The sequence below is a fragment of the Paenibacillus sp. FSL K6-2859 genome (genome assembly GCF_038008265.1).
GTDB lineage: Bacteria > Bacillota > Bacilli > Paenibacillales > Paenibacillaceae > Paenibacillus_AQ > Paenibacillus_AQ nitricinens.
Window position 1 is genome coordinate 230,686 of record NZ_JBBOYU010000002.1, and the last position, 57,671, is coordinate 288,356.

Sequence of the window (57,671 nt, forward strand, 5' to 3'; positions counted from 1 at the left end):
ATCTTTTGGTCATACCATTCGATTTGTATACCCCTTAATACCGAACAGTCCACCTACCATTTCGTTAAATACACCTAATAATCAAGTCCTGCAGAACGAGCCTGGACGCAATACACTTAACATCGAGGGATATGTCCACGATCCAGATAATGATGATCTTATCGTAAGTGCGGAGATACCCAATGTATTTTATAGGAAGACGGTAGTATCTCAAACGAAAGGATATCAGTATTTCTCTATTCCTGTAGATGCTATAGGTGACTCTATTCCTCCAGGGGATTATACGATGACTGTAAAAGTAGCTGATCCTGCGAATTTGTCGGAATCTGTGAATATGACTTTTAAAGTTACCAATAGACTTAAGCGAAACGCTTTTGTCCTCGTGAATAGTCCTATCGAGAATAGCGGTACCACCTATGAAGACTATGAGGGAGATGCTAAATACGCTGATCGAGTGAGATATGATCATGATCCGAATTACTTTGATAACTCAATGGGTATTTTAGGGGATTCTGGATTATGGAGGACAAGTCTTTACACTTCATTTCCATATACCGGACAATATGTAGTGAGTTATCAAGCTAAGGACATACCGAAACAGGATGCTCGATTTGCTGAGTATCAGATGTGGAGTAGAGATGCTGCATCTACGATGAGTTTTAAAGTTCACCGAAAGCCAATAGCGCTTTTTTCTGCAAAGCTTATCAATGGAAATGTACAGTTAATAGACTCATCTTACGATTTAGATCACATTACCAGTAGCGATAAAGGAATTATGCAATGGCAGTGGCAATATAAAAAGAGTTTTGATGAAATGTGGATTGACGGGCAGCCGCCTGGGGGAGTTTATGAAAAGGACAGTTACGACATACGTTTAAGAGTCCGTGATGTGGATGGAGATAACGGAATCGGTGCATGGAGTGATTGGTGTCAACGTATTGTGGGAAATGCGTCTGTTAATCTACCACCCGTTGCATTATTTACCGTTGATCCGAATATCGTTTCCTATCGTAAATCTACGACCATTATAGACAAGTCTTTTGATCCAGATAATGATCCATTAGATGTATATTACTGGACTGTAATCAAAGACGGATGGAATAAAGTATGGGAACATTGGGGTGGAGCAACAACACCGCCGAATATCGCATCATTCGGTGAAGGGAATTATCAACTCAATCTACAAGTACATGATAATCGTGGTTTGTGGTCAGATTGGTACACTCAAAATGTACAAGTAGTCAATCATCCACCGGCTGCAGCATTTACAATGCCTAACGAAATATACCGCGATACGATTATCACAATGGATAACTTAACACCAGATCCGGATAAAGATGGTGATGTTTTATCTTATGCCTGGAATGCAAAATTTAATGATTCTCCTTACTATTGGGCAGGAAACAACCGTTATATTCATTCGTGAAATGGCGAGCAGCAAGTATGATCAGGTGATCGTCTCTTCGTTGATTCACTTAGCGCACAGCCTGGGATTGAAGGTCGTAGCTGAAGGAGTGGAGCATATGACGGAGCTTGACATCCTGTCGGACTATCAATGCGATGAGGTCCAGGGCTACCTGTTCAGCAGACCCTTAACGGTGAAAGACTTTGAAGATCTACTGGCGTCTGAAGGGGATTTTGACTGTAATTTTGAGGATCATAGGACAGCTCCTGACATGCTTGATTGGAGCGGGAAGGAACTTCATGCGCTATTGTAAGATTGAAGTTTTCTGATAGAATACTTCTAGAAGCAAAAAATGCATAATGCTTTCACTGGACATCATTCAAATGAGTTCAGAAAAAGCTAAAAAAATCGTGAGCCTTCGCTGATCGCTGGACCTAACGAAAAGGAACACGCTACAGATTGGTATGACGAAGTTTGAGAAAGCTGTAAAAAGAACCTACGATTATCATCGACTCGAAACCAGACCAGCTTATAGCGCAGCTTGTCCAATTACCAGTGCTCTAACTAGGGAGATTGCCGGTTCGAAAGTCCGGGTCATCCGAATCCGGCTTCACGGATGACCTCAAAGGTTAACTCAATGATTAATGTCGAGAAGAGCCGGAAATGATGAACTTTCACGTTGTGCGGCCAGTGACTACTAACAGAATACTCAAGCAAGAGCCGAACACTCAGTAAGATTTATGATTCCTAAAGATTGATTTTTAATTGTCTGTAAAGGTAGCCAGTCATTATGACCGGCTGCCTTTTGTCATTTATGAGAGGGCTTATTTCGTTTCAGTGATTTCGATTTCAGCTCCGATCGGGCGTTATGCACTTTAAACAGAGACGTTAACTTTTGCTTGAGTGACCAATGAGTTCCACTTATTGACCACCTTCTGATATTCATGATTGTGGTGCTGACACCAAAAATATCGACACCATAACTGTGCTGAACATGACCTATTACTTTTTTAACTGGTCAGTGAAATACCTGGAAGTCTGTTGCTCCATCTTCTCATATCCTATTACCTGATCTATAGGAATACTTCTGTCTAAGCGGCTAATTTATTTGTAAGAGATAACCGTTTCTACCCGTTCATTATTACACTCATTTGAGTTCCATAGTGTTAACAACGGATAGAAGCATATTCATCCATCAAGCGGAACGGAAAGTGTGTTGTTTTATTAAGACAGTATCTCAGTAGATTAACAATGCATATGTCATAGACGGGAGAAACCCAACCTGCTTATTTCCGCGAAGGACGGCAGATCCGGAGATTTGCATAATGGACTCTGGAATTACAGATTTTAGAATATCCATCCATTTCGTTGCTTTCAACTGCCTTCCCCTGGATAGAAAAGGCAGTTGGTAAATGCTGCTTGCGTAATATCGAATAGGTGATTTTTAAGAACACCGCCCCAGGTGGACAAGAAATTTTCGACATGAGGGCTGATTTTGAGACTTCCTTACACACTTCCGGTATTTAAGATTTAAAGTACCTGCGAAGCTGGTACGTCTTGTGTAATAAGAACAAGAACATCCTCACGAACATACAGTTCTGTGTATTTTTACTATTATATCGGTTTTGTATGAACAGTGAGGATATCTTTACATTTTTAGTGTGTCTTATTTGGAGCAGTATAAACTGAGGCGCCACTAATCACAAAACTTAAAGCTAAAAGAGGAACCGCAAACAACTTAAATATCTTACCGACGTTATTTTCAAACTTTACTACCCGCTGAGGAAATTATCATTATTTATATAGTATAACATTGATGAAATAAATTGCAGTAAACACTTGGAATGTTATGAAATTATCTGTATTATTAGTATAAAGTTTTTTCTTGAAATGTATAAAGTTATCCTTTTAAAGGAAGGCTTTCATAATATATATGTATACAAATGAATAGAATGTTTTTCACAAGGAGTTTTGGTATACAATGGCAGATTCTACAGTTAGAGTTGCGGAAGAACAAAAGGATGAAATAAATGAGATAGCTAAAAAATTAGGGGACGGTGCAAGCCAAAAGGAAGCAATATCCTATCTACTTCAGTTAGAAAAAGTAAAAAGGGAACAGGATAATGGTCGTTCAATTCCGAGGTTAAATGATATAAACCAATTCGCCTCACGCATCATTAATATCTATACTGAAATGTATTTGACAATGAGGGATCAGGAAGAAGTCTCTCAAGAGGCAATTACTAATAGAAGGTTAGAAGTGGAGGAGCTCAAAGCTCGAATATACGAAATAAAAGAAGAGCTAGAGAAAGTACAGGATGAAGCAAATCGAAAGATCGATGAGATCATCCTGTCTGCAGATAAAAAGATCGCCGATGCAGAGGATGAATTCCGAAGAGTTAACGAGCAAAAGGATTTAGAAATCAGCCGTATTAAGGGTGAAGCGGCTCTGGTCAGAGAGACTGCCGAGAAAGAACTTCAACAGATGAGGTTGCTAGTTAAGGAGTCTCAAGAATCTAAAGAACAATCGGCTAAGTTGGTAGTTCTTGCTCAGGAAATGGCAGAAAATGCGAACATCAAGTCAGTTGCTAACGAAGAACTTGCTTTGAAAGCAGTGCAATTTCAAGAGGAAATGCAAGATATGAAGAGAGGGTTGCAACAGATTAAGGATGAGGCGAAAAAAAAGGAACAGAACTTTATACATGAGATTGAAAAGCTGCAGTTAAATGCTGAGATCAATAAAGAGCGTGCTGTATTGGAAACGCAGCGTAAAATGATGGATAAAGAGACTGAATTGCGTGATAAGGTATCTGATCTGCGAGAGCAAATCTCAAAGCTACAAAGCGGGAAATAGATTGAAGTATAGAGGGCATCCGGTTTGTTTGTGGGTTTCTTGATTTAATAGAGTCAGGAATTAATGGAAAGGATTTAATACAGCCTAATTATAGACAGTAGGAGTTGGACTTGGAAATATTGTCCTCAACTTCTGCTGTTTATTTGTATGACGAGGAACGCTTCGAGCCGATATTTCGCTTGCTTTAGGAGAACCATCAAATGGGATTCCAACTCAGATTAGACAAGATGAAGCCATTCACTTCAATATATAATTGGCTTGAAGAATCTAGTATGATTAGAACGACGGTAGCTTAGTCACGGATGACGTGTTGTGGGATTGGCACAGAGAATGCTTATTTAGGCCTGATGAGCCAACAGCGATTATGAGATTGATATCAGATTATACTAATTGCAATGCTGTGAAAACGGATTGAAATATGGTACTAGAAGATACTAAGTAAAACACTTAGATTCGCCGCTATATAAGTATTGACATCTTCGAAGTTAACCGTGTCGTGAACTCATCCACCTAGGGGAGTAGTGAATCCTACTATGGCCTGCTGCTTCATAATTGCCACTCATACAGATCTGCTTAGTACATCCCATGACAAAACAAATGACTCTCATTTGTTCAGGTGACAATGAGCGTTTTGTATTTTCAAACTGTGAGATCATAACTGATGACATAGAAATACTCGTTTATAAGTTGGGAAAATAGAATGTTTGATAGAAAACCTTGAGTTTTCTTAAAGTATTTTGAATAATCGGTTGAACGCAAAAAAACCGTCCCCTAATAAGCTGGCGGCCGGGAATGGTTTTTGCACTATGCTTTAAATTGCTGATGAAATGGAGAAGTTTGTGAATTTTGGAATTTCAGTACGCATAACCTTAGTTGCATATAAATTCAGAGACGGATTGTTCGCAAGAAAGATTTCAATTAGCTCTTGAGCACAAAGCAGTGCTTCTTCTTCCGTGTCTCCTACAGCGCTGAGACGAAGTTCTGGAACATAAATTGAAAAGTTATTTTCGGCATAATCTTCCTCAATTAACAACGTTAAACCTTCTGACATGATGTATCCTCCCTAGGCATATGAAACTGTACTAATTATAGTACGATTATACCCTAAATATTGTTACTGTGAGAGAAATCACCTAATTGGTTTTAATTTAGCCATAGACGGTAAATTTAATGTCGAAATATCACGATATATGAAAGAAAAAGAAAGGTGTTTGCGAAATGAATATGCAATTAACGGCAATTGTCGCAGAAAATAAGCTGTTGGACCGAGAAAAGTTAGCGCATTATGCTCATGATTTAGGGATTAAGGTAGTGAGTAAGGTAGCATCTGGGGAGTGGCTTATTGATGAATGTGAGAAATATGAACCGGATATTTTGTTCTTAAATCTTAGTTTAAGTGGGATGGATGGCCTATCAGCATATCAGATTTTATTGGGTAGAGGAATTAAGACCTACTTAATATTAGTTACTAGTAATATGGATTCAGAGCTGTTATTGACCGGATTTAAATTGAACTGTTTGGATATTTTAAACAAACCTATAAGATATGAACAATTAATTGAAGCAGTTAATAAAGCAAAGGAACTAGTGAAAAGAGACTTGTTGATCTCGAAATCAAATCCAGGCAGAATTATTAAAATTATATCCCTATACAAAACGATATACATAAATGAGAGTAATCTTATTTATGCACATAAGTTAAAGGGGGAACACAAGTCTCTAGTATTTATAGAGGGGGAATTTAAATCGGGGATCGAAACAACCACTACGTTGACAGATATTTTAAAACAGTGTTCAAAATATATATTCTTATCAAACCCGTCTAATCTTATTAATCTTAATTATATTAAATCTATATATGTCAGTGAAAAGTCTATGGGTACTTATATTATTAGGCTTGTAAATAATGATGTTGAAATTGAGTTGTCACGTAGGAAAAAGAAACAGTTTGATCAATTGTTTTCTACTATATACTAGACTATTCACTATTTCTTCTTATGTATCCTTTGAGCTGGGACACATTGTATTTTTTAATTCAGACACTACAGACTAAGACTCTACTTCAAATTATTTATTTGCAACGCAGAATGGCGATTATTTCATAATAAGACAACTCTTCCCATTATACTGAGCGACTTAGGCTATTCCTCTATTGAAGCGGAACGATATGGGTATGGCAGCGCTAGAGGATACTTTAGCCCGATGTCTAAAATATTAGCTTTGGTGATTACTCAGTCTCTCCCGCTACGAGTACCGATTCAATCTTCCTATGGGTAGAAGATATTGCTGGTGAATAGCCCGCTTAAAGATCGAAATAAAGTGAAATTCTTTAATCAAGGTGTCGCTAAGTGTGTGTTTTTAGAGGCATTTGACCCCACTGAGGAGGTTTCAAATCAAGCTTGGGGTGAACGTATCGTCAGGAGAATAGAAGCACCGTTGGGTCCAGCACTAATCCAAAGCCCATTAATCGATGTTATCAAGGTCAAAATTCATTGGAACTGGACGGACCTCTTTGGTCGCAGAAAGATAGAAGTGGTTATAGCGATTTTGAAAAATATAGTACTGTTGCCTTAGTGTAAAACGAAAAGGTTAAGACTCAAATGCTTTATGGTTTGATCTACAAAGAATTATTAACACGGGACCTCCTTACAGCTTAACTGCCATACGGAAGGTGTCTTAGGCAAATCCTGCGACGAAGGTTACGTCGCAAATGAATTTGCAGCAACCTGGGATAATTCTCGGAAGTTGAATACTATAGATACGAAGTACCCGAGATGCAGGCGGCGTGTGCAAACCCGGAATGAGGTGGAGCAACGTCCTCTTTATCAGCGACTGCGGTACGGTACCGTTAAGTCTCCACCTAACAGATCGAGTGAGCAACTTCCGTGTTGCCTACCCTGTTGTATGCTAATAGCTACTAGAGACGACCAGCACGCAGTAGACTTGAAATTAAAGATTAATGGGGACCGATTAAAGGATCAAATGGGCTATGTGTCATGAAAAAATGCACAAAGTTACCTACATGTGTCGGGGGTGAAATGAAGCAGATTGTAAAGTAACTTTTTGTGAAGATTTAGACCAGAGTGACACGAGAAAGAGGAACAAAAAGTTCATCATCCTGTTGTAAGGATTCAGTAAATACTACAAGTTGTTGCTCCACAGATAAATAGTTAGAAAGTAGTTACCTCTTTTTGGGGTAGAAATTTTCTTTGGCTGAAGGGAAAACAAGTATGTTCTCAACGGATTTGGGAGACCCTACTCTTATAAAAATTATGGAGGTTACGGGTGTTGAAAACGATTGTAAAGATTGGCTTGGTATCCCTGCTTGTAGCTTCTGTATTGATGGGGTGTAATAATACCAAACCAAATGATACCCAAACGACGCCACCTAAACAGGAGGACGCAACAATACGCAGCGACCGAAAAATGAGCGACCGTGGATTGCTTCCAAAAACACGACACGGATCAACACCGATGACCCGATTGAAGCAGCAACTCTCGTTTCTCGAACCATCTGTGTGGCAACTAATGATAAGAATCGACCTAGGAGCATCATTCTAACAGACCCATCAACTTGGCAAAAATGCTTTAGTGAGCGCAAACCTTATTCATCACCCAAGTAATGGGCGTGTTATTCGTCAATAAGGAGGGCATCCCAGAGGTGACCGCCCAAGAAATCAAACGATTAAAGCCGATGGGGGCAAAGCTCAATGGGGATATCCAAGTCCTACTCATTGGAGACCTATCGGAGAACGTGGAGAGCCTAGCCAAGGAGCTTCGTTTAAAGACTGATAAAATTACAGGAGCGAATCCTGCGGCACTAGCCAAAGCGACAGACGCTTACTATGCCACACAGGGGGAGTACCCGAAGGCATACATTATTGGCTCTATGGAACATATGGAGTTCTCTATGCCTGCTGTAAACTAGATCGGCCACATGCCTGAGACCTTGCTCTATGTCAGCAATAACTAGTGCCCCAAGAGACCAAAGATGCCTTACATAAGCGAGACGGCAAAGCGATTATGTATATACTTGGTCCAGAAGAAACTGTTTCTTCGAAGGTGAAAATGAACTAAAGATATACGATAAAACCGTAAGAATATCGGGTAAAGATCATATCTCTAATCCATAGCATTTGCAAAGTACAAGGATAAAGACACAGGCTTTGGTTGGGGAATCACAGATCCAGGGCATAACTTTTCCTTCATCAATCTGAAAACGGCTGAGCTTGCTGTAGCGGCTGCTCCGTTTTCTCATTTAGGTAAACATGCGCCACTCCTTTGGATTGATACGGATAAGGTGCCCGATGACACCATGTACTATCTGATGTCGGTACAACCTAAGTTTGTGACCACCCCAACGGAAGGACTGTATAATCACTCCATCGTAACAGGATCTGAAAAGGCCATTACAGAAAGTGTGCGGGGTGAAATCGATAACATGTTAGAGATCGAATCGGCTTCGGGTAAGGGGCATGAAGAAATGGGCAGTATGCCAGGAATGAATTACTGATCAATGGATATACACAAGGTGTGCTTTATAAGGGTACACCTTTTTTCGGTTTTAAGCGTTCCTGTTTTGACCAAACTATTGACAGAATGGTGTAAAGGAGATTGTTTTATGTATGGAAACCATCGGAGAGAACTGTTGATACCTTTTTCGACTGCGTTTGCTTTTATTGTTTATGAAGTCTTTCTATCCCGATTCTATTCAGTGATCTTGGATACTCATTTCGTTTTCATGACAGTAGCGTTAGCTACGTTAGGAATCGGCTTAGGTGGCTGGCTAGCCTATCGTTCATCAGGAGTCTTCTTTCGTTATCGCTATGAAGGGTTGGGGGTCTTTGGTTTATTAATCATACTCTCCGTCTTTGTCATGTATATCTTGCCTTATCAAAGCCTATGGCTCTATGCCATCATCCCTCTGCTTCCATTCTTGATGGGAGGCGCCTTACTTGCTGCAATTATGCAGAGGAAGCAACAATATGTTAATTCCCTTTATTTCTCTGATTTGGCAGGGGCGGGAATCGGAGCGATAGGCTCTATTGTGTTGATGAATGGGCTTGGTGTAATGGAGACAATCGATCTTCTTGTAGTTGTTCTTGTAGGGATGAGCTTCGCTTACCGTTTTAGGACAATTTCAACTGCATACAAAATCATGAATTCAGTCATTCTGCTAATCCTCGTGGTTAATGTATTTACTCCCTTTTCATCGTATCTCCCCTTTCGTGCTTACCATACAAGTCCGACGAATCTATTTCTGGGGCAGACAGAACACAAAATCATATATACGGAGTGGAACTCATTTGCACGTACCGATGTTTTCGACGTAGGGGATGGGCAGCTCTTGTATCTAACCATAGATGGAGGAGCAGTATCGCCTATTTCGAGGTTTACAGGTGATTTTAAGCAGGTGGATTACTTGCTGCAGACCACAAGCGCTCTTGCCTTTCAAGATGTGACAAAGGAACGTGCACTCATCATTGGGGCCGGCGGGGGTCAAGAGGTGTTAACGGCAAAAATGGCTGGGTTTAAGCAGATTGAGGCCGTGGATATTAATGAAGGGAGTTTCCGAGCCGTTGAAGCATTATCCGATTTTGCAGGGGATGTTTTTCAACGGCCTGGTGTAAAGAAAATCGTAGCTGATGGTCGGAACTATATTCGTCAGACGAAGAATCTGTATGATGTCATCTATTTATCCTTGGTCAAGAAGAATTCTGATAATACGCTAGGGATGAACTTAACAGAGAATTATATATTTACCGAAGAAGCTTTAGGGGAGTACCTGAAGAAGTTGAAGCCTAACGGAAGACTTGCTTTTTTGCTTCATCAAGAAACAGAACTCGCAAAACTATTGGCTGCGGCTGAATTAGCTCTTTATCGTGCGGGGGAAGAGAAAGATAAAATCAGTAATCACTTTGCGGTAATTGGGACATACCAGCATCTTGGACATCAGGTGTGGGGGATGGGTGGGAGTCAAATTACACGTCCCTTACTAATTATCCAAAAACAGCCCTTCTCCGCGATGGAGGCTAACCAGTTAAAAGGAGCAGCAACTTCCAATCAGCAGATCCCGATACATATTCCTAATGTACATGATCAATGGGTTTCTATGAAAACCTTTTTAGCCCAACAAAACGTGAATTTGGCTGGAAACCGTGATGATCGCCCCTTTTTCTATCATGCAGGGAAGATTTCATCCTTATGGATAGGGATTATGGTATTTGTGGTACTACTGCTTTTACTTTTGGTGACAATGACAAATCATGGGTTTGGAAGAGCATTTTACTTTTCAGGAATTGCGATGGGGTTCATGATGATTGAAACCACGTTGATTGAGCGACTCATCTTACCGCTTGGGCATCCGACTTGGTCATTTGTACTGGTATTAGGTGTAGTGCTGTTGTCAGGTGGAATTGGCAGTTTGGTATCCAACAAAGGGCGACTGAGGCGGAACTCACGATATATTCCGTTACTACTGATTCCTCTGTTTACAACGGTGGTCCATATCGGGATCACATGGTACCAAGTCCAAATGCTGGATTGGTCATTACCTCTTCGTATTGGAGTTGCTGTACTCTTGTTGTTTCCGCTGGGCTTTTGGATGGGGATGCCGTTTCCGTATGGGATCTCTGTCGCAATGAAGCAGTATACAGCTTTGAGCTGGGCCATCAACGGACTAATGACCGTCGTAGGATCGATCCTCTCGGTTGTTTTGTCCTTGATCTTTGGATTTTCCTTTACCATGATGATCGGAGCTCTGATTTACTTGTTACTTTACTTGATTCAACCAAAACTTCAGTTATGAATGTGAACGGTTCTTAGCCTTTGTATTTAACAAAATGAAAATAAGAAGATGCCGCTTCCTAACCCAAAGTGCGGTATTTTTTGTGGCAAATCTGTAACAAAAAAATCCATACTCTCCTTGATTGTTTAAAATTTTAAACTACTCCATAAATTCTACACACATTTTAGATATATTGGAGGAGAGAAAATCAATAGGAGGTTCGCTATGAAGGGCAAACTAAAAATAATACTCGCCATTGGTTCGATTAGTGCGATTGTGGCTGGTTGTACAAATGCTGGAGGTCAAGATGAGATGGAAGGAATGGATTATTCTAAGATGAATATGAGTGATTCTCAAAAAGATACGAATCAAAATATAGGGAAAACAGGCGAGATCAAATTGACGAAAGCCACGTCTGTTGCGAATGGGAAAGAATTTACGATCACCGCGCAAGCAAGCAACTTGATGGTATCGGATGATCTGACGCTGCCTGTGTGGTCGTTTAATAATTCGGTTCCCGGTCCTGAGATTCGAGTAAAAGTCGGAGACATGGTTAAAATCAAGTTGCAGAATGAGTTAGAAGAGCCTGTATCTATTCACTGGCATGGGTATCCTGTTCCTAATGATATGGACGGCATCCCAGGGGTAACCCAAGATGCTGTGGTTGCAGGCAAAGAATTCACGTATGAATTTAAAGCTACTGTCCCAGGCACCTACTGGTATCACTCTCATCAAGATAGCGTTAATCAGCTCGATAAGGGTTTGTATGGTACATTAATCGTGGAAGACCCGAATGAGAGCTACGACCGCGACTACACGCTTGTATTGGATGAGTGGATGAGTTCAGGCGAGATGGATATGAGCAATATGAATGGCATGGAGGGTATGGACCACAGCCAAATGGACATGAGTGACATGCCTGAGATGAAAGACCATGACATGAGTATGTATGATGTGTACACGATGAACGGTAAAACAGGGGATGCCATTGATAAGCTCATCGTGAAGGAAGGGGATAAGGTTCGCATTCGACTGGTTAATGCTGGCTATATCACTCACCCCATGCACTTACACGGTCACGGGTTTAAAGTTATCGCTTCCGATGGGCAGCCTGTAAATAGCCCGGCCGTAATCACCGATCAAGGAATTGCCATAGCACCTGGTGAACGATATGACCTAGAGTTTACGGCCAATAACCCAGGTTCATGGAACTTAGAAGAGCATGGACATGATGATCGTGCGAAGAGCATGCGTACCATAATTGAATATGAAGGAGCAATAGGAAAAACGGATGCTTCAAATGCAAACGAAGAGTTGCCTACATTCGATCTTACCAAATATGGTCAACAAGCAAAAACGAATTTCTCTTTGGATGAGAAGTATGACCAAGACGTGAAGTTAAATCTGAACACCGAAATGAAGGATGGAGAAATGGTTTATACCATCAATGGTAAAGTGTTCCCTGAAACTGATTCCATCAAAGTGGATAAAGGGGAAAAAGTGAAAGTCACCTTTGTGAACCAGTCCAAGACTGATGATCACCCGATGCACTTACACGGTCATTTCTTCCAAGTTTTAAGCAAAAACGGAAAGCCAATTGAAGGGTCACCTGTGATTAAAGATACGCTGAATGTGAAGCCAGGTGAGGAATACGTGGTTGCTTTTGAAGCGGATAATCCAGGGAATTGGATGTTCCACTGTCATGATCTGCATCATGCTTCTGCTGGTATGGTCACTAACGTGATGTACAACGGCTACCAAAGCAATTACACACCTGATCCAACTGTCGGCAACAAACCTGAATAATGAAAAAACTCCTGCAGCGATCATGTGATCAAGACCCCATTTATTAGACATTCAAAAAAGACTTAGGGTTGTTTAATTTTCGTTGTGCTCTTGTCTTCGTTATAAAAATGTATATATTCCTTAATTCTTCTTTATGCCTCATCGATACTTCGTATATCATAAGGATAGAGTGCTTCGACTTTCAGATGAGAGAAGAAGCTCTCGATTGAGGCGTTGTCATAACAATTGCCTCGCGTGACTTGCTGATTTGGGCCAACCTGTGGCAGCATGTCATGGTATGCATGGGACGTGACTGGACTGATCGCTGAGAACGATCAGTCCAGTCACGTCTTTATGCTTTTCAAAAGCCTTCTTAGATGTTTCTAATACAAGTTGATTGTTAATACATCTGCTGATATAGAACCCAACAAACGTATTTACGGCGTTACTCGCTTTAATACCGAGGTCCTGCATAAGTCGCAACGTAACAGGAACGTAGGATACCGCCGTAACAGGATGAGTTGTACCATCAATATACAGAGCTCCCTTATGGTTTGCATATGCTTAAGCTCTTTGATGACGATATATCTCTCTTTCAACCCTCCCGATTCAAGATTTGTAACCACTTTTTTAGGACATCACGCAGTTCTCGTTCTTGCGCAGTCTCAACCCTTTGAGGATATCCGTGTCTATCCTCATGTGGCTTGTCCTTTGACCCGATACTTCCTCACCCAGACTCTAACCCTATTCTTATCATGATCTCTAAGTGTGCTGAAATCTTGCGGTAGCACCATCCATCTTCGATGTAGAGCCGAACAGCCTCCGCCTTTAGTGACAGGATAATGTTTGAACTTCTGACCTTTCATTGCTGGCTTAAAAATGCACCCCCTAGAATTACATCAGAATTTACCCAGAGGTTTTTCCAATGTCTATTCTAAGGGGTGCACTTCATCAACCGTTGCAGGAGTTTATTTTGTAATTAGAGTTTTAACAGTTTGGCGTTGAACGCAACGATCACCGTACTTAAGGACATGAGAATCGCACCAACGGCAGGATTTAAGACTATACCGATGGGGAATAATACGCCTGCTGCTAATGGGATCGCTACGATGTTATAGCCTGTAGCCCACCAAAGATTCTGCGTCATCTTACGATAGGTTGCCTTCGAGAGTTTGATAATGTTGAGCACATCTTTCGGGTTGCTCTTGATCAGTACGACATCGGCGGTCTCGATAGCCACATCGGTTCCCGTACCAATCGCAATGCCTAGATCCGCTTTGGCAAGGGCGGGAGCATCATTAACTCCATCGCCAGTCATGGCAGTTTTCAAACCCTCTTTTGTTTGAATTTGCACGATCTTGTCAGACTTCTGATGAGGAAGAACCTCTGCAAAGATTTCATCCATCCCGAGCTGCTTACCCACGTATTGCGCGACTTTCTGATTGTCGCCTGTAAGCATGATCGACTTGATATTCATCTCTTTGAGATCTTTAAGCGCTTCTTTTGCGGTATCGCGAATCATATCCGCAAGAGCAATCATCCCCGCCACTTGACCATCCACAAGGGTAAACACAACCGTTTTACCTTCTTCAGACCATTGATTAAAGAGGTTTTCATTGAAGCTGAGCTTCTTTTCCTTTACAAAAACAGGGCTAACCCCCATGATTTCTTTTCCATTCACTTCGCCACGAAGCCCCTTGCCTGGTAAGGCTTCAAAGTTAGAGGCTTCTTTGAGTGCGATGCCTTTTTCCTTCGCCGCCTTTGTGATGCCTCTTGCAATCGGATGTTCGGAGTGGCTTTCTACACTAGCGGCATAAGTCAAAAGTTCTTCCTCTGAAGAAACGTTGACTAAATCAATATTGGTAATTCCGAATTCGCCCTTGGTCAAGGTCCCTGTTTTATCAAATACGACCGCTTGGATATTGCGAGCCCCTTCAAAGGCGGCACGATTACGGATCAACAGCCCATTCTTTGCCGCAAGTGAGGTCGAAGTGGAGACCACAAGCGGAGCTGCCAACCCAAGCGCGTGTGGGCAGGCAATGATCAGTACCGTCACCATGCGTTCCATCGCAAAGGAGATAGGATAGTCGAGAAGCAGCCATGCCGTGAAAGTGATGAGCCCTACGACTAATGCGCCGTAGAAGAGCCACTTCGCCGCACGATTGGCGAGGTCTTGTGCTTTGGATTTAGAAGCCTGTGCTTCTTGAACGAGATGGATGACCTGTGAAAGGTAAGTTTCTTGCCCTACGCTTTTTACGGCAATCTTGATAGAGCCATCACCGTTTATAGACCCGCCTATGGCATCGTCCCCAACAGTTTTGGTTACAGGAACGGATTCCCCTGTCAGCATGGATTCATCGATCAAGGTTTTCCCGTCTAAGATTTGACCATCAATAGGGACTTTCTCGCCTGGCTTAACGAGAACAACATCGCCTTTCTTTAGTTCGGTTACATCAATCTCGGTAATTTCTCCGTTTGCCCCCACTAAATGAGCATCGGATGGCATGAGTTTTGCAAGCTCTTCTAACGCTTTAGAAGCCCCCATGACTGATTTCATTTCGATCCAGTGACCGAGGAGCATAATGTCAATTAACGTGGCTAGTTCCCAGAAGAAGTCTCTTTCCGAAAAGCCAAAGGTGGAGCTTGTACTATACACATAGGCAACCACAATTGCGAGGGAGATGAGTGTCATCATACCAGGATTTTTGTTCTTTAACTCATCCTTCGCTCCTGCGAGGAATGGCCAACCTCCATAAAAAAAGATGGACGTTGAAAGAAGGAATAACAGATAGGTATCTCCTGTGAAACGCAGATCAATTCCCATAAACATTTGAATCATAGGAGACATGATAAGAACAGGAATTGTCACGATTAGTGATATATAGAATCTTTTTTTAAACTCCTGCACATGATGCTGGTGATTCCCATGATGATGGCCACTCTTGCCTTGATCGTGCCCTTGGTGAGCGTGATCCTGTTTCTGATGTTGAGCATGTTCCTGATGATGGTTATGAGGTTCTGGATGAGAGTCATGGTGTGAATGGTTCTTATTCATGACGGATCTTCTCCTTTACTTCGATTAATCTAGTGTTGGGTATTGGACTTAGCTGTAGATTGCCCATAAAGCAAAAGAAATACTCTTTGTTGAGGTATGTGGAAGGTTGAAGGGAACAGATTTGTTAACACTATTATAGAGGATAGTTGTGTGGATTTGTTGAAGAAAGTTGGTATTTTTTCAGAATTGATTTATAGGGGCGGGGGGTATATCATTTAACTCAGATAGCAATCGCTTTTCATCATGAAGAAGAGCGCTAATCATAATAAGGAGATGATTTTGAATGAAAATGAAGACCTTAGTTGTGCGTTTCGATTTTTAAACGGTGAGCATTGTGGAAATTTTAGAGACACTTCGAGGTATGGGGTATTCCGTAAGTTTGTTTAGTCATGATTAAAATCTGAAATGGATTGGAGTGGATCTTTCTGTGGGAGATAAATTAAGTGGATTAGGACAGAACCAAGTTTCGTTTCAAATTAAAGGAATGACCTGTGCAGCCTGTGCGAATCGCATTGAAAAAGGGCTGACCAAAGTTCAAGGTGTAGAGGCTGCCAATGTCAATTTTGCATTTGAGAAGGCTACAGTTTCCTATCATCCCGATCAAACGCATGTGGAGGATTTAGAAAAGGTCATTGCTAAACTTGGGTACAGTACTGTGAAAGAGTCATCCGATCTGCAAATTATGGGGATGACCTGTGCGGCATGTGCCAATCGCATTGAAAAGGGGCTATCCAAGTTACCTGGTGTTTTGAATGCTAACGTCAACTTTGCCCTTGAAACGGCACATGTGGAATATAACAGTGCAGAAGTAGATATTGCGCAGTTGAAAAAAGAGGTAGGTCGACTCGGCTACAAAGCGGCGCTCAAAGAGCAAGAATCCGTAGATGCTCAGGAAGATTATCGGAAGAAGGAAATTAAGAAACAGATCAGGATGTTTGTGATTTCAGCGGTTCTGTCCTTACCGCTCCTTTGGGCGATGGTAAAGCATACGACATTTACGTCCTTTATCTGGGTACCTGAATGGTTTTTGAATCCTTGGGTTCAGCTCGCTTTGGCCACACCTGTGCAGTTTATTATTGGTAAACAATTTTATGTGGGAGCTTATAAGGCATTACGGAATAAGAGTGCGAACATGGACGTGCTTGTCGCACTCGGAACGTCAGCCGCTTATTTTTACAGCTTATATCTCACGATTTTATGGTCTACCTCTAGCGGTGGAGCCCAGTCCTCTGAGATGTACTATGAAACCAGTTCGATCTTAATCACCCTGATCATTTTAGGGAAGGTCTTTGAATCTTTAGCAAAAGGGCGTACTTCACAAGCGATCAAAACGCTTATGGGTCTTCAAGCCAAGGAAGCAACGGTTATCCGTGATGGGCAAGAACTAAAGATTCCTATTGATGAAGTACTCCAAGGGGACATCGTAGTGGTGAAGCCAGGCGAGAAGATTCCTGTAGATGGTGAGGTCATTAAGGGTGTGTCTTCCGTTGATGAGTCTATGTTGACAGGGGAAAGTATACCGATAGAGAAGAGTACTGGCGATACTGTCGTGGGTGCAACCATTAATAAAAACGGTGTGCTACAGGTGAAAGCCACTAAGGTAGGGAAAGAAACGGCGCTTGCACAAATTATCAAGGTCGTAGAAGAAGCGCAAGGTTCAAAAGCACCCATCCAACGGGTTGCGGATCTGATTTCAGGGATCTTTGTTCCAATTGTGGTCGGGATTTCGATACTCGCCTTCTTGGTTTGGTTCTTCTGGATTGCTCCAGGTGACTTTGCCCATGCCCTAGAAATCGCTATTGCCATTCTCGTCATTGCTTGTCCTTGTGCCCTTGGCTTAGCCACCCCAACCTCCATTATGGCCGGCTCAGGTCGAGCAGCAGAGATGGGGATCTTATTTAAGGGTGGCGAACATCTGGAGTCTACGCATCGGATTGAAGCGATTGTGCTAGACAAAACAGGTACCATCACGAAGGGGAAACCCGAGCTTACAGATGTCATATCGCTTGGAATGAACGATCATGCGTTCTTACGGCTTATAGCAGCAGCAGAAAGCAACTCTGAGCATCCACTTGCCGAAGCAATCGTGCAAGCAAGTGTGGAACAAGGCATAGAGCTTCCTCACACCGATGAATTTATGGCGATCCCTGGGTTTGGTGTACGTGCCATCGTGGAAGAGAAAGAGATTCTCGCGGGCACTCGCAAGCTCATGGCGAGATATGAGGTAGATGCACAACAAGCGCATGAAACTATGTTACAGCTCGAATATGAAGGCAAGACCGCCATGATCATTGCCATTGATCGTCAATACGCTGGCGTGGTTGCTGTTGCAGATACGATTAAAGATACGTCTAAAGAAGCTGTGACACGCTTAAAAGAACTTGGAATTCAAGTCATCATGATTACGGGTGACAATGAACGGACTGCAAAAGCGATCGCTGAGCAAGTCGGTATTGATCAGGTCCTTGCGGAAGTTTTACCTGAGGGTAAAGCGGACGAAGTGAAGAAGTTGCAAGATAAAGGCTTAAAAGTCGCAATGGTTGGCGATGGCATCAATGATGCACCTGCCCTTGCAACGGCTAATATTGGGATGGCAATTGGCACAGGAACCGATGTGGCCATGGAAGCTGCCGATGTGACCCTCATGCGCGGGGATCTCAACAGTATTCCAGATGCGATCTATATGAGTCGAAAAACGATGAGAAATATCAAGCAAAATCTCTTCTGGGCGCTTGCCTATAACTCTTTAGGCATACCGATTGCAGCTATGGGACTGTTAGCACCATGGTTAGCAGGAGCTGCAATGGCTCTGAGCTCGGTATCGGTTGTGCTCAATGCATTACGATTACAGCGTGTAAAAATCAAAAGTAGTTAGAGGACTTCTGTTCTCACAAGATCATCAGAGGAACCTATTTGAAAAAGCAATGGATAGCGACCCTGATCATGATGGCTTTCGTCTTGGTATTGATTCCACCAACAACGGGATCTGCCATGAGTGTGAACAAAATTGATCAGGAGTTGTTGAAAGTAACAGCAGCGAGAAGCTGAAATCAAAGCAACAGGAAGCCGTTAGGCAAAAACAAATTGCCTTATCCGAAAAGAAGTAAACGCAAGAAGAGTTAGAGAATCACTTCCCAGATTGAAAATCAGAAGTTAGAAGTCATCAATCAGGAATCGCAGACATATCTGATATGGTCGATAAACGGGTTCAGTTGATGTATATCAATGGAAGAGTATCCTTCTTGGATGTGTTGTTTCGAGCAACCAGCTTCGGACTTCTTAAGTCGGCTGGATGCGATTTTACTTATCGCGTACAGGATCAATCGATCCTAGCCGAACTTCAGAAGACCAAGAACGAGTGATCCAGCAGAAAGAGGAGATTCAGCGGGAGTTCAAGAAGGTCGTTCGCTCTATATCACACTGGATCAGAAAAAGCAGGATTTAATGCGTCAAGAGAAGGAAAAAGAAGTGGTGCTTGCAGGTTGGATCAGCAGGACGAAGAGCAGGATGAACTGAGCGAGGAGTAAGATCAATTGCTCGTTTCCTTTGCAACACATCGTACAGCGTTATTAAAGAAAAAACTGGATAATACGGAGATAGAGGTCTTAAACTCACGGTCTTCCAGTAGTGGTAAGATCCTTACGAAACCCCTTTTGAAAAGTCGCGTTTTGGCTCTCGCACAGACTCGTTTACAGGGCAAAAGGAAGTTGTCCACAACGGATTAGATATGGCAGCTCCTGGCGGCATGCCGATTTATGCGGCTAGTGCAAGACCGTCATTGTCGATCATGGGAATGGACTTGGAGACATTAAACGGTCATATTCGAAATGGAGGAACGACCGTCTCCAAGGGGGATCCCCTCAAGGTTGACGATAAGATTACCGAGGTAGGCACGACAGGGAATTCAACAGGAAACGATCTAACTTTGAAGTGAGGGTCGATGAAAAGAAGAAATATATCTAACGGATCAACTGTGAATATGATGTTATTATTTTCACATTTGAAAGGAGGTGAACCCACATGGCAGAGGAGAAAAAATGTTGCGATTCCCAAACTCAAGAAGGTAACGAGCAAGAAAAAGCGACTGAAAAAAAGTCCTGTTGTAGCACAACAACTGAACAAACAGAGAGCTGCTGCAAAGAGGATCAGAAATAAGAAGTTGGGATTGTTCCAAGAGGAGATGTCGGTGTCTTGGTGCAATCCCTTTTTCTTTACATCATGAAAAACATCGATCCTCCATGGTTTCAACACGATTTCTACACCTTTTTATTCTACAATAAAAGTATACAAAATATTGATATGGAGGTGTTCGAGATGGATTGGATTTGGTTGTTGTTTTTAGCCTGCCCTCTTATGATGATCTTTATGATGTTTGGGATGCGTGGGGGTCATGGACATGGTGGGCATGGTTCAGGGACAAGTGAGGATACCAAAAAAATGCTGCGAGAGCTGGATGAACTAAAAGCGCAAAACGAAAGAATGCGCGCAGATATTCAGAATTTAACTCGTTAAGAAATTCAAGGAGGGATGAACATTGAGTTGCTGCGGAGGTCATCAAGGAAACGATCAACAGAATCATGCTTCACATCAGGGTTCAAAATCACACAATTGGATGATGGCAGTATGCTGTGTGCTTCCGATTGCATTAGTTGTCCTGATGGTATCGATTAATGCTTATCGAGGAGAACCGAACAACTACTTACTAATGGGTATCCTGTTAATTTGCCCATTGTCGCATATGGTTTTGATGCCACTCATGAACAAGATGAATAATCGTAAACAATCCAATTAGGGAGCACTTTGCCGTTTGCTAAAGAATGTGGCTGACGGCATTTTCTTTGTAGAACAGGAGAAGGAGATCCTGACATGAAGAAGGGGCTCTCTTTTTTTTTTTTTCATTCCTGTACTTGTGGTAGAGGCAGGAATCCTAATGACGTTTGAATTGAACAATGCCGCAGATTGAATCTTTATATGTGAGTGAAGTAAAGAAAGAAACAGACAACACTTTCGTTGTTTATAGCGGGTCGACATTTGTAGACAGCTATACTACGCTAGGAGAAGCTATTGCTTATGCCGAATCCACCCGCTTAGCCTCTATCCAGGAAAACGGATCAGATGCATTGCTATGGTACAATTACCGTCCGTATTTGTGTACCAGAGTGAAATACTCGTGGCATATTTTTACGGATACGTAGAGGTAGTACAGTTCGCCAAAGTTAATCTGGGGACCCGTGTTCACCATGACAGCAGTGAAAAAACAATATGGACCATGCAACCATTGCCGGCTCAGGTCCACCCCCTCGATGCAATGCTGATTAACCAAGTGCCGGAGATGCTGGGGGGAGGTGAGAAGTCTTGCGATGCTGCTAAACATGCTGGAATCGAGGAGGATAAAAATGACACCTGCAAAACAAATTTGCAGGGACCCGACGCCGTACTCCAAGATTAATGGTTCAGTTACATTCGGCAATCTTCACTGGTTTTGTAGGCGATATGGACACCTATGATAATCCGGGATACGGCTTCTACCACGGGCCAATTAAAGATCTGGTTGAGATGTACCTACCAGGGAAGATCATTGATATGACCGACAGCAATTTTGACGATATGCTGGTTGCACTCGCTCAGGGGAAGCCTGTGTGGGTTATATACTTATTTCACTTCTTTGACCGGATGAGACGTTTGAAGAGTGGGATACCATTAGTGGCCCGATCAAGATTACTTGCAAGGAGCATTCCGTGCTCCTAACAGGCTATGATGAACTATACATTTACTTTAATGAACCTTTGGCCGAAGTGATTAACAGGAAAGTGAAGATTTACTCGTTTTGTGAAGCCTGGGAGAAAATGGGCAGGCAAGCCGTTACTTATTCGAATTGAGGCCTGAAGGAGTGTACATCAAGTGTTAACCCAAAACATCAAAACATGTGTGATCAAAGTTTTAGTGTTTGTCAGCTTATGGGTGGTCTTCTACATGGGATCGGGCGGCGCTGTTTCAGCTAATACCCATACACCCTCTGCACCTCCCCGAAGTCTATCGCTGCAGGCTAAATCGGCTATCCTTCTTGAAGTGGAGACAGGACAGATCTTATACCAGTCGGACGCAGATATCGCCTATCCGCCAGCCAGCATGTCTAAGATGATGACGGAGTACATCGTGCTTTCCGAAATCAAGAGCGAACGGTTAAACTGGGAGGATAAGGTGACAGTTTCAAAAAGAGCCCATGATACCGTGGGGTCCAAGGTGTTTCTTGCAGAAGGCGATACGCACACCGTTAAAGAATTATTTACCGCAATGGCGGTGGGGTCAGCTAATGATGCTTCTATCGCGCTGGCCGAACATATTGCCGGCAGTGAAGAAGCCTTCGCCATGAGAATGAACGTTACTGCAAAAGAACTTCAGTTAACCAATGCCCACTTTATAAATGCCACCGGTTTAGGCCGGGTGGATATGAGCGAAGAATACCGTCCCACAGAAATTGAAGGTGAGACCGTGATGTCCGCTCGTGATGCTGCCTTTCTGGCACTGGCCATACAGCGCGAGCATCCCGATTTTTTTAAAATCTCCAGCCTCCCTTCATACCAGTTCAGGGCAAGGGATGCCCAGCCGATCATTAACTATAACTGGATGCTGGAGGGGAATTCGTCCGTAACCTCACTTAAAAACTATGCTTACGAGGGTCTGGACGGTATGAAGACAGGTTACACCGATCAAGCCGGATATTGTTTTACGGGCACCGCCGAGCGCAACGGCATGCGGCTGATCAGCGTTGTCATGGGAACCGCTTCTAAGTCCATGCGTTTTGATCAGACACGGAAACTGCTCGATTATGGATTTGACCAGTTCGAACGAAAGACGATTCTTGCAAAGAGAACGGTTCTGGAAGGGTTTGAAACCGTAAAGGTATTAAAAGCCAAGGAAAAAGAAGTAGGTCTGGAGACAGCGGAAGACCTGACTCTGATGACCATTAAAGGAACAAACCCTGAACTAACAGTGACTGTCGAGTTCGTAGATGAAGTTGTAAGAACAGCTCCTATTCCAGATGGAACGGTTCTTGGGACAGCCACAATTACGTATACAGACGAAACAGGTCAAGAGATTAAGTCAGAGATGAATCTGTTGTCTACGAACCAAGTGGAAAAAGCAAGCTGGTTCACTTTAATGCTTCGTGCTATCGGCAGTTTCTTCAATGACCTTAAGGATTCTTTGCTAAATTTATTCTAAACCAATGTTATCTTCATAAAGTGGATTTCAGCTCTCATTACGTGGCTGGAGATCCTCTTTTTTTATGTCCTGTTCGTGAAGAAATTGTGGAGAATCGTAAGTAGAATTGTAATCTAACCATCACGGTTTGCTCAAATGCGCTCCCTAGAATAAAGAAGAGACAACAAGTTAAGGAGCGCTAAATTATGTGTGGAATTACCGCTGTATATAATCGAAATCAAGTGCTTGTACAAGCCCAGATGCTCAAGCAGATGACAGAAATCATCACTCACCGCGGGCCTAACGACTCGGGTATTTATATAAATGGACATGTGGGCCTTGGCTTTCGAAGACTAAGCATCCTTGATCTGATGCACGGTGCACAGCCGATGCACAATGAGTCAGGCGAAATATCACTTATTTTTAATGGGGAAATTTACAACTACCGTGAGTTGCGTGAATCGCTGCAGAAGGAGGGATATCACTTTCATACGGAGAGTGATACCGAGGTCATTCTCCGGTTGTATGAAGCGGAGGGAGAATACTTTGTGAAGCGACTGCGCGGAATGTTTGGATTAGTCATCTGGGATCAGAGACAGCAATTGTTGCTGGCAGCCCGTGATCCGTTTGGAATCAAACCTGTTTATTATTGTGAAACGCCCGGTGGGTTCATGATTTCCTCAGAAATTAAATCCCTCCTTGCATCAGGTAAGCTTGACAGGGAGGTGGACGGACAAGCCTACTCCCATTATCTGACCTTTCAATACGTACCGGAACCGGCCACGATGTTTAAAGGCATTAATAAATTGATGGCCGGACATATGCTTGTTATTAAGCAAGATCAGATATCCATTAAACCTTATTTCAAACCATCTTTTAACGCAGAGGACATTGTTTCTTTTCCGGAGTTAGTCGAGGAAACACGTGCTGTACTGATGGATTCTGTTCAGATTCACCGTAACAGCGATGTGCCCAGAGGCGCCTTTCTATCCGGAGGCATTGACTCCAGCAGTCTCGTGGGGATGCTCCAGCGTCTGGAGCCTACCCGCACCTTCTCCGTAGGTTTTGACGTTCCCGGATACAATGAACTGGAGCTTGCCCATAAGACCGCTACGTACCTGGGTACAGAACATTATGAAGTGTCGGTAAGCGCTCAAAGCTATCTTGAAGCGCTTCCGCGTATGCTTTGGCATATGGATGAGCCGGTTGCCGATCCTTCCGCAGCGGGCATTTACTTTGTTTCTGAGCTGGCCAGCCAATATGTCAAAGTGGTTTTTTCCGGCGAAGGAGCCGATGAATTTTTCGGCGGTTACAATATCTACCGGGAGCCGTTATCACTTAGAATGTTTGATTATATGCCAGCAGCAATGCGGAAGTTTGCCGGTGCAATTTCGAAGGGAATGCCGGCAGGAATGAAAGGAAAGAGCTTTTTAGAGAGAGGAAGCTTGGAGCTACAGGAACGTTTCTTTGGAAATGCTAAAATATTTCTCGAAGCTGAAAAGGGAGCAATTATGCCTGATGATCTGGCTAGAACCTTCCAGCCTGCACAAGAAGTAACCTTGCCGCTATACGAAGCAGCTGCACAATACGACGATATCACCAAAATGCAGCATATTGATATTCATACCTGGCTCCGGGGGAATATCTTAATGAAAGCAGACAAGATGTCGATGGCACATTCAATTGAGCTCCGGGTACCATTTGTAGATCATCGGGTCTTTGATCTCGCATCCCGTATCCCAAGTAAATACAAAGTGAATAAATCAACTACCAAGTTGCTTCTACGGGAAGCAATGAAGGATTTCGTACCGCCGGATGTGCAGAGCCGCAAGAAACTAGGCTTTCCGGTTCCCATACGCATTTGGCTCAAAAATGAATGGTACCCTTGGGCTAAAGAGGTTATCGGCTCTGCTGATGATATTCTCTGGATAAATACAAAACAAGCGTTGGGTATGCTGGAAGATCATCGGGTAGGCAAAGTGGATGCTAGCCGCAAGCTATGGACAATACTGGTGTTCATCTTATGGCATCAGATGTATATTGCTGCTCCGACGCCTGTACATGCTCTTCACTAATGAATTCCTTTTCACGAAATAAGCGGAATGAGTACCTTGAAGGTGGTCCCAAATCCTTCTATGCTTTCCACTGTAATTTGCCCCTGATGAAGCGTCACAATTTCCCGTGAAATAGCCAGGCCTAGTCCTGTGCCGCCGGTCGTTCGTGATCTTGATTTCTCAACACGGTAGAGACGTTCCCAAATATGTGGCAGTTCATCCGCAGGAATCCCGATGCCTGTATCCTTGATCATAATAACAGCCTGACCATTACTGCTGCATGTAAAAACCGTGATTTGTCCTCCAGAAGGGGTATACTTTCGCGCGTTTTCAAGCAAATTAATCACGACTTGCTGCAGGCGCCGTTCATCTCCCTTTACATAGACAGGTGAAAAGGAGGGCTGATAGTCAAGTTGGATTCCATGCTGTTCAATGGAATCTGACATAAGCTCTAAAGCATTTTGCATGACTTTGTCAACTGACATCCGATCAATAACCAATTTAAATGATCCTATTTCCATGTTTGCCAGTTCGAATAAGTCTTGAACAAGTCTCTGTAACTGAATACTCTGGGTGTAGAGAAGCTGTAAATACCGATCCTGATCCTCCCGGTTCTGTACCAAACCATTCTTCAACACCTCCGAGTAACCTTTCATGTACGTTAGCGGTGTACGAAGCTCATGGGAGATATCTGCTAAAAATTGTCTTCGCTGCTGTTCATAGTGTTGAATATTGGAGGACATCCGGTTAATGGCATGGGATAATTGTGCGATTTCATCAGAACCGCGAGGTTCCAGTTTCGAATCATAGATGCCTTCAGAAATCCGTTTTGTTATTTTAATCATCCGCAGCAGCGGCTGCACCAACTTCCGGGATACCAGAAGGATAATCAATGCCGACAGGACAAGCACAACCACTGCGACGCCAATAAATGTATTGTTCAACGTCTTAATCGCTGTTTGAATGGGAACGGTAGGACTAAACATAAAAACTCTGCCTATCGTCTGCCCATTGAAGATAATATCTGCTTCGGTTACAAAGTTGGGCTCGTTCTTCCAATCAGAGTTTAATACTGGGCCATGAAAATCAGCGTTCGTTCCATGTGTAATAATTCCTTGATAGTAATCTGAGCGGAAAGGTGAAATCCCCTCCGATGAGCCCAGTACAGTGTTATTCCCGTCCAGAATAAGCAAGAGATTGTCTGTCTTGCTCTCTGTAAGAAGAACATGGTTAATCGTTGTCATATCAAAATGCTCGCTTAATACAGCAGCGTAACTCTGATTGCGGTGAATTTGTTTATTCAGTACATCATCTGTATAGAAACGGATAAATAACATGTACAAGACACCTTCAATACAAAAGAGCAGCACCATAAACAATACAACTAGTACACAGCCAAGCTTCAGAGGGATGCTATTTAAATTAATTTTTCTCATTACAAATATAACCTGTACCCCAGATGGTTTTGATTACATCATGTCCGTGCAAGCCGGTCTGGGATAGCTTCTCCCTTAAATTTTTGATATGCGTATCGACGGTCCGATCGTCGTTGATGGATCTAGTCTTCCACAGCAGCTCGAGGATATCTTCTCGTTGAAAGATTCGCTCCTTATGGCTCAGAAACAGTTTTAAGATCGAGAATTCCTTTGGCGTTAAAACAATCTCTTTGTCTTGGAAAAACACCTGGTGAGTCTTCAAATTCATCTTCAGATCACGAAAGGTTAACTCTGATTTGGCGGGTAAAGTGAAGACTGACTGTGCAGTCTTGACTACCATGTGATTCTGTTGCTGTACAAATTCCTGTCTGCGGAAAATAGATTCCATACGGGCGATCAGCTCTTGATGCTCAAAGGGCTTGGTTAAATAATCATCGGCACCGAGTTTCAATCCGACGACTTTATCCACCGTCTCTTCGCGGGCGGTTAGCATGATAATAGGAACGGTTGAAATTTGGCGGATTGCCTTGCATACATCAAACCCATCCATAACCGGCATCATGAGGTCCAGGATCACCAGATCGAAATCTGCTGCACTTATTCGTAACAATGCTTCTTTACCGCCGGCTGCTGATTCGGTGGAATAACCTTCAGCATGCAGATAAAGCTGCAGCAGCTCACGCATGGGGGCTTCATCATCGATAATTAGTATTTTTTTATGATTTTTGCGGATAAGGGACACGGCTTGAACCTCCTTTGTTTCTAGTGTAACCTGCACTTTCGAAGAATTTGTGAAGAAATCCCTGTGATCATCATATTTAGTTTTTCTAGAAGCACAAAATAATCTAAATATTGTACCACATCATCTATTGAAAGGAATCCTCTTGACAATCCCCCTGGGGAAGGGATTTTTTGGGAAGTCTTTATTCTAGAGAGCTTAGAAAGGAACGATTGATGTGGCTAAGATAATAGCAATAACAGACACTACACCAAAAGAAAAAATTAAAATCAACAGCGGCGTCATTTATTTTCGTATTGTTGCCATACCTTCCATTTTTTATTTCCTTAATGACTCTGCTCGGCAGTATCTTGCGTCAGCCGGTTACACCAAAACCCCGATGAAGGGTGGGGATCTGGATTAATGTAATTCATATCGTCCTTGATTACATCTTGATCTTCGGACTCACCGGAGCGGCATTAGTTACAGTTCTGGTTCGGATGATTGGTTCCAATGCGCTGTTCCGTTACATCCGGAAGTCACAGCTGTCTTTCTCGCTGTTCAAAAAAGACCATAACGAGTTCACTATACCGCTTCTCAAACTCTCTGGACCAGCCGCTGCAGAACGCCTCATCATGCGTCTGGGATAAGTTTTATACATGGGACTGATCGTCAGAATCAGAACGGAGGTTTACGCTGCACATTGTCATTGATATGGTAACAACCGCACTTCGAATCGATGCCTTCGCGCAGCCGTTTCTGGCTGGGTGCGGGTGACCCAAGATCCCGATGTACAGCACCGCCATCGGTATGTGGCTGATCAGGGTCATAGAAGTATACATCTTAGACATTCAACTGGATTTGGGCATTGCAGGTATCTGTTTGTCAATCGCTATTGATTTGGCGATTCGTGCAGTATTTTTGTTTTTCCGTTTCTGGAAAAAGATTGCTGTCGTTGAAAATGGGGCCGCACATTAAAGCGAGGAGGGGAGTGTGTCGCATATCAATTAATCAGCGCGGGATAAATGGTAGCATCCGACCGATAAGAACGAATAGAAAAGCTTGGTACCGAACATGCTCATTCCATACTACCAACTTGTTTCTGGGACAATTGCGATTTGCTTTGCCTCCCACTGCAAGAATCCATTAGGTAAGGACCACAGCAAGTGTCTGTTGGTTGAACTTCCTTTTCTCCCGTATGTGATAGGCAACCGTCTTGGGCAAAATTCCGACTATGCTCGTTTTCGTTTAGTTTGGCGTTTCTACTGTATCCAGCTCGCAATACTGGTTACCTGTATTACTGATTTATGCTGTTATTTAGGCATTGTGTATCGGATTTATACCCGATTGTTTCCAGATGTCCGAGGCAATCGACTAGCAGAAAATGAGCAATAAGTGATGTGAAGTGTAAATTTATAATACTAAACAGGCCGGTTTGTGAACCAGCCTGTTTAGGTGTGATTTATTCGTGTCTAAATGTTGTAAGGTCTGTTGAAAAATTTGTTCAATATGTGTGTCATGCAAAGAATAAAAAACGTTTTTGCCTTCTTTTCGACGTTTTACGATTCGCATATTTCTTAAAAGCCTTAGCTGATGAGAAACAGCAGATTGTTCCATATCGATTAAAACAATTAGATCATTTACACATAACTCTTCATGAAGTAGGGATCTACAATCTTTATTCGTGTAGGATCACTGAAAGCTTTAAACCAATTAGCCATCTGAGATGCTGAAGTTGTATTCATCAATTTTGATTTTAAAGAATGAAGATCCTCTTCAGAAGTATTAGTTGTAACTTTGTCTTCTTTTTATTGTTCGTCATAACCTGCTCAATCATTTACTTGGATAAATAAGCATATTATATATCAAACACATGAACATTTGCTCATATATCATTTTTTGTGAAATGGGATAATGATATTGGGACAATTAGGTCAAGCCAAAGAAACGGTGAAGCATGAATTATTATTAGAAGGATTAGATTGTGCGAATTTTGCATTGAAAATTGAGAACGGAGTAAAAAAACCAAGGTGTCTCAGACTGCTCTGTAAATTTCGTGAATAAGACTTTGTCTTTTGAGGCAAACAAAGATCAGGATGAGGAAATTGTAACCGCGGCAACTAAGCTGGTTAATAAACTTGAACCGTATATTGTAGTAAGTATCAAGAAGAGAGGAGGGACTAGGCAAAGAGGGTGGAGATATTGTCCTTCAAGCCGTGGAAAACATTCTTCGTGGTCAAGTATTTGATGAATACTTCCTGATGTCTGTAGCTACAATCGGCGCATTTGCCATTCAGGAGTATCCTGAAGGTGTAGCAGTAATGTTCTTTTACCAAGTGGGAGAGCTATTTCAAAGTATCGCCATCAATCGATCCCGTAAATCCATCAGTGCGTTGTTGGATATAAGGCCGGATTATGCGAATCTGAAAGCCGGAAATGAAACGAAACGGGTATCACCAGAAGAGCTTAACATTGGAGACCATATTGTTGTAAAGACCGGTGAAAAGGTTCCATAGGATGGAATCGTAATCGAAGGGAACTCTGCGGTAGACACCTCTGCGCTCATCGGTGAATCCATGCCTCGGGAAGTCGAAGTGAAGAGTGAAGTCCTTGGCGGCTTTATTAATAAAAATGGGGTTTTAACGGTAGAAGTGACTAAACCGTTTGGAGAATCAAGAGTATCCAAAATATTGGAACTTGTTGAAAATGCAAGTAGTAAGAAAGCACCGACTGAGAAATTCATTTCTAAATTTGCACGTTACTATACGCCGGTTGTTGTTATCATCGCTTTACTTCTGGCTGTCGTACGAGTCTTCCTGGAGCAGATAAATTCTAGGGCAGAATTCTTCATTCATCCGATTATAAGCTTCCGGAATCATTCCAAGGGAAGAGGGGTGTCGTTGTCGGTCGAAGGAATTCTGGAGTGCAGATAGCAGTTGAGCTTGCCGATCATTCTAACGTATCATTAGCTGTTCAGCAGCCGGTTCAGTTTACACCGCAACGTGTTTTAGGCCTTGATCTACACTACTGGTTAAAAATCACAGGCGTAGACAAGTTTCCATTTTATCGAATCGGGAAAGAACCACCGAGTCCTATTCCTGTGTTCGACCTTGGGGGATACCGTAAGAAAATAGATAACTGCAATCCGGATCAGAGAAAAATGTTCTCAGGTTTTTATTCTGAAGGTGTTGTTTGGGCAAATGGAGAACGGGAGTCAATTGATGTTGTAATATTCGCTACAGGTGGTCGGTGTCAGTACATAAGTTCCTGGACTTTATTATGTCGGACTCTCTTACCAGCGGTCTTTTGATTCAGCGACAATACGCGGAGTCGGTCTGATGCTAAATATGTCGTGAGGAAATTAGCGGTTTTTTGAAGAAATGACGTACTCCCTTAACTTATTTGCCAAATAATGACTAAATAAAAGAGTATTAAATTGGTATCTCAGGACACTATATAATTATTAGGAGTGTTTGTCATATCATCTGAGTAGGAGTGTGCTGAAAATGAAAAAATTATTACTGACATTTGCGACTGCGTTAGCGATTGTGACTAGTGGTTGTGCAAACAGCGCTAACAATATTAACTATGACACCTCAACTAACATGGATCATTCAGAAATGGAACATTCAAATATGGCGAGTGAAGTCCCTTCAGGATTAAAGGAGGCAACTAATCCGGAATACAAAGTCGGTGATCAAGTGGTTATAACCGAGGGACACATGCCTGGGATGGTGGGAGCAACGGCAACTATAGTTGGCGCCTATGACACGAATGTATATGCTGTATCGTACACACCGACAACGGGTGGAGACTCTGTTACCAATCATCAATGGGTTATTCAGCAAGAATTAAAAGACGCGGGAGAACAGCTTTACATGTCTGGCACGGAAGTGGTTTTGATTGCTGATCACATGCCTGGCATGAAGGATGCTACCGCAACCATAGATAGTGGCGAGCAAACAACAGTATATATGATAGACTATACTCCGACAACCGGTGGAGATCTTGTTAAAAATCATCAATGGGTTACAGGAAAAGAGTTAAATCCAAAGTAATAATTATGAAAAAAAGAAGGCAACTAACACAAATTGGCTGTCGTCTGCAAAGCCGGACATTTGACCTTACGCTGATATTCCCTGCGTCCGATGGAACCTACATTCCGGCCCAAAATGGTGAATCCGTTTCTTAAATGTATAGATATTTCATTCTTAATGTAGGAAAATAGGCTGGCCCCCGGTTGATATGCTCCCCATATAGTAGACAGGCGAAATAATAAAAACCTGTCGCTGTATGGGGAGCATTTTTATGGAACAAAAGAAGTATACGGCACTCGAAAAATTAACGATTCTCCAAGAAATTGAACGGGGCGACATTGGTTTGAAAGCTGCGGCCCGAAAGTATGGATTATCCAAAACCTCTGTAGTGAAGTGGCGGCAACGTTATCAATTATATGGGTACGAAGGGCTAGAAGTTCGAAGTCACAATCGTACGTATTCCGCAGAACTTAAACTCCATGCCGTTAAGGATTATCTCGAGGGAGGATTGTCACAAAACCAAATCATCTGCAAGCACAAGATTGCAAGTTCAACCCAACTCGCCAACTGGATTAGAAAGTATAATGGTCATAGCAACAGCTTAACAGCTCATTCAGGAGGAAATAAAGCGATGACCAAATGACGCGTAACCACTTGGCAGGAACGGATAGATATCGCGCGGTACTGCCTGGCGAATGGACAAGACTACACGAAGGCGGCAAACCATTTTCACGGGTCTTACCAACAAGTATATAGCTGGGTAAAGAAGTACGAAGCAGACGGTGAAGAGACGTTACGAGACGGCAGAGGACGTACTAAAGCGCCTGAAGAACTTACGGAAGCAGATCGCCACAAACTCGCGATGCAAAAACTGGAATACGAGAATGCACGCCTGCATGCGGAGAATGCTTTTCTAAAAAAGTTAGAGGAACTCGAAAGGAGGAGGCGCTAAATCAGGTTCGTCAGGAGGACATCTACCTGGCTATTCAGGCTGTTCACCAAGAGGAGTCTTGCTCTATTCAGCTTTTGTGTGACATCACTGGGATATCGCGGTCAAGCTACTACTAATGGTTGAATCGTGAACCCAGTTCCCGAGAGACCGACAACGAGAAACTGACAGAGGCCATGCTCCTCTTGTATGAGAAGATGGAAAGAACCTTTGGATATCGTCAATTGACCCTGCATTTGCGCAGACAAATGGACAAATCGATTAACGCTAAGCGAGTGTACCGGCTCATGAGATGCCAAGGCATCCAGTCTGTCATCCGCAGAAAGAGAAAGAAGTATGTAGGCTCCACGCCTCAGCAGGTTGCAGAGAATGTGCTGAACCGTAATTTTGAGGCTGAAGCTGCATGGCAAGTTCATTGTTGCTTACGTTCTGGGCCATTCCAATTTTAACATGCTGGAATTAGCTTTGAAGGCAGCGCCGGAGAGCCGAACCTTACTCCATAGTGACCGATCGTGGTTTCCAGTATAGCTCTCTGCATTTTAAGAAGATGCTGGACGATGCAGAACTGAAGCAAAGCATGTCCCGAGTAGGCTGCTGCATTGACAATGCACCGATGGAATCCTTCTGGGGAACATTGAAATGTGAGAAGTACTACTTACATACCTACCAGACTTCTGAAGAACTCCAAACAGATATTGATACCTACATTCACTTTTACAATAACGAACGCGTTTGGGAGTATATGTTGGCTACATTGTGGAGGCGTTTAGTCTTGCCCTAACGTGCCTGACCGATTTGAGCTCTACAGACATCCTGAAGGGGGAGAATGTATCATCGACTATGCGCATACACCGGACGGGTTTTGCCAGTTTCTAGCGACGGTACGAGCCCGTACAGTTGGCCGGGTTTTAGGGGTAATGGCGATCCAACAAAGAGGGGACCCATGTTAGATATATCCAAGGGGGTTAGCGATCTTATCATTTTAACGCGAGATGATTTAAAAGGTGCGGATCAAACCCAGATTACAGAGGAACTGAGAAAGATGGCCGAGCTTCACGCAAACCATATTGTCTTTATGGAAGATCGAACGAAAGCAATTGAATACGCATGGAATCAAATACAGTCAGGAGACGCTATCACGATAACCGGCAAAGGAAATGAAACGTATGAAATTCCATTTGAATTACCGTGTCCTTCCGATCGAGCAACTTTAGAATACCTGCTTAAAATTTATAACTAGGATAAGAAGTAGTTTGCCCATGCAAACTGCTTTTTGTTTTTATCTAAATAAATAAATCTAGAGAGGTGGATGTTTTTCACTTGATATGGATAAATGAAAGCCCATAAAGGCATGTTAAACAGTGCATTTCACAATTTAAGAGGAGATGATTACCAATGTCACACGAGCAGTTTAGGCATTGTATTGAAGAATGTCTTCGTTGCATGGTTGCTTGCAACCACTGTTATACTTCCTGTCTGGAGGAAGGACATGCGGAGATAATGAAGGAGTGTATTCGGCTGGACTGTGAATGTGCAAAACTTTGCACTTATACAGCCAGCGCCCTGTCAATTAACAGTTCTTATGCCAGAGAACTTTGTACCCTCTGTGCAGCGGTATGTGAATCCTGTGGAAATGAATGTAAGAAGTACGAATCGCATCACTGTCAACAATGCGCCGAAGCATGCTTCAGATGTGCGGAAGCATGCAGAGCTATGGCGTCTTAAAACGCAGACTTCCGTTACCAATGATGACCCAGTGGAGAATGAGCCTTGGGTTTTCATGAGAATCTTAACATCGCCAAGAAGGATGCTTATCCATTAAGTAGTCAAGACCCCATTTAGTAGACATTCAAAAAAGACCTAGGGTAAAAGCTGACTCCTGTACTCAACAGGAGTCAACTTGTTTAGTTTTCGTTGCGCTCTGTCTTCGTTATAAAAATGTATATATTCCTCAATTCTTCTTTGTGCCTCATCGATACTTCGTATATCATATGGATAGATTGCTTCGACTTTCTGATGAGAGAAGATGCTCTCGATTGAGGCGTTTTCATAACAATTGACTCGGCGTGATATGCTGATTTGGGCTCCAATCTGTGGCAGCATGTCGTGGTATGTATGGGACGTGTACTGGTATCCCTGATCGCTGTGAACGATCAGTCCAGTCACGTCTTTATGCGTTTCAAAGGCCTTTTAAATGTTTCTAATACAAGTGGGATTGTCATTACGTCTGCTGATATGGAACCCGACAATCTCGTTATTCCAGCGATCTTTCCATCCGAGACTGCCGCCTCATAGCTTGTTCTATGAACGTATTTACGGCGTATAATCGCTTTAATACCGAGGTTCTGCATGAGTCGCAAAACCTTTTTGTGATTCACAACAAGACGATATTGACGGTACAACTCAACCTGTATACGGCGGTACCCTACGGTCCTGTTACGTTGCTTATAAATGGCTTAGATCTTACACTTTAAATCCTCGTCAGTATCCATATCCTTGCGCTTCAGATAAGCATAGTAACCACTTCTGCTGCCCCTCAGATATCTACTGAGGTCCCTTATGGTTTGCTTATGCTTAAGCTCTTCGATAACGACATATCTCTCTTTCAACCCTCCCGATTCAAGATTTGTAACCACTTTTTTAGGACATCTACCTCCAATTGCAAACAACGCAGTTCTCGTTCTTGCGCAGTCTCAGTCCTTTGACCCGATACTTCCTCACCCAGACTCTAGCCCTATTCTTATCATGTATCTCTAAGTGTTCTGTAATCTTGCGATAGCATCATCCATCTTCGATAAAGAGCCGAACGCCCTCTGCCTTTAGTGACTCAGGATAATGTTTAAACTTCTGACCTTTCATTGCTGGCATAAAGAATGCGCCCCCTAGAATTACATCGGAATTTACCCAGGGGTTTTTCCAATGTCTATTCTAAGGGGTGCATTTCAAAGCTCACACTTAGCGTTTTTTATACCATATGAGTTATATCACACACAATTCTCAAAAAAAGAACATGGATAGTAAATATTGATCTTTTAAAATAAACTCAATCAAAGATTACACCAATTACAGATTTTTAAAGGAGGAATAAAGCAATGACATGGTCTTGGACTCGGGTGATACTGCGTAGGTTCAGTAATATTTGGAGAGAAGACTACCCGTAAGGTGGTCTCTAACCAATTGGAGACTGATTGGACAATTCATCCCAGACTATTTTGAGGCAAAAGTCCTTAATGAACAATTTAAAAAATGAGCTTTCTAGCTTGCGTTAAACCTCATAAAGAAAATTTTGAATGAAAAGGGAACTGACCAGGATCAGTTCCTTTTTCATCTAGCAAATACATACGTTAGAGATTGGATCAAGTGCTTCAATCGATTTCCCGTATTTACATATTGCATTGCATTCATTCCTTAAATCAGAAAATCGAATATATGAGATCGGGCCACACTGATTACGTTGCAAGGAGGGGCGAAGCAACTGTGCCCGTACTTCCTTCTCCCGTTTATCCGGGCAAATGAGATACAGCTTGGATGAGGCATTCCCTACAGATAACGATAAGTCGTGCAGTCTGAGAATACCGGAGTAGATGGAAGTACTTTTCTCGACTTCAAATCCGGATACTATCTCATTTCGTTCATTTAACCAAAGAACATCGATAAAAACGATTGTATCTGAAATGGACTTAGGGAGATCCAGTTCAGGAAAAGCGGGAAGGGAATACCGGCCCAAAGTGTCTTCGTGCCACTGTCGCTGATGATCATTTTGGGCTATCCAGACTTTATATCCAAAGGTCTGACCGAGTCTCGCCAAATAAAGCTGCATTTCCGTATGTTCACTTTCTTCGATATAATCGGACAGCACCTCTAAATGCCGTTTATGTCTCCCCTTCTCCTTCTTTTTATCCTCCTCTTGAAGAAACGCTTCGGCATTTCCGCTAACAATCAGGCGTCCGGAGCCAATTTCAAACAGCAAGCCGGAAATAGCGCCAAGGTCCTTAGATAAAGATGATCGGTGTGCCTTGTTGATATCCAGCAGGTTCTCGCGTATCTCTAGGTAAGCCGGCCAGGAGCCCAGCTTCATCTTGCGTCCCAACAGCGCGTTAAACCCATTCAAGATCGCTGTGTTAAACGGGGGAAAGAGTGTAGGATGAAGAAAATACAAAATATTGGCTACTGCAGGTCCGAGGCCTTTAATTTGATGATAGTCCAGTTTCACAATCTCAGTCAGAACCTGCTTTTCTTCAGAGGCTTGTAAAACGGCTCTTAAGAATCGCCCAAAAGCCAATTGGTTCTCCTCATCTTCGTAAATGTCGGGAATACGCAGTTTGGGCTTCCAGTAAAAGGCATGTGCAGCACCCTCAAAAACCTGCTTTTGTTCACAAATCGCAGCAAGCACATCTTCTAAGGGAGACCCCTTGAAGTCATTTCCAAAAGACCGCGCCTCTATAGCTTTTATGACATCATTTACACCCATTTTTATGGTCCGAAAGGCCTTTAGCCTTTCGCTATTGTTTAAAAACCAGGTGTGGTATACCGATTCCGGATCAGATTTATACTCCAAAATATACTGTTCAATGTCTCGGTTCATGTCGCAGACGCCTCCATATTTAAATCATACTCTGGATTATAATGTCGATTTATAAGAGATGCTGTGCGATTTGTTCGGTATAAACATGATCTTCCCATCATATCCCTCAAAGTAGGTTGGTATTCTTGAGATACATCAACGAATACAAACACACTTCATATTAAAGGAAGTGAAAAAGGTTGAAAGCAATTCGCAGCACGATTGGCTTGCTTCTCCTCGTCATCATTTAAACGAGTTTGGGTTATTTCGGTTGGTATGCCAGCAATAAGGGTTTGATATCCTGGAACAAGCTAAGTGCTTGACTAATCCGAATGTTCATAATCAGCACTCATTATCATCCACATCGGTTGGAGCGTCCACGAATATATACCCAGTAACTTTAAATTCGCGCATACACAGAATCGTGGGAATTACCGTTTAATTCGGTCCAATGAACAAGATGTAAATCAAACTTTGAGTGAAGGGGAAAAAACCTTTGTCACTTTCCTTTACTTTATGCATTTATTAAACGGCAGTAATAATAGGGATTTGATATCGGAAAATAAAGTGGTGGTCATTGATGATCCGATCTCAAGCTTAAATAGTAATAGTAACGTATTCTTTATTAGATAGGTAATTTCCTTATGGAAATACACATTATGAGTCAATAGGTCGCAGGGCAAACGTAGAGCAGACGAAACATTCTGGACTATAAGAAAAGTGGATGATGTCACAGAGGTTGAACCTCACGAAAGTAATCCTATTAAAACTTCATATGAGCTCATGTGGCAAGAATTAAAATATGCTCGAAATAGTTCCTCAATGACTGTACAAAATTTGATCCGGAGAATCATAGAGAATTATTCAAAATATTCGGGAATTACAGTAACGATGATATTCTTGATAAATTTGGAGAAGAGGAAAGGGTGATCTGCAGGGCCTTATTTTCTTGGGCCAATGATGGTTCCTACTTTGCTGGTGATGACATGTATCTCGAACATCCAATTGGATACAACGAATAAGTATCTGTGCGTATTTGAGAGAATATTAATAATCACCATGGGCATTATCAAATGATGATGGGAGCTGAGGTGTTAACAGAGGAAGCGATAGATCAATCTTTAGTATAATAATTTAAATGCGAACAGTAAAGTATAAATGAGCGGTTAGCAAACTTATTCCGGTTTGCTAACCGCTCTTCAACTTTTCACAATAATTAGGATGGACTTAATACAAAAATGTAATTTTTATACCACTAATTTTTTAGGTGAAATCCTTAAGATTACTACAGAATTATAGAGAAATGATGTGTTAATTGTGTGGAAAATATGTGGAAAGATAAAATTTTAAGAATCATTGACAGACTATTAGACTATAGACTACAGTAATAATAGTTACAAAATATTAATAAGTTGCCGAATTTCAACGTTGAAAACGGGGGAACCATTTTTGGGTGAATTATTCTTGAATGAAAGGGAATATAGGGAACCTTTAACCGAATCCTTAGCTAACTCCGTAGGCATTGAAGGGAGAACAAGTTTCTGAAGAAAGTCATCATTTCCATGTTGGGAGCCACATTCATATTTGCTTCAGCAGCAACAGGTACATATGCTAGCGAGGTGAAATTGGACAGCGTAGTAAATCAGGTTGTAGGAACACCTTATCTTTATGGAGGAACTACGACATCAGGTTTTGACTGTTCAGGTTTTATACTTTATGTATTGAAGAAGTTCAACGTGGATGATCTTCCACGCACTTCACAATCGCAAGCTAGAACAGGTATACCGGTAGCAAAAGAGGATTTGCGCGAAGGGGATCTTGTATTCTTTAACACCTTTGGTAATGGAATTTCTCATGCAGGCATCTATGTGGGTGACAATAAGTTTTCACACTCTTCCAGCAGCAAGGGAGTAAGAATCAGCAGTTTGTCGGAAACGTATTATCAGGAGCGATATGTAACTGCTCGCCGAGTTGTCAGTGAAACAAACTATTCCAAAATGGTGAGTCGCTGATCTCAGAGTAACTGAATTAAAAAAGATCGTCTCCAATCTACGGGGGCGATCTTTTTTTCTGGTTAATTTTAGGATTAAACGAAAATAAATTTGCTTACGGGCAGTTATCCGTTTGAAAAAGTAACTTTCTTAAATAGACTCTATACACTCACTGTTTTGCAGAAAGTTTTTTACGTATCGACCAAACCATCAGCAAGCCCAGGATACTTACTGCAACTAAACCTACGCCAATATATTCAGTGCTGAGAATTAGTAGTTGTTGAACAGAATAAGCCTCAATGATGAGTGCTGGTAATTTTCCGATCATACTTGCTAATCCAAATGTTACCCAACTAACACGACTTAAAGCACTGGCGATATTTATTAAACCGGAAGGGATAAAGGGCAATATCCTTAGAGCGATGATGAGAAAGAAAGCCTCATAACCTGATGTTTTTTGAAGCCGCTTCAGATATTTATTTTCTTTGTTTGCTGCCTTTGTCAGATATAAGAATCCCTTACGATATAGTATAAAACTGATGATGGCCCCAAGTACTTCTCCTAAGAAGGAAATAATCAATCCATTATAAAATCCAAAAAAAGTGATGTTTGCCCCTGTGAGAAATACGCTGGGTATAAAAGCGAAAATGCTAATCAAAATATTTAGAGACAAGCTTATGACAATAGCGAAAAAGCCACTCTCCCTTAAAAACTCAACAATATACGAGGCCATTCAAATCAATTCCTTTACTAAAGGGTAATGCTCATCTCATTATAACAGGTAAAATCTAAGCAATAAAATAAAAAAAGAACTATGCGTGATTTCAACTAGTCACCTATAGTTCTCTTTTCATTGGATCTAATATTAATCTTTATTATAGAAATGCGTCGACATCTCCGTCACTAGTTGATTGTGGAGTATTGCTTTCAACTTCTACAATCATTCTTAATGGTAAACAAGTAGCTTTAAACGATAAGTAATTCATAATTATCCTTTTCAAAGGACTACTGGGTCTTGTACTAAAGTTCTTAAAGTGCGCTAAAATAGCTTTAAAGGCCGGTCTATTCCTTATCTTGAGAGAATATGCCCCGCGCTGTATGTTGGCTGTAGTAAGCTAATAGAGGCTTTTACAAGTAAGCTTCCAGCAGTAGTTACTAATCTCCTTATCTGAACTTTGGATCCGAAAGGAGTGTACTGATTGATATGTTTGGGACATTATTAAACTCGATCTCAGGGGGGAGTTCCGCTGTAGTTACGATATCAGAGATGGCCAGACGAGCGCCAGGCTGAAGAACACGGCTTCATGGAATACTTGCTGTTTATCCAGTGAGAGGTTAATCACACAATTAGAGATAATCACATTTACAGAATTGTCGGCGAGGGGAAGATGTTCAATTTCACCCAATCTAAATTCCGTGTTATTGAATTTCCCTTTATTGGCGTTATACCTTGCGCGGCTGATCATCTCTAGCGTCATGTCCACACCGATTACATGGCCCTGATCACCTACCTGACGTGAGGCGAGGAAGCAATCGAGTCCGCCGCCGCTCCCGAGGTCTAGAACATGTTTACCAGCCTGCAATTCAGCAATGGCCTGGGAATAGCCGCATCCGAGGCTTAAATTTTCCCCTTCAGGAGCTGCAGCCAGATCCTCGCTGGAATAACCCAACTTAGCAGATATGGCATCAATATATACGTACATCACAGATTCATAACGTTCTGAATAAAGCGCTGACGAATTTCTATATAACAAAGCACGCTCCCTCCAATCTAGGCATATGTTGAAGTACTTTAGCGTGGAGGGAATGAAATAGATGTTTCCATGGCATCAAAGTTACTTTACTCCTGATTATGTTTATTATCCTTGGCAGCAATGGTAGAGCTATCCTGTTCTAATAATGGGTAACCCTGTAGTGTATTCCCCTTATCATGGTTCTGAGCGTTCTAGCTCCTGGAATGGAACTGAGATTATGGATTACGGAAAGAAACCGTTCGTCATCAACATTGAGCAAGTAACGAAACTGAATAATACCTTTCGAACTGCATTATGGTCGGGAGAATATTTTCAAGTTACAGTTATGAGCATTCCGGTTGGAGATGACATTGATTTAGAAGTACACCCTCATACAGACCAATTTATCCGAATTGAAGAGGGCCAGGGTCTCGTTCAAATGGGTGACTCGAAAAATAAGCTGGATTTTGAGACAATGGTCTACGATAACTATGCCATATTGATCCCTGCAGGCAAATGGCATAACTTAACGAACACTGGAAATATACCATTAAAAGTTTATGTTATTTACGCGCCACCAGAGCATCCGACCGGAACCATACATGTTACAAAGGCGGAGGCAATGGTATCACATTGATAGACGACGCTTTAAATTTAGTATTTATAACTTCAGTTTCATTCAGCAGACAATTATCGAATAGAACAACTGATTGAAGAAACATAATGTCAAACATGTACGCAATGCGCCAACATTAGTCCCCTCCTTAGTTAAATGAGCCTTTCACCGGATAAAGTTGAGTAAAAGGCTTCTTTCTCGTGTTCATATCCTTTTGCTATCTTCATAACTTCTTCATAAGCTGCAAATTTGTTCTTCATAACTCTCTTATATAGTGTAACTATAAGGAGGAGATACAAATGAAGAAACTTTGGATTGGATTATCAGCATTGGTACTTGTTATGGGGATTGGAACCGCTGGCGCTTACGCTGCAACAGCAAACAATAATACTAACGGCAGCAGTTTTTTCGAAAAAATGCTACCCTTTGCCAAACAAATGCACCCAAACCTGTCAGAGGACCAAATCAAGCAAATGCAAGACAATTGCAGCACTTCAAACGGTACGGGAATGTCAGGAATGATGCAAAATTCTCAATATAGCAGGGGTATGATGAACTTCTAATCCGATCATGATAAGATAAGACCTCATAGAAATGAGGTCTGTCTCATTTTAACAACAAAGCAGGTGATGAAGTTCGTGAAAATTTTAGTGGTGGATGATGAAGAAAATATCCTGCAGGTCATTAAGGCTTATTTGGAAAAGAATAATTATATTGTGTACAAAGCCGATACAGGAAGAGGCGCGATTCATCTTTTTGAAACCTTACAGCCTGATCTGATCGTGCTGGATTTGATGCTTCCGGATATGACCGGAGAGGAAGTATGCAGAATGGTACGTAAATCATCGAACGTTCCGATACTAATGCTGACTGCAAAGAGCAGTGAGGACGATATGGTGAATGGGCTCATGATTGGAGCCGATGATTATATTACCAAACCATTCAGCCCAAGAGAGCTGCTCGCCCGGGTGATTAGTCTTTTAAGAAGAACCAATCAGCGGGAACAAGGGAATATGTCACTGCTGTCATATGCGCACGGCTGTTTAACAATGGATTTGGAACGTTATGAGGTGAGAATTCACGAGGAGCCCGTATCCCTTACCCATATGGAGTTTAAGCTGCTGGAAATTTTAGCAAAGCATCCGAAGAGAGTGTTCTCACGCCTTGAACTGGTTAACCTTACCCAGGGTGATACCTTTGAAGGATTCGAGCGAACCATCGATGTTCATATCAAGAATATTAGACAAAAAATTGGCGATGACCCTAAACACCCTGTTTTTATCGGTACAGTATTTGGAGTGGGATATAAATTCTTGGTGAGTCCGGATGAGAAATAGAGGCGGATTGAGCAGAAAGCTTCTTATATCCCATGCCGGTGTGGCTCTTGCTGCGCTTCTGTCTATTGTCCTGCTTGTCAACATAGTAATGAATGTTTCGTTCAACCAATATCAGAAAAACCAGGAGCGGGCGGAAATACAAACGTTACTGGAAAATCTAAAAGAAGCTTATAATGAGCCAACCAGCCAATGGAATACAAATGTATGGATGATGATTTCGCACCAGGCGATGGTTAGTGAATATATCGTTCGTGTATATGACAAAGACCACCAATTGATTTGGGACACTAGCCAAATGGGGATGCAAAGAAAAGTGAATTCCCAGCCTAAGCAAGACACCATTACAAAAGCAATCGTAAAAGACAATCAGCAGGTCGGGACATTGGAATTTCAACCAGTGAACGAAACATCGCAAAGCCAAAATCAGCAGTTTCTGCGAATGTTTAATACATTGTTATGGGCCGCGATGATTCTCGTTATTGCCGGGACGTATCTGTTTAGCCGCTATATGGCCAAAAGCATTAGCCAGCCTCTTTTAGAGATTAAAGATATCGCTTCGCGAATGAGGGAGGGAGATCTCACTTCCCGGGTTGAAGTTATAAATCAAAATACAGAGATTGATGACGTGGGGCGTGCGCTCAATCATTTGGCTGAAGGGTTGGAGAAGCAAGATCAGTTAAGGAAATCACTGACTGCTGATATGGCGCATGAGCTGCGAACGCCCTTAACTACTATACAAAGCCATTTGGAAGCTTTTCAGGATGGCATATGGGAACCGACGCCGAATAAGCTTCAAGTGTGTCATGATCAAGTCCTGCGACTGGTTCGACTCATCAGTGATTTGGAAAATCTGGCTGCAGTAGAGAATCCAATGGTTCAGCTGAAGACGGAGATCGTATCTCTTAATGATATTGTTGAGATGTCGTTAAATACAGTATCCAGCCAGTTTAGGCATAAAGGACTTTTAGCTGACCTGATAAGTACAAATGACGTTTGGATCACAGGGGACCGTTCGCGGCTCGTTCAGGTATTCGTAAATCTGATAAGCAATGCATTCAAATATACGAGTTCTGGAAGTATTCATATTGAAGTGTTAAAAGAGAAAGCAGAGGGCGTAGTCATCGTATCCGATACCGGAATGGGTATACCTGAAGATGAACTTTCCTATATCTTTGAACGTTTTTACCGCGGGGAGAAATCAAGGAATCGGAAGACTGGCGGAGCCGGAATAGGACTAGCGGTTGTTAAAGCCATAGTGGATGCTCATGCCGGATCTATTCATGTTGAAAGTGAGAATAAAAAGGGAACTGCTGTTTATGTTCGTCTTCCATTAATTCGATGAAAGGATGAGAGGAAATGATGATGGGTTATGGCTCTGGGTTCGGAACATTTGGATTAGTCATCAATTTTTTACTGATCGTAGGTGTAATCTATTTGGTGATAAAATGGGTTACGGGCAATGGGAATTCACGATTTATTGACAATACTCCAGAGAGAATCTTGGATGAACGCTTTGCAAGAGGTGAAATCACGGAGGAAGATTATTACCGGATGAAGAGCATTTTGCGGGATTGATAACATTAATGGAGATATGGCAAAAGAACAAGGAGCCCACCTCATTTGATTTATCCCCCTCCTGGTTTGTTTATAATTCTAAAAAGATCATCTTTTGGGGAGACGAGAAATATTTGCTCAGAAAGAAACTTATCCATCAAGCAATTCTAAACCGGATGCCTTTAAATGTTCACTTGATCAGCGGTGAAACGTATTGTGGTGTATGTAAGGAGCATGAATTATAACCACACATAACTCATCTACAATAAAAACATCAACATAAGCAACATACAGAGGAGGTATACAGATGGAGTGGTCTTTATTACTGTTGTTGATTTGTCCGTTAATGATGATATTTATGATGTTTGGGATGCGGAGGACGCATGGTCAAGTTGGAGGCTCTAATCAGTCACAATCAGATTGGAGTCTTCATCAAGACTATAATGAGTTAAAAGTGCAAAACCAACAAATGAAAAAAGAAATCGAAAAGATGTCCATTAACTAAGTGTACTATCCTAGTGTCTAAATTATATTTTCAATACAAAGGCATAAAAATGTACAGGAACTAGAATGTATGGTAGGTGAGAATAGTGTTTAAACATCGAGTGTTATTTGTAGATAATACAGGGCTACGAGAAATTCGATCCGCTTTTACTTATTGGGAAAAGGTTTTTCAATAAAAGAAGCAACTACGGGTCAGGAAGCGCTGGCGATGATAAAAAAAAACATCCCTTTGATATTATCCTATTGGATGCCAGAATACCGGATATGGATGGATGCCAAGTATGCCAAATAGTTAGAGAAACAGACACTATATCGATTCTTATGCTCTCATTGTGTACAGAACTCAAGAATAAAGTTCGTTGTTTTCGGATCGGTGCGGATGATTTTTTAACCAAACCTTTTGATTTGGAAGAATTGTTAGCCCGAATGAATGCTTTAATGCCAACCTGCCGATAATCCATCTTCTCACCTTATAAATAAGTTATAATCCCGAAAGTTGCAAAGTGCAAATAAAAAATAAATATGACTTTAAACAATAACTTTTACATTGCGATAACATAAGGTGCGATTTAAATATAATGATTTAATTATATAATGATTTACAAATAGAAAGGGGTTGAGAAAATGCAACAACCAATTCATCTTTATTTTCTCTGTATCCAGAATCGTTGCCGAAGTCAAATAGCCGAGGCTTTTGCCAGACATTATGGTGGTGATTATGTGGTCGCTGAAAGTGCCGGGCATGAATCTGGAGATATCCATCCTTATACCATTGAAGTCATGAAGGAAATAGGAATTGATATTTCAAACAAAAGCTCAAAAACAATTGATATGAAAACGTTTATGCAATCGAAAGTCATTATAAAGTTATGTGAACAAGTTAATGAAAAATGTCCAATCGTGCCCTTTGCCATCAAAAATGTTCAATGGAATGTTACTGATCCGTTAACACATGATGGTCTTCTGGGAGACGTAAGAGCTGCAAGGGACGAAATCCAACAGAAAGTTATTGCACTATTGAAGGAAATGAAAATACCAGTTAACGAGTAAAAATCTTTGTATCGATATCGGGTGTAGTATCATCGTATATTCAGTTGTGGGCATGTGGGATGAACTATTTAAAAGAAGAGGTTTATCTAACGATTATCCAAGACAAATCATTAGAATATATAGATGTTCTTGAATTAAGCTAATGTATCTACAGAAATAGCCTTTCTTGATTTTGAAGGAATCAAACAATAATATATGATTATATATTATTTTGATCGTATTCTTGAGGGGACTGTGTATATGTTCGATATGGAAATGGCTGAAAAACTGAAATTATTAGGTGACAAAACCAGACTCACAATAATGGGACTACTGAAAGATAAAGAATGGTGTGTGTGTGATCTAGCGGGAATCTTAGATATGACTCAGCCCAATGTCAGCCAGCATTTAAGGAAATTAAAGACGCTGGGAATGGTTAAGGAAAGAAGACGTGGACAATGGGTATACTATTCACTTGATGTGGATGATAAACCCTTTATTCAAACCGTTCTAGATACCTTACCCGATACTCAGACGTTGCTGTCTTTGTTAAAAGAGAACTATACTGAGGCTGATTGTGATTAATCGAATGATTTAAGTCTGACCTCAGAGTCTGATTTATGTATTACCTATTGCTTATATAATTATATGATTATATAATGATGAAGGAAAAGGAGGAACGGAATATGAGTTTTGCTCTAGATGATTTGGAAGAAGAATCACTGGTTTTAAAGCTTTTGGGGGATAAAACGAGGCTTACTATGATGAAATTGTTGGAGAAGCAAGAATGCTGTGTATGCGAACTTGTCGAAATATTCAAAACGAGTCAGCCATCAGTCAGTCAGCATTTACGCAAACTAAAAGATGCAGGTCTGGTAAAGGAAAATCGGAAGGGTCAATGGATTTTTTATTCGATCAATTCTAATAGTAAACATAATGAGTTAATACAGAAATTGATGTTCTACGTTCCTTCACAAGACCAAGAATTGGCAGAGCTCGATAAGAAAGGTCTTAGAATTTCTTGTAATTAATATACGAGCAAGGATCTAAGAGATAAGGAAAACTTATCAAAGGAGATTGAACAATATGAGTCAAAGAGAAAAGAAGTTGTCTTTCTTGGATCGTTATTTAACCTTATGGATCTTTGCGGCAATGGGAATTGGGATTTTGATCGGCTTTTTGATACCTAGCTTTTCGGAAGGTTTATCGAAGATGCAGGTCGGATCGACTTCAATTCCTATAGCCGTGGGATTGATTCTGATGATGTATCCACCGCTTGCTAAAGTGAAGTTTGAGAAACTGGGAAGAGTATTTAAGGATTGGAAAGTCCTACTGCTCTCCTTGGTGCAGAACTGGATTATCGGTCCAGTATTAATGTTTCTGTTAGCCACCTTATTTCTTAGCGATATGCCGGAATACATGATTGGTTTGATCATGATAGGTTTGGCTCGATGTATCGCTATGGTTCTCGTATGGAGTGATTTGGCAAAAGGCGACCCGGAATATACAGCAGGTTTAGTAGCTTTTAACTCCATATTCCAAATTATTTTTTATTCCGTCTTTGCATATCTGTTCATCACTGTAATGCCTGGATGGTTTGGCGTACAAGGAGCAGTTGTAGACATTACGATGGGGCAAATTGCGGAAAGCGTAATGATTTACTTGGGAATTCCATTTGCAGCTGGAATCTTGACGCGAGTGATTGCGCTGAAGACAAAAGGTGAGGCTTGGTTTGAGAAGATTTTCTTGCCAAAGATTGGTCCTCTTACTTTGATTGCCCTTTTATTTACAATCGTGTTGATGTTTTCACTTAAAGCAGATTTAATGATTCAGCTACCTATGGATGTCGTTAGAATCGCTATACCGTTATTAATATACTTTGTCATTATGTTTTTCTTGTCCTTCTGGATGTCCAAAAAAGCGGGAACTTCTTATCCGGTAGCAGCTTCACTTTCTTTTACTGCAGCCAGCAACAATTTTGAACTGGGTATTGCAGTGGCCATCGGTGTGTTCGGATTAAATTCAGGGGCGGCATTTGCCGCTGTTATCGGACCGCTTGTTGAGGTGCCTGTTCTTATCGGGCTTGTAAACGTCTCTTTATGGTTCGGAAAGAAGTACTTTAATAAACCGTCACCTGCTGCCTAAACAAAGCATCAAAAATATAGTTACTGTTACCTTCAATATAAAGGAGATTATCTATCATGGAAAAGAAAACAATTTACTTTTTGTGTACTGGAAACTCTTGCAGGAGCCAGATGGCTGAAGGCTGGGCAAAGAAGTACCTCAGTGATGAGTGGAACATTTACAGTGCAGGTATCGAAGCACATGGTCTTAACCCTAAAGCAGTGAAAGCTATGAATGAAGTAGGTATTGATATCACGTCTCAGACATCTGATATTATTGATTCAGAGCTATTAAATAACGCTGATCTGGTGGTTACCTTGTGTGGAGACGCTGCTGATAAGTGCCCGATTACACCTCCAAAAGTGAAACGGGAACACTGGGGATTTGATGATCCTGCGAAAGCGCTAGGAACTGACGAAGAGAAATGGGCTGTATTCCAGCAGGTCCGTGATCAGGTCGGAGAACGAATTAAACAATTTGCTGAAACCGGCGAATAAGGAATCCAGCCGGGAGAAATCCCGGCTTTTTTCTACAGAAAGGAGATTAAATATATGAACTCTATTGAATTCTATGATCCAGCGATGTGTTGTTCCACAGGAGTATGTGGTCCGAGTGTTGACCCGGAATTAATTCGGATCTCTGCAGTGGTGCATAACCTGAAGAAAAGGGACGTCAATGTTTCCCGTTATAACTTGTCCAGTGAGCCGGCTGCTTTTGTTTCGAATGCAGTTGTTAAACAATTACTGACTGATGAAGGCCCAGATGTATTGCCTGTAATTATGGTAGATGGTCAGGTCGTTAAGAAACAAGGTTATCCTACTAATGAAGAGTTAGAGAACTGGACAGGGATTCCGGCTTCTGAACTTACGATGAAGCCTAGAGTGCGTTTAGAACTAAAAGTGAAGTCACAATAAACGAAAGAAGGGTCAACATGTCTATTCGGTTCGATCCACATACCATCCTGAAAACGCCATATTTTTTCTTTACAGGTAAAGGTGGCGTTGGGAAGACTTCAACTGCTTGTGCAGCAGCAGTTGCCTTAGCGGATGCCGGTAAACGGATTCTGCTCGTGAGTACCGATCCGGCCTCTAATTTGCAAGATGTCTTCGGCCGGGAGTTGTCCAATCAACCCGTCGCAATTGAAGGTGTGCCCAATCTTTTTGTCGCAAATTTAGATCCGGAGTCCGCTGCGGAAGAGTATAAAATGAAAGTTGTTGCCCCGTATCGTGGAGTCCTACCTGATTCAGTTATTAGCACCATGGAAGAACAGCTATCCGGTGCATGTACCGTTGAAATTGCAGCTTTTGATGAATTTACGACGCTGCTTACTAATGAACAATTAAAGTCTCAATTTGATCATATTCTGTTTGATACCGCACCTACAGGTCATACACTGCGTTTATTACAATTGCCATCGGCGTGGAGTGGATTTCTGGATGAAAGTACGCATGGTGCATCTTGTCTGGGGCCTCTGGCTGGTTTAGAATCCAAAAAAACACTATATAACGAAGCCGTCCGCACCTTATCAGATGGTGAAATGACGACGCTAATTCTGGTTACCCGTCCGGAACAATCTCCGCTAATGGAAGCAGCACGTGCATCGTCAGAACTTCGGGGAACAGGTATCAAGAACCAAATGCTGGTCATTAATGGTTTGCTGTTATCTCACAGCGAAGAGGACCCTGTATCTAAAGGGTTTTATAACAGGCAGCAGCGGGCTTTGGAACAATTGCCTGCTGAACTCCAGGAACTGCCGAATTATGTTATTCCATTAGCTCCATTTAACGTGACTGGACTTGAAAGCTTACGTAATCTTTTCCAATCGGATCCGTTGGCATCTACCGAAAAAGTAACTGCTGTGGAGATTGACCGTTCCATTCCGGATCTTGGTGGTTTGATTAATGATCTTGAGGAAAGTGGTATTCGAGTGATCTTTACAATGGGTAAAGGAGGCGTAGGGAAATCCACGGTAGCTTCTGCGATTGCTGTAGGGCTTGCAGAACGTGGACACCGGGTCCATCTCAGTACGACTGATCCTGCCGCCCATCTAGAATATGTGTTTGGAGAGAATTCAGATCGCATCACACTCAGTCGAGTCGATCCCAAAATCGAACTGGAGAGATACCAGGCAGCAGTCATTCAACAAAATTCGGAATCGCTTGATGAAGAGGGACTCGCTTTTCTAGAAGAGGATTTAAGATCGCCATGCACAGAAGAAATCGCTGTATTTAGGGCTTTTGCTGATTTAGTTGAACATTCAGAAGAGGAAATCGTAGTGATTGATACGGCGCCGACCGGACACACCCTGTTATTGCTTGATGCAACTCAGGAGTATCATAAAGAAATTGCCCGTTCCTCTGGATGGATTCCAGATTCCGTTCAACATTTGCTCCCTCGTCTTCGTAATCCGAAGGAAACCAGTGTCGTAATCGTCACGTTAGCGGAGGCAACACCTTTTTATGAAGCCTCTCGTTTGGAAAGTGATTTGGAGCGTGCCGGCATTCCAACAAAATGGTGGGCCATCAACCAAAGCTTTGCTGCTGCAGGAACAAATGACAAAGTCCTAAATGGGCGTGCTCATTCCGAGCTACAATGGATTAGTAAGGTTAAAGAAATCTCTAATGGTCATGCGGCAATCATTCCTTGGCAACCGGACGAAATTACAGGCTATGAACAATTGAAGGCCTTGACAGAAAGTATCTCGAGGTAGGAAAGAGAGTGGATGAGAATAATGACGATTACGGATGAAGCGAAGCAGTTTATTGAGAACATGATGAAGGAGGCAGGGGTCTCTACTTTGCGGTTTGCATATTCCGGAGCAGGATGCTGTGGACCCAGTTACCAATTGTCGCTTGAGAAACCGCAAGAAAATGATTTGGTGAGTGTAGTAAATCATATTCAAATTGCGGCAGATTCCCGGGTGACTGACCAAATCAGCGGACTTATCCTTGATTTTGTAGAGGACGAGCAAGGCGCAGGATTAACTATGAGTGGCGGCAGCAACTGCTGTTAAGCCGACAGGAGAGAGCTATTATGGCAAATTACCACGCACTTATCGAGAATAAAGTATATATTGGTGGAGAGAATGCTTTGCTTGAAGCCCTTAAAGAGAATGAGATTACAGATGTGTTTGATTTGAGAGATAACGGAACGGAGGCAGAAGGCTTTCCAGCCGAAGTAACCCGTCATCACTTCCCAATCGTAGAGGATGAAGCAGGCCAAGGGTCTTATGTGAAAGCAGCTATTCAGGCAGTTACAGACGCAGTGAACAGTGGAAAAACGGTGTATTTTCATTGTGCAGGGGGTCGTAATCGCACAGGAACAGTAGCCACTGGAGTTTTACTTGAATTAGAAAGGGCTTCTACCGTAGAAGAAGCGGAAGCTTTGGCCAAAGAAAAACGTCCAGACATCAATATCAAGCAAGAAATGCGTGATGTGTTGAAAGGGTTTTACCCGCCGAAATCATAAAATTTTACCATGTAAAGGCTATTTCCAAACGGAGATAGTCTTTTTTTTATTTTAACTGTTGTATAATACAACAGTTGTGTGTTACATTTTAGCAGGAGGGATGAAGATGAAAAGAAAAGGAATACATCAACCAACCATTGAGGATGCCATTGAAATTAGTGGAATTGAAACACTGCATCCTGGAGGCTTTGCTTTAACTAAACGCACTGCAGAGATTGCAGAGCTTAAACAGGGGATGCGGGTTTTGGATGTATCCAGTGGAAGAGGAACTCAAGCAATATTTTATGCAGAGAACTATGGGGTTCAGGTGACTGGATTAGACATCTCCCTAAAAATGATCGAGTCCGCCTCGAATTCTGCTAGATTGGCCGGTATGACGGGCCGTGTCTCCTTCCGTCAGGGAGATTCTCAGGCTTTACCCTTTGATGATGATACCTTTGATGTTGTAATTAACGAATGTGCGGTTGGAATCCCGGATGATTCTGAACAGGTTCTGAATGAAATGGTGCGCGTTGTGAAACCTGGTGGTACTATAGTGATCCATGAATCCATCTGGAAAAAGAAAATGACAGAAAATGAGAAGGAAGAACTAGCCGAAAGGTACGGAACGACTCCTTTGGAATTTGAGCAATGGTATGAAATGCTGAGAAAATCGGGTGTCGTTAACATTATTGCGGAGTATGAAAAATGGTCACAACCGGAAAAATTCTGGAAGGTTCGAAAAGATCGAGATGTTAAGCATCATTCGAAGCTGCTTACAATAACCGAAAGACTGATAACCTTGAAACGGATTGTGCAGAAGCATGGAATGAAAGGTGTATTTAAGGTCATGGAGAACGAGAAAATTTTTTTTAAAGCTGTACTAGATGGCAAGATAGGATATAGCCTGTATAAAGGGGTTAAAGGTTCGTAATATTTCTCTATTCATTATTGAGGTGAAACCATGGAAAATGTAGATTTACTTAGGAATTTAATGAGGGCTTTCGATAAAAACATTGGTGCTCTAGAGAAAACACAACTTATTTGTTGCGGAGCAACGATCGGACAATGCCATGCTATTATAGAAATTGGGCTTGCGGGTGAAATCTCACTCATAGATCTGGCTAATATACTTAATCTGGATAAAAGTACCATGAGCAGAACGGTAAATAACTTAGTAGCAGATCATTGGGTTGAAAGAATTATTGATCCGAACAATAGGCGTTATGTGAAGTTGATGCTTTCAACCAAGGGACAGGTTTTAAATGAACAAATTAGTGCTGTTCTTAATGCATACTTTGGAAAAATTATGAATGATATACCGGAGAACAAACGGGAACAGGTTACAGAGAGCCTAGAACTGTTGATCTATGCGTTAAATAAGAATAACTGCTGTTAACTACATTCTCGGTTAAAAAGAAAGGATGAACAACAATGTCCAAAGTTGTAGATACCATTGTCATTGGTGGTGGGCAGGCGGGTCTCGCATCCGGTTATCATTTGCAAAAGGCTGGACTGGATTTCATGATCTTGGAAGCCGGTGATCAGCCGGCGGGGGCTTGGCCACAATATTATGATAGCCTTAAGTTGTTTTCTCCTGCCCGATATTCGTCATTACCAGGTTTTGCATTCCCCAAAGAATCAAACGAGTACCCGTTACGTGATGAGGTCATCTCCTATCTACGTGCATACGCTGAGAAGTTCAAACTCCCATTAATGTTAAATAGCAAAGTGGAACGAGTCGAAGCTGTCAATGGCGGCTTTGATATCATAACTTTTAATGGCAAGAGATATAGAAGCAAATCGATTATTAGCGCATCGGGTTCTTTTCATCGTCCATATATTCCTAATCTTCCTGGAACTGAATCTTTTCAAGGAAACCTTCTTCATTCTTCCGAATATAAACGACCTGAACCGTTTCGTGAGCAGCGTGTTATCGTTGTGGGACGGGGAAACTCGGGCGTTCAAATCGCAGTAGAACTGGCCGATTATGCCACCGTATCTTTAGCTGTTCAACATCCAGTCAAATTTACTCATCAACGATTTCTAGGACTTGATCTTCATTTTTGGTTGAAGATGACTGGAGTTGACACATTTCCTTTCTATCGAATCGGCAAGGAACCTCCAAGTCCCATTTCAGTATTCGACCTTGGTGGATACCGTAAGAAAATACACAACGGCAATCCGAATCAAAAACAAATGTTCTCTGGTTTTTATCCTGAAGGTGTCATCTGGGCGAATGGAGATAGAGAACCCGCAGACAGCGTGATATTTGCCACGGGCTATCGTCCTAATATTCCGTTTCTTCATCAGACTGGTGCGCTTGCTATGGATGGCAGACCACAGCATGTTGCCGGTGTGAGCACAGAAGTTCCGGGGTTGTATTATGTAGGGTTAGCGAATCAGCGGTCATTTGCGTCAGCTACGATACGAGGTGTAGGAGCAGATGCTAAATATGTTGTACAACATATTACACGGTTCCTTCGAAAACCATAACTTCTGAACTAATTAAATACAGTAGGTTTTGAATAATACATGGATATATTGGGATGAATGGAGTTGATTGAGTTTTTTATTTGCATTTTGCAAATAAAAATAATATAATGAAAACAACAGTTGATAATCAAACGCCCAATTATATGTTATATCCGTGAATGGGTAGGATGATTATATATATTTTTTATTTTATATAATTGCAAAATGCAAATAATGTTTCGTACCAAAGTAAGGAGGTGAGGGGTAATGAATAATGATTCTATGAAGTTTACAGATGAAATTTGTTGTCAAAATGATAAGACTAAACATGATATAAATATCAAAAATGACCAAACATGTTGTAATGAACCTGAAGATAAGGGTTGTTGTCCTGCAGATGAGAATTAGTTATTTAGGATTTAACGTTAAATCATTTAATTTGAATCGAAAAAGGAGACTACTACCGTGAAAAAAATTGATGTGTTTGATTCAGGGGGATGTTGTTCAACCAACGTTACAGATCCTAAAGCTAAAATGAATTCCATTCGTTTCTCAGCAGCTGCAAATAATTTATTAGTAAAAGGATATGACATTAACAGATATAGTTTATTAAGCCATACCGAAGTATTTAATTCTAATGAACAAGTAAAGACACTAATGGATGCTGATTTGAACAATTTACCTATCACAATAGTTAATGGGGAAGTCGTAAAAACTAAAGATTTTCCATCTAATGAAGAGCTTGCGAATTGGCTCAATATTTCCATCGAAGAGATATTAAAAAAACAAACGGTCAATATTCAAATCAAAGGAAAATAATTAAAACAACTTAGGAGGTACTACAGATGATTCCATTATTTGATGTTAATAAAATTGATATTACACCTTATTTATTTTTCACTGGTAAAGGTGGAGTTGGTAAAACTTCAACAGCATGTGCAACAGCTATATCTTTAGCAGATCAAGGAAAGAAAGTTCTATTGGTAAGCACAGATCCCGCATCCAATTTACAAGATGTATTTAATACGAAATTAGATATGCATTACAAGGAAATACCGGAAGTACAGAATCTTTATGTTGCAAATTTGGATCCTGATCAAGCGGCTCAAGAATATAGAGAAAGCGTAGTTGGTCCCTATCGTGGGAAGCTTCCTGATGTGGTCATTCAACAAATGGAGGAACAACTTTCCGGATCATGTACAGTAGAAATCGCATCGTTTAATGAGTTTTCTACACTGTTAACGGATAAGAAAATCCAGGCTGAATTCGATCATATCGTTTTTGATACAGCACCAACTGGACATACTTTAAGATTGCTTCAACTACCCAATGCATGGAATGAGTTCTTAGAGGATAGTACAGAAGGAACCACAAGTATGGGATTACTTGCTGGGTTAAACGAACGGAAAGACGTATACGAACAAACGGTGAAGGTTTTATCTGATCCTATGCAAACGTCGTTAGTGCTCGTCACTAGAGCAGATACTGCGCCACTACAAGAAGCAGCACGTGCTTCAAAAGAGTTAGCTGACACTGGGATTCGTAACCAAATGCTTATCATTAACGGGTTATTGTATCATCCCATGTTATCCGATGCTACGGCAGCCGCTTTCGCTTCACGTCAAGAAGAAGCACTAAATCGCATTCCTGAAGCATTAAAGACACTTGCTACATGGGCTGTCCCACTGGTGCCATTTAATATTACAGGTGTAGAAAATGTGCGCAAACTTTTCGACGAAACGCAAAGCATCCCAGATCAAAATTCAGAATTAAAGGATATGAATTATCCTCATCTGACTACAATTCTTGATGATATTATAGAGCGTAATCAAAGAGTAGTTTTCACGATGGGCAAAGGGGGCGTTGGCAAGACAACTGTAGCGAGTGCAATTGCTGTTGGATTAGCAGAACGTGGCAAAAAGGTTCATCTAACAACAACGGATCCAGCTGCTCATCTTGATTATGTCATGCATGAAGATATTAAGACACTCATCTCGATGAGTAAAATCGATCAAAAAGAAGAAGTTGAAAAATATAGAGAGGAAGTCTTAAACAGAGCACGTGAAACTATGGATGAACAAGGTGTTGCTTACGCAGAAGAAGAGCTAAATTCTCCGTGTACCGAAGAAATTGCTGTATTTCGTGCTTTTGCTAATATTGTTGAGCGCGCGGACAATGAGATTGTCGTGATAGACACAGCTCCATCAGGACATACACTACTGCTACTCGATGCTACGGAATCTTATCATAAAGAAATTGCAAATTCTTCAGGTGAAGTCCCTGTATCTGTTCAAAACTTATTACCCCGATTACGGAATGAACAAGAAACAAGTATTGTTATTGTAACACTTGCAGAAACAACACCGGTTTATGAGGCGGAACGACTGTCTGCGGATCTACAACGTGCTGGAATTACACCAAAGTGGTGGGTTGTGAACCAGAGTATGATCATGACTCATACCCAAGATCCAATTCTTCACACAAGAGCATTGGGAGAACAACCATGGATTCAGCGTGTGAAAGACACATCCGATGGAAATTTCGTTGTTATTCCATTGCATAATCAAGAGATTATTGGCTATAAAGCACTCAAACAATTAGCAACAAACTAAAATGACATGGAGGATTAGGCTATGAAGATTACGAATAGTGCTAAGGTATTCATTGAGAATATCATGAAAGATAATGAAGGAAAGATCCTTCGTATATCCCAAACAAGTTCAGGATACTGTGGCCCAAATGTAAACCTTGCATTGGATGATGCGAAAATAGAGAATCATATTCAAACCATTAATGATATACAAGTTGTGATAGAGCCAGAGGCAGATTCAGTATTAAACAACATTATTTTAGATTTAGATGAAGGAAATTTAGTGATCGTAAATGAAGGATCTAGCTGCTGTTAAATTCCATTATGCGATACTTGCAAATTGCAAATAAATAAAGTATAACTAAGGGAAAGGACAGGAGGGAAGTCACTTGGAAAATTTGCGGGATATGTTTCAGATTATGACTCGGCGATTTGGAGTACTGAATAAAGTATGCTGTACGGCTGGTGGAATTGATATCTCTCCCATACAGAGCCACATCCTATATGAAATAGATAAACAGCATAATCCTAACATCCAACAAGTAGCCGATACACTTGGAACAGATATTACAACATTTAGCCGCCAGATCCAAACTTTAGTTAAAATGAAACTTGTACAAAAGACACCAGATCATAGTGATCGTCGTATCTATGTCCTTTCCCTAACTGTTGAAGGAAAGTTTATTGCTGAAACGATTGATCAACAAATGAATTCATATTTAACGGAAGTATTTTCGCATATGAATGAGTTTGAGCGCCAAACCGTGATTCGTTCTATTCAGTTACTTAATGAATCTATGGCTAAGTCAAAAGTGTGTTGTTCACCATAAGGAACGACTTAAAGCATCTTACGACGGATGATCCTGCAATTGAGATCGATCACATAGCAGCTGAAGATATCGAAGATATGATAACCTTTTGACAATTGTAATGTCAAAAAAACAAGTACTTCTAATTAGTGAGTAAACACTAATTAGAAGTACTTGTTCAAATACCATAGATCGTTAATGAGAAATGGGGAGCATCCACAAATCGGACGGTACATTTATGTAGGTAACTTTGTGTCATTGTACAAATGGCTGTCGGATGACAAGAATGTGTTCCGCATAGAACCCGCATAAATTGCGGGTTTTTCTTTTTTACGGTACATATTCTTGTCAAAAGCTAATGACAAGAATATGTACCGAATGCCGAAATAGGCCAAGAATATGTACCGTTAACCGATAATTAATATATTCAAAACCAAACCACCGGAAAGACGTCAAAAAAGCATGATATTACTGTAAGAGGGAGTAAGAATTTCTGGGCCGGACTAACAGGCAGGATTGTTCAACAATTTCACGAATAACCTTTAGGATAGACTTTTTACGAAGTTCGTAAAAAGGACGTTATACGCAATTGCACAAACACCTGAAACCATTTCC

The 57,671-nt window shown here is 41.6% G+C and carries 67 protein-coding genes, 6 pseudogenes and 1 riboswitch (1 of these 74 running past the window's edge); of the genes and pseudogenes, 63 read left to right on the top strand and 10 right to left on the bottom strand.

The genetic code is table 11. From position 1 onward, the window contains the following. The 3 genes from MHB64_RS31725 to MHB64_RS31735 form a co-directional block, all read left to right on the top strand. Positions 1-1,426, top strand: partial view of a hypothetical protein gene (locus MHB64_RS31725; RefSeq protein WP_341136302.1) — the 3' portion only. Its footprint begins 665 nt before the window's first position; 1,426 of the gene's 2,091 nt are visible here — the last part of the coding sequence; its start codon lies beyond the left edge, outside the window; its stop codon occupies positions 1,424-1,426. A gap of 1 nt (position 1,427) precedes the next feature. Beyond that, a complete protein-coding gene (locus MHB64_RS31730; RefSeq protein WP_341136303.1) occupies positions 1,428-1,718 on the top strand; it encodes an EAL domain-containing protein in 291 nt (96 codons plus the stop codon). Positions 1,719-1,869: 151 nt separating this feature from the next. Continuing rightward, entirely contained in the window at positions 1,870-2,025 is a 156-nt protein-coding gene (locus tag MHB64_RS31735) for a hypothetical protein (protein ID WP_341136304.1), read from the top strand. Positions 2,026-2,642: 617 nt separating this feature from the next. On the opposite strand, the gene MHB64_RS31740 is transcribed toward MHB64_RS31735, so the two are convergent. Beyond that, entirely contained in the window at positions 2,643-2,783 is a 141-nt protein-coding gene (locus MHB64_RS31740) for a hypothetical protein (RefSeq protein ID WP_341136305.1), read from the bottom strand. 603 nt (positions 2,784-3,386) lie between these two features. Here MHB64_RS31740 and MHB64_RS31745 point away from each other — a divergent pair. Then, on the top strand, positions 3,387-4,259 hold the full coding sequence (locus MHB64_RS31745) for a hypothetical protein (protein WP_341136306.1): 873 nt from the start codon (positions 3,387-3,389) through the stop codon (positions 4,257-4,259). Positions 4,260-5,070: 811 nt separating this feature from the next. On the opposite strand, the gene MHB64_RS31750 is transcribed toward MHB64_RS31745, so the two are convergent. Next, positions 5,071-5,310, bottom strand: coding sequence for a type II toxin-antitoxin system HicB family antitoxin (locus tag MHB64_RS31750; RefSeq protein WP_341136307.1), 240 nt, complete (start codon positions 5,308-5,310; stop codon positions 5,071-5,073). Positions 5,311-5,477: 167 nt separating this feature from the next. Between MHB64_RS31750 and MHB64_RS31755 the strand changes: the two genes are divergently transcribed. From MHB64_RS31755 to MHB64_RS31785, 7 genes are all read left to right on the top strand, one after another. Continuing rightward, complete coding sequence (locus MHB64_RS31755) at positions 5,478-6,236, top strand: LytR/AlgR family response regulator transcription factor (protein WP_341136308.1); 759 nt, start codon at positions 5,478-5,480, stop codon at positions 6,234-6,236. A gap of 312 nt (positions 6,237-6,548) precedes the next feature. Next, a complete protein-coding gene (locus MHB64_RS31760; RefSeq protein WP_341136309.1) occupies positions 6,549-6,833 on the top strand; it encodes a hypothetical protein in 285 nt (94 codons plus the stop codon). 714 nt (positions 6,834-7,547) lie between these two features. Then, the gene (locus MHB64_RS31765) at positions 7,548-7,820 is read left to right on the top strand and encodes a hypothetical protein (RefSeq protein ID WP_341136310.1); all 273 of its coding nucleotides are present in this window, start codon (positions 7,548-7,550) and stop codon (positions 7,818-7,820) included. A gap of 100 nt (positions 7,821-7,920) precedes the next feature. Then, positions 7,921-8,187 carry a hypothetical protein gene (locus MHB64_RS31770; protein ID WP_341136311.1) on the top strand — a complete coding sequence of 89 codons (267 nt, stop codon included), beginning with the start codon at positions 7,921-7,923 and terminating at the stop codon, positions 8,185-8,187. 399 nt (positions 8,188-8,586) lie between these two features. Continuing rightward, a complete protein-coding gene (locus tag MHB64_RS31775; protein WP_341136312.1) occupies positions 8,587-8,772 on the top strand; it encodes a hypothetical protein in 186 nt (61 codons plus the stop codon). Between the two features lie 108 nt (positions 8,773-8,880). After that, positions 8,881-11,067, top strand: a complete 2,187-nt coding sequence (locus tag MHB64_RS31780) for a spermine synthase (protein ID WP_341136313.1) — start codon at positions 8,881-8,883, stop codon at positions 11,065-11,067. A 204-nt stretch (positions 11,068-11,271) separates the two neighbouring features. Further along, entirely contained in the window at positions 11,272-12,852 is a 1,581-nt protein-coding gene (locus MHB64_RS31785) for a multicopper oxidase family protein (RefSeq protein ID WP_341136314.1), read from the top strand. Between the two features lie 958 nt (positions 12,853-13,810). On the opposite strand, the gene MHB64_RS31790 is transcribed toward MHB64_RS31785, so the two are convergent. After that, positions 13,811-15,886: a copper-translocating P-type ATPase gene (locus MHB64_RS31790; protein ID WP_341136315.1), complete on the bottom strand. Its 2,076-nt coding sequence runs from the start codon at positions 15,884-15,886 to the stop codon at positions 13,811-13,813. A gap of 484 nt (positions 15,887-16,370) precedes the next feature. Between MHB64_RS31790 and MHB64_RS31795 the strand changes: the two genes are divergently transcribed. The 11 genes from MHB64_RS31795 to asnB all read left to right on the top strand — a co-directional run bounded on the left by MHB64_RS31795 (position 16,371) and on the right by asnB (position 25,164). After that, the gene (locus MHB64_RS31795) at positions 16,371-18,761 is read left to right on the top strand and encodes a heavy metal translocating P-type ATPase (RefSeq protein WP_445671652.1); all 2,391 of its coding nucleotides are present in this window, start codon (positions 16,371-16,373) and stop codon (positions 18,759-18,761) included. A gap of 38 nt (positions 18,762-18,799) precedes the next feature. After that, on the top strand, positions 18,800-18,934 hold the full coding sequence (locus tag MHB64_RS31800; protein WP_341136317.1) for a hypothetical protein: 135 nt from the start codon (positions 18,800-18,802) through the stop codon (positions 18,932-18,934). Positions 18,935-19,077: 143 nt separating this feature from the next. Next, the gene (locus tag MHB64_RS31805) at positions 19,078-19,248 is read left to right on the top strand and encodes a hypothetical protein (RefSeq protein ID WP_341136318.1); all 171 of its coding nucleotides are present in this window, start codon (positions 19,078-19,080) and stop codon (positions 19,246-19,248) included. A 365-nt stretch (positions 19,249-19,613) separates the two neighbouring features. Then, positions 19,614-19,820 (top strand): hypothetical protein, encoded by a 207-nt coding sequence (locus tag MHB64_RS31810; RefSeq protein WP_341136319.1) that lies wholly within the window; start codon positions 19,614-19,616, stop codon positions 19,818-19,820. Between the two features lie 86 nt (positions 19,821-19,906). Beyond that, positions 19,907-20,041 (top strand): hypothetical protein, encoded by a 135-nt coding sequence (locus MHB64_RS31815; protein WP_341136320.1) that lies wholly within the window; start codon positions 19,907-19,909, stop codon positions 20,039-20,041. A 159-nt stretch (positions 20,042-20,200) separates the two neighbouring features. Beyond that, complete coding sequence (locus MHB64_RS31820; RefSeq protein WP_341136321.1) at positions 20,201-20,398, top strand: DUF2933 domain-containing protein; 198 nt, start codon at positions 20,201-20,203, stop codon at positions 20,396-20,398. Positions 20,399-20,420: 22 nt separating this feature from the next. After that, positions 20,421-20,678 carry a hypothetical protein gene (locus tag MHB64_RS31825; RefSeq protein ID WP_341136322.1) on the top strand — a complete coding sequence of 86 codons (258 nt, stop codon included), beginning with the start codon at positions 20,421-20,423 and terminating at the stop codon, positions 20,676-20,678. Between the two features lie 333 nt (positions 20,679-21,011). Further along, on the top strand, positions 21,012-21,335 hold the full coding sequence (locus MHB64_RS31830; protein ID WP_341136323.1) for a hypothetical protein: 324 nt from the start codon (positions 21,012-21,014) through the stop codon (positions 21,333-21,335). After that, entirely contained in the window at positions 21,335-21,634 is a 300-nt protein-coding gene (locus MHB64_RS31835) for a C39 family peptidase (protein ID WP_341136324.1), read from the top strand. The genes MHB64_RS31830 and MHB64_RS31835 overlap by 1 nt, the downstream gene beginning before the upstream one ends. A 153-nt stretch (positions 21,635-21,787) precedes the next feature. After that, positions 21,788-23,110: a D-alanyl-D-alanine carboxypeptidase family protein gene (locus MHB64_RS31840; protein ID WP_341136325.1), complete on the top strand. Its 1,323-nt coding sequence runs from the start codon at positions 21,788-21,790 to the stop codon at positions 23,108-23,110. Positions 23,111-23,295: 185 nt separating this feature from the next. Next, positions 23,296-25,164 (top strand): asparagine synthase (glutamine-hydrolyzing), encoded by a 1,869-nt coding sequence (gene asnB, locus MHB64_RS31845; RefSeq protein ID WP_341136326.1) that lies wholly within the window; start codon positions 23,296-23,298, stop codon positions 25,162-25,164. Between the two features lie 11 nt (positions 25,165-25,175). On the opposite strand, the gene MHB64_RS31850 is transcribed toward asnB, so the two are convergent. After that, the gene (locus tag MHB64_RS31850; RefSeq protein WP_341136327.1) at positions 25,176-26,579 is read right to left on the bottom strand and encodes a sensor histidine kinase; all 1,404 of its coding nucleotides are present in this window, start codon (positions 26,577-26,579) and stop codon (positions 25,176-25,178) included. After that, positions 26,566-27,321 (bottom strand): response regulator transcription factor, encoded by a 756-nt coding sequence (locus MHB64_RS31855; RefSeq protein ID WP_341136328.1) that lies wholly within the window; start codon positions 27,319-27,321, stop codon positions 26,566-26,568. Before MHB64_RS31855 ends, MHB64_RS31850 begins: the two co-directional genes overlap by 14 nt. Before the next feature lie 214 nt (positions 27,322-27,535). Here MHB64_RS31855 and MHB64_RS31860 point away from each other — a divergent pair, with 214 nt between their 5' ends. The 3 genes from MHB64_RS31860 to MHB64_RS31870 all read left to right on the top strand — a co-directional run bounded on the left by MHB64_RS31860 (position 27,536) and on the right by MHB64_RS31870 (position 28,275). Then, complete coding sequence (locus tag MHB64_RS31860) at positions 27,536-27,721, top strand: hypothetical protein (protein WP_341136329.1); 186 nt, start codon at positions 27,536-27,538, stop codon at positions 27,719-27,721. Continuing rightward, a complete protein-coding gene (locus MHB64_RS31865; RefSeq protein ID WP_341136330.1) occupies positions 27,705-27,947 on the top strand; it encodes a hypothetical protein in 243 nt (80 codons plus the stop codon). The genes MHB64_RS31860 and MHB64_RS31865 overlap by 17 nt, the downstream gene beginning before the upstream one ends. 139 nt (positions 27,948-28,086) lie before the next feature. Then, complete coding sequence (locus MHB64_RS31870) at positions 28,087-28,275, top strand: hypothetical protein (protein WP_341136331.1); 189 nt, start codon at positions 28,087-28,089, stop codon at positions 28,273-28,275. Positions 28,276-28,710: 435 nt separating this feature from the next. Here the strand turns inward: MHB64_RS31870 and MHB64_RS31875 are convergent. Further along, a pseudogene (locus MHB64_RS31875) lies at positions 28,711-29,066 on the bottom strand (ArsR/SmtB family transcription factor); the annotation flags it as partial. A gap of 166 nt (positions 29,067-29,232) precedes the next feature. Between MHB64_RS31875 and MHB64_RS31880 the strand changes: the two are divergent. From MHB64_RS31880 to MHB64_RS31925, 11 genes and pseudogenes are all read left to right on the top strand, one after another. Continuing rightward, positions 29,233-30,104: pseudogene (locus tag MHB64_RS31880) on the top strand (heavy metal translocating P-type ATPase); the annotation flags it as partial. Positions 30,105-30,139: 35 nt separating this feature from the next. Continuing rightward, positions 30,140-30,199 (top strand): annotated as a pseudogene (locus MHB64_RS31885) (hypothetical protein); the annotation flags it as partial. 21 nt (positions 30,200-30,220) lie between these two features. Further along, positions 30,221-30,607: a hypothetical protein gene (locus MHB64_RS31890; RefSeq protein ID WP_341136332.1), complete on the top strand. Its 387-nt coding sequence runs from the start codon at positions 30,221-30,223 to the stop codon at positions 30,605-30,607. 196 nt (positions 30,608-30,803) lie between these two features. Continuing rightward, entirely contained in the window at positions 30,804-31,355 is a 552-nt protein-coding gene (locus MHB64_RS31895) for a YdhK family protein (protein ID WP_341136333.1), read from the top strand. A 5-nt stretch (positions 31,356-31,360) separates the two neighbouring features. Then, positions 31,361-31,489 carry a hypothetical protein gene (locus MHB64_RS31900; protein ID WP_341136334.1) on the top strand — a complete coding sequence of 43 codons (129 nt, stop codon included), beginning with the start codon at positions 31,361-31,363 and terminating at the stop codon, positions 31,487-31,489. Positions 31,490-31,605: 116 nt separating this feature from the next. Beyond that, positions 31,606-31,977, top strand: coding sequence for a transposase (locus MHB64_RS31905; protein ID WP_341136335.1), 372 nt, complete (start codon positions 31,606-31,608; stop codon positions 31,975-31,977). Positions 31,978-32,001: 24 nt separating this feature from the next. Next, positions 32,002-32,286 carry a helix-turn-helix domain-containing protein gene (locus tag MHB64_RS33980; RefSeq protein ID WP_445671653.1) on the top strand — a complete coding sequence of 95 codons (285 nt, stop codon included), beginning with the start codon at positions 32,002-32,004 and terminating at the stop codon, positions 32,284-32,286. Between the two features lie 119 nt (positions 32,287-32,405). Further along, positions 32,406-32,732 (top strand): IS3 family transposase, encoded by a 327-nt coding sequence (locus MHB64_RS31910; protein WP_341136336.1) that lies wholly within the window; start codon positions 32,406-32,408, stop codon positions 32,730-32,732. Between the two features lie 53 nt (positions 32,733-32,785). Further along, positions 32,786-33,064: an IS3 family transposase gene (locus MHB64_RS31915; RefSeq protein WP_341136337.1), complete on the top strand. Its 279-nt coding sequence runs from the start codon at positions 32,786-32,788 to the stop codon at positions 33,062-33,064. A 1-nt stretch (position 33,065) separates the two neighbouring features. After that, positions 33,066-33,523, top strand: a pseudogene (locus MHB64_RS33985) (glutamate ligase domain-containing protein). Between the two features lie 260 nt (positions 33,524-33,783). Next, positions 33,784-34,008: a four-helix bundle copper-binding protein gene (locus MHB64_RS31925; protein WP_341136370.1), complete on the top strand. Its 225-nt coding sequence runs from the start codon at positions 33,784-33,786 to the stop codon at positions 34,006-34,008. A 135-nt stretch (positions 34,009-34,143) separates the two neighbouring features. Here MHB64_RS31925 and MHB64_RS33990 read toward each other — a convergent pair whose 3' ends face one another. Then, complete coding sequence (locus MHB64_RS33990) at positions 34,144-34,386, bottom strand: IS3 family transposase (RefSeq protein WP_445671650.1); 243 nt, start codon at positions 34,384-34,386, stop codon at positions 34,144-34,146. Here MHB64_RS33990 and MHB64_RS31930 point away from each other — a divergent pair. After that, positions 34,363-34,578 (top strand): hypothetical protein, encoded by a 216-nt coding sequence (locus tag MHB64_RS31930; RefSeq protein WP_341136339.1) that lies wholly within the window; start codon positions 34,363-34,365, stop codon positions 34,576-34,578. The two genes, MHB64_RS33990 and MHB64_RS31930, sit on opposite strands and share 24 nt — an antisense overlap. A gap of 1,033 nt (positions 34,579-35,611) precedes the next feature. On the opposite strand, the gene MHB64_RS31935 is transcribed toward MHB64_RS31930, so the two are convergent. Next, positions 35,612-36,868, bottom strand: coding sequence for a hypothetical protein (locus MHB64_RS31935; protein WP_341136340.1), 1,257 nt, complete (start codon positions 36,866-36,868; stop codon positions 35,612-35,614). A gap of 366 nt (positions 36,869-37,234) precedes the next feature. On the opposite strand from MHB64_RS31935, the pseudogene MHB64_RS33995 reads away from it, so the two are divergent. Beyond that, positions 37,235-37,777, top strand: a pseudogene (locus tag MHB64_RS33995) (AAA family ATPase). A gap of 473 nt (positions 37,778-38,250) precedes the next feature. Further along, positions 38,251-38,384, top strand: a riboswitch (cyclic di-AMP (ydaO/yuaA leader). Positions 38,385-38,388: 4 nt separating this feature from the next. Further along, a complete protein-coding gene (locus tag MHB64_RS31940; protein ID WP_341136371.1) occupies positions 38,389-38,859 on the top strand; it encodes a C40 family peptidase in 471 nt (156 codons plus the stop codon). 148 nt (positions 38,860-39,007) lie between these two features. On the opposite strand, the gene MHB64_RS31945 is transcribed toward MHB64_RS31940, so the two are convergent. Together MHB64_RS31945 and MHB64_RS31950 are read right to left on the bottom strand one after the other, a co-directional pair. Further along, positions 39,008-39,571, bottom strand: a complete 564-nt coding sequence (locus MHB64_RS31945) for a TVP38/TMEM64 family protein (RefSeq protein ID WP_341136341.1) — start codon at positions 39,569-39,571, stop codon at positions 39,008-39,010. 485 nt (positions 39,572-40,056) lie between these two features. Continuing rightward, positions 40,057-40,520: pseudogene (locus MHB64_RS31950) on the bottom strand (methyltransferase domain-containing protein); the annotation flags it as partial. A 217-nt stretch (positions 40,521-40,737) separates the two neighbouring features. Here MHB64_RS31950 and MHB64_RS31955 point away from each other — a divergent pair. The 24 genes from MHB64_RS31955 to MHB64_RS32070 all read left to right on the top strand — a co-directional run bounded on the left by MHB64_RS31955 (position 40,738) and on the right by MHB64_RS32070 (position 57,077). Continuing rightward, entirely contained in the window at positions 40,738-41,208 is a 471-nt protein-coding gene (locus MHB64_RS31955) for a cupin domain-containing protein (protein WP_341136342.1), read from the top strand. Positions 41,209-41,486: 278 nt separating this feature from the next. Next, a complete protein-coding gene (locus MHB64_RS31960; protein ID WP_341136343.1) occupies positions 41,487-41,750 on the top strand; it encodes an FAD/FMN-containing dehydrogenase in 264 nt (87 codons plus the stop codon). Positions 41,751-41,816: 66 nt separating this feature from the next. Continuing rightward, on the top strand, positions 41,817-42,524 hold the full coding sequence (locus MHB64_RS31965; RefSeq protein ID WP_341136344.1) for a response regulator transcription factor: 708 nt from the start codon (positions 41,817-41,819) through the stop codon (positions 42,522-42,524). Between the two features lie 7 nt (positions 42,525-42,531). Further along, positions 42,532-43,866 carry a sensor histidine kinase gene (locus MHB64_RS31970; protein ID WP_341136345.1) on the top strand — a complete coding sequence of 445 codons (1,335 nt, stop codon included), beginning with the start codon at positions 42,532-42,534 and terminating at the stop codon, positions 43,864-43,866. Between the two features lie 14 nt (positions 43,867-43,880). Continuing rightward, positions 43,881-44,099, top strand: a complete 219-nt coding sequence (locus MHB64_RS31975) for an SHOCT domain-containing protein (RefSeq protein WP_341136346.1) — start codon at positions 43,881-43,883, stop codon at positions 44,097-44,099. Positions 44,100-44,385: 286 nt separating this feature from the next. Beyond that, a complete protein-coding gene (locus MHB64_RS31980; protein ID WP_341136347.1) occupies positions 44,386-44,583 on the top strand; it encodes a DUF2933 domain-containing protein in 198 nt (65 codons plus the stop codon). A 152-nt stretch (positions 44,584-44,735) separates the two neighbouring features. After that, positions 44,736-45,038, top strand: a complete 303-nt coding sequence (locus MHB64_RS31985; protein ID WP_341136372.1) for a response regulator transcription factor — start codon at positions 44,736-44,738, stop codon at positions 45,036-45,038. Between the two features lie 168 nt (positions 45,039-45,206). Continuing rightward, positions 45,207-45,632: an arsenate reductase ArsC gene (locus tag MHB64_RS31990; protein WP_341136348.1), complete on the top strand. Its 426-nt coding sequence runs from the start codon at positions 45,207-45,209 to the stop codon at positions 45,630-45,632. A 240-nt stretch (positions 45,633-45,872) separates the two neighbouring features. Continuing rightward, positions 45,873-46,196 carry an ArsR/SmtB family transcription factor gene (locus MHB64_RS31995; protein WP_445671651.1) on the top strand — a complete coding sequence of 108 codons (324 nt, stop codon included), beginning with the start codon at positions 45,873-45,875 and terminating at the stop codon, positions 46,194-46,196. A 101-nt stretch (positions 46,197-46,297) separates the two neighbouring features. Next, complete coding sequence (locus tag MHB64_RS32000; RefSeq protein ID WP_341136349.1) at positions 46,298-46,642, top strand: ArsR/SmtB family transcription factor; 345 nt, start codon at positions 46,298-46,300, stop codon at positions 46,640-46,642. A gap of 55 nt (positions 46,643-46,697) precedes the next feature. Beyond that, complete coding sequence (arsB, locus tag MHB64_RS32005) at positions 46,698-47,756, top strand: ACR3 family arsenite efflux transporter (protein ID WP_341136350.1); 1,059 nt, start codon at positions 46,698-46,700, stop codon at positions 47,754-47,756. A 56-nt stretch (positions 47,757-47,812) separates the two neighbouring features. Then, a complete protein-coding gene (gene arsC, locus MHB64_RS32010; protein ID WP_341136351.1) occupies positions 47,813-48,232 on the top strand; it encodes an arsenate reductase (thioredoxin) in 420 nt (139 codons plus the stop codon). 54 nt (positions 48,233-48,286) lie between these two features. Next, the gene (gene arsD / locus MHB64_RS32015; RefSeq protein WP_341136352.1) at positions 48,287-48,649 is read left to right on the top strand and encodes an arsenite efflux transporter metallochaperone ArsD; all 363 of its coding nucleotides are present in this window, start codon (positions 48,287-48,289) and stop codon (positions 48,647-48,649) included. A gap of 17 nt (positions 48,650-48,666) precedes the next feature. Continuing rightward, on the top strand, positions 48,667-50,445 hold the full coding sequence (gene arsA, locus MHB64_RS32020; RefSeq protein WP_341136353.1) for an arsenical pump-driving ATPase: 1,779 nt from the start codon (positions 48,667-48,669) through the stop codon (positions 50,443-50,445). 12 nt (positions 50,446-50,457) lie between these two features. Next, positions 50,458-50,748: a HesB/IscA family protein gene (locus tag MHB64_RS32025; protein WP_341136354.1), complete on the top strand. Its 291-nt coding sequence runs from the start codon at positions 50,458-50,460 to the stop codon at positions 50,746-50,748. Positions 50,749-50,768: 20 nt separating this feature from the next. Next, complete coding sequence (locus MHB64_RS32030) at positions 50,769-51,203, top strand: protein-tyrosine phosphatase family protein (protein ID WP_341136355.1); 435 nt, start codon at positions 50,769-50,771, stop codon at positions 51,201-51,203. A 106-nt stretch (positions 51,204-51,309) separates the two neighbouring features. Next, complete coding sequence (locus tag MHB64_RS32035; RefSeq protein ID WP_341136356.1) at positions 51,310-52,116, top strand: class I SAM-dependent methyltransferase; 807 nt, start codon at positions 51,310-51,312, stop codon at positions 52,114-52,116. A gap of 30 nt (positions 52,117-52,146) precedes the next feature. Continuing rightward, positions 52,147-52,581 carry a MarR family winged helix-turn-helix transcriptional regulator gene (locus MHB64_RS32040; protein ID WP_341136357.1) on the top strand — a complete coding sequence of 145 codons (435 nt, stop codon included), beginning with the start codon at positions 52,147-52,149 and terminating at the stop codon, positions 52,579-52,581. Positions 52,582-52,616: 35 nt separating this feature from the next. After that, complete coding sequence (locus MHB64_RS32045; RefSeq protein WP_341136358.1) at positions 52,617-53,678, top strand: FAD-dependent oxidoreductase; 1,062 nt, start codon at positions 52,617-52,619, stop codon at positions 53,676-53,678. Between the two features lie 246 nt (positions 53,679-53,924). Next, positions 53,925-54,065: a hypothetical protein gene (locus MHB64_RS32050; protein WP_341136359.1), complete on the top strand. Its 141-nt coding sequence runs from the start codon at positions 53,925-53,927 to the stop codon at positions 54,063-54,065. Between the two features lie 57 nt (positions 54,066-54,122). Further along, positions 54,123-54,476, top strand: coding sequence for an arsenic metallochaperone ArsD family protein (locus tag MHB64_RS32055; protein WP_341136360.1), 354 nt, complete (start codon positions 54,123-54,125; stop codon positions 54,474-54,476). Positions 54,477-54,502: 26 nt separating this feature from the next. Continuing rightward, positions 54,503-56,269 carry an arsenical pump-driving ATPase gene (gene arsA / locus MHB64_RS32060; protein WP_341136361.1) on the top strand — a complete coding sequence of 589 codons (1,767 nt, stop codon included), beginning with the start codon at positions 54,503-54,505 and terminating at the stop codon, positions 56,267-56,269. 21 nt (positions 56,270-56,290) lie between these two features. Continuing rightward, entirely contained in the window at positions 56,291-56,563 is a 273-nt protein-coding gene (locus MHB64_RS32065; protein WP_341136362.1) for a hypothetical protein, read from the top strand. Between the two features lie 73 nt (positions 56,564-56,636). Beyond that, positions 56,637-57,077, top strand: coding sequence for a MarR family winged helix-turn-helix transcriptional regulator (locus MHB64_RS32070; RefSeq protein ID WP_341136363.1), 441 nt, complete (start codon positions 56,637-56,639; stop codon positions 57,075-57,077). Positions 57,078-57,671 lie beyond the last annotated feature (594 nt).

Coding starts and splice junctions, on each gene's coding strand:
- arsA (WP_341136361.1), top strand. CDS start 54,503: ATGATTCCATTATTTGATGTTAATAAAATTGATATTACACCTTATTTA.
- MHB64_RS31990 (WP_341136348.1), top strand. CDS start 45,207: ATGCAACAACCAATTCATCTTTATTTTCTCTGTATCCAGAATCGTTGC.
- MHB64_RS31835 (WP_341136324.1), top strand. CDS start 21,335: ATGGTTCAGTTACATTCGGCAATCTTCACTGGTTTTGTAGGCGATATG.
- arsD (WP_341136352.1), top strand. CDS start 48,287: ATGAACTCTATTGAATTCTATGATCCAGCGATGTGTTGTTCCACAGGA.
- MHB64_RS31905 (WP_341136335.1), top strand. CDS start 31,606: ATGGAACAAAAGAAGTATACGGCACTCGAAAAATTAACGATTCTCCAA.
- MHB64_RS31815 (WP_341136320.1), top strand. CDS start 19,907: ATGGCAGAGGAGAAAAAATGTTGCGATTCCCAAACTCAAGAAGGTAAC.
- MHB64_RS31785 (WP_341136314.1), top strand. CDS start 11,272: ATGAAGGGCAAACTAAAAATAATACTCGCCATTGGTTCGATTAGTGCG.
- MHB64_RS31775 (WP_341136312.1), top strand. CDS start 8,587: ATGTCGGTACAACCTAAGTTTGTGACCACCCCAACGGAAGGACTGTAT.
- asnB (WP_341136326.1), top strand. CDS start 23,296: ATGTGTGGAATTACCGCTGTATATAATCGAAATCAAGTGCTTGTACAA.
- MHB64_RS31780 (WP_341136313.1), top strand. CDS start 8,881: ATGTATGGAAACCATCGGAGAGAACTGTTGATACCTTTTTCGACTGCG.
- MHB64_RS31790 (WP_341136315.1), bottom strand. CDS start 15,886: ATGAATAAGAACCATTCACACCATGACTCTCATCCAGAACCTCATAAC.
- MHB64_RS32000 (WP_341136349.1), top strand. CDS start 46,298: ATGAGTTTTGCTCTAGATGATTTGGAAGAAGAATCACTGGTTTTAAAG.
- MHB64_RS31895 (WP_341136333.1), top strand. CDS start 30,804: ATGAAAAAATTATTACTGACATTTGCGACTGCGTTAGCGATTGTGACT.
- MHB64_RS32030 (WP_341136355.1), top strand. CDS start 50,769: ATGGCAAATTACCACGCACTTATCGAGAATAAAGTATATATTGGTGGA.
- MHB64_RS31995 (WP_445671651.1), top strand. CDS start 45,873: ATGTTCGATATGGAAATGGCTGAAAAACTGAAATTATTAGGTGACAAA.
- MHB64_RS31735 (WP_341136304.1), top strand. CDS start 1,870: ATGACGAAGTTTGAGAAAGCTGTAAAAAGAACCTACGATTATCATCGA.
- MHB64_RS31795 (WP_445671652.1), top strand. CDS start 16,371: ATGACCTGTGCAGCCTGTGCGAATCGCATTGAAAAAGGGCTGACCAAA.
- MHB64_RS32035 (WP_341136356.1), top strand. CDS start 51,310: ATGAAAAGAAAAGGAATACATCAACCAACCATTGAGGATGCCATTGAA.
- arsA (WP_341136353.1), top strand. CDS start 48,667: ATGTCTATTCGGTTCGATCCACATACCATCCTGAAAACGCCATATTTT.
- MHB64_RS31750 (WP_341136307.1), bottom strand. CDS start 5,310: ATGTCAGAAGGTTTAACGTTGTTAATTGAGGAAGATTATGCCGAAAAT.
- MHB64_RS31755 (WP_341136308.1), top strand. CDS start 5,478: ATGAATATGCAATTAACGGCAATTGTCGCAGAAAATAAGCTGTTGGAC.
- MHB64_RS31730 (WP_341136303.1), top strand. CDS start 1,428: ATGGCGAGCAGCAAGTATGATCAGGTGATCGTCTCTTCGTTGATTCAC.
- MHB64_RS32045 (WP_341136358.1), top strand. CDS start 52,617: ATGTCCAAAGTTGTAGATACCATTGTCATTGGTGGTGGGCAGGCGGGT.
- MHB64_RS31925 (WP_341136370.1), top strand. CDS start 33,784: ATGAAGGAGTGTATTCGGCTGGACTGTGAATGTGCAAAACTTTGCACT.
- MHB64_RS31980 (WP_341136347.1), top strand. CDS start 44,386: ATGGAGTGGTCTTTATTACTGTTGTTGATTTGTCCGTTAATGATGATA.
- arsC (WP_341136351.1), top strand. CDS start 47,813: ATGGAAAAGAAAACAATTTACTTTTTGTGTACTGGAAACTCTTGCAGG.
- MHB64_RS33990 (WP_445671650.1), bottom strand. CDS start 34,386: ATGCTGCCACAGATTGGAGCCCAAATCAGCATATCACGCCGAGTCAAT.
- MHB64_RS31955 (WP_341136342.1), top strand. CDS start 40,738: ATGGGTAACCCTGTAGTGTATTCCCCTTATCATGGTTCTGAGCGTTCT.
- MHB64_RS31745 (WP_341136306.1), top strand. CDS start 3,387: ATGGCAGATTCTACAGTTAGAGTTGCGGAAGAACAAAAGGATGAAATA.
- MHB64_RS31960 (WP_341136343.1), top strand. CDS start 41,487: ATGAAGAAACTTTGGATTGGATTATCAGCATTGGTACTTGTTATGGGG.
- MHB64_RS31945 (WP_341136341.1), bottom strand. CDS start 39,571: ATGGCCTCGTATATTGTTGAGTTTTTAAGGGAGAGTGGCTTTTTCGCT.
- MHB64_RS31935 (WP_341136340.1), bottom strand. CDS start 36,868: ATGAACCGAGACATTGAACAGTATATTTTGGAGTATAAATCTGATCCG.
- MHB64_RS31830 (WP_341136323.1), top strand. CDS start 21,012: ATGGTACAATTACCGTCCGTATTTGTGTACCAGAGTGAAATACTCGTG.
- arsB (WP_341136350.1), top strand. CDS start 46,698: ATGAGTCAAAGAGAAAAGAAGTTGTCTTTCTTGGATCGTTATTTAACC.
- MHB64_RS31965 (WP_341136344.1), top strand. CDS start 41,817: ATGAAGTTCGTGAAAATTTTAGTGGTGGATGATGAAGAAAATATCCTG.
- MHB64_RS31820 (WP_341136321.1), top strand. CDS start 20,201: ATGGATTGGATTTGGTTGTTGTTTTTAGCCTGCCCTCTTATGATGATC.
- MHB64_RS31975 (WP_341136346.1), top strand. CDS start 43,881: ATGATGATGGGTTATGGCTCTGGGTTCGGAACATTTGGATTAGTCATC.
- MHB64_RS32040 (WP_341136357.1), top strand. CDS start 52,147: ATGGAAAATGTAGATTTACTTAGGAATTTAATGAGGGCTTTCGATAAA.
- MHB64_RS31900 (WP_341136334.1), top strand. CDS start 31,361: ATGAAAAAAAGAAGGCAACTAACACAAATTGGCTGTCGTCTGCAAAGC.
- MHB64_RS31810 (WP_341136319.1), top strand. CDS start 19,614: ATGGCAGCTCCTGGCGGCATGCCGATTTATGCGGCTAGTGCAAGACCG.
- MHB64_RS32050 (WP_341136359.1), top strand. CDS start 53,925: ATGAATAATGATTCTATGAAGTTTACAGATGAAATTTGTTGTCAAAAT.
- MHB64_RS32025 (WP_341136354.1), top strand. CDS start 50,458: ATGAGAATAATGACGATTACGGATGAAGCGAAGCAGTTTATTGAGAAC.
- MHB64_RS32065 (WP_341136362.1), top strand. CDS start 56,291: ATGAAGATTACGAATAGTGCTAAGGTATTCATTGAGAATATCATGAAA.
- MHB64_RS31850 (WP_341136327.1), bottom strand. CDS start 26,579: ATGAGAAAAATTAATTTAAATAGCATCCCTCTGAAGCTTGGCTGTGTA.
- MHB64_RS31870 (WP_341136331.1), top strand. CDS start 28,087: ATGTACAGCACCGCCATCGGTATGTGGCTGATCAGGGTCATAGAAGTA.
- MHB64_RS31805 (WP_341136318.1), top strand. CDS start 19,078: ATGGTCGATAAACGGGTTCAGTTGATGTATATCAATGGAAGAGTATCC.